General features: G+C 70.0%; 56 protein-coding genes, 1 tRNA gene and 1 pseudogene (2 of these 58 running past the window's edge). 30 read left to right on the top strand and 28 right to left on the bottom strand.

The features are described 5' to 3' along the window. Window positions 1-763, top strand: partial view of a PfkB family carbohydrate kinase gene (locus ACIQFY_RS12875; RefSeq protein ID WP_311205751.1) — the 3' portion only. It extends 161 nt beyond the left edge of the window; 763 of the gene's 924 nt are visible here — the last part of the coding sequence; the start codon falls outside the window, past its left edge; it ends in the stop codon at window positions 761-763. Window positions 764-1101: 338 nt separating this feature from the next. Here ACIQFY_RS12875 and ACIQFY_RS12870 read toward each other — a convergent pair whose 3' ends face one another. After that, window positions 1102-2007, bottom strand: a complete 906-nt coding sequence (locus ACIQFY_RS12870) for a carbohydrate kinase (RefSeq protein ID WP_400340375.1) — start codon at window positions 2005-2007, stop codon at window positions 1102-1104. A 129-nt stretch (window positions 2008-2136) separates the two neighbouring features. Between ACIQFY_RS12870 and ACIQFY_RS12865 the strand changes: the two genes are divergently transcribed. Beyond that, window positions 2137-2556 carry a BLUF domain-containing protein gene (locus ACIQFY_RS12865; RefSeq protein ID WP_066651524.1) on the top strand — a complete coding sequence of 140 codons (420 nt, stop codon included), beginning with the start codon at window positions 2137-2139 and terminating at the stop codon, window positions 2554-2556. Window positions 2557-2638: 82 nt separating this feature from the next. Next, window positions 2639-3682 carry a hypothetical protein gene (locus tag ACIQFY_RS12860; RefSeq protein ID WP_400340373.1) on the top strand — a complete coding sequence of 348 codons (1044 nt, stop codon included), beginning with the start codon at window positions 2639-2641 and terminating at the stop codon, window positions 3680-3682. Between the two features lie 96 nt (window positions 3683-3778). On the opposite strand, the gene ACIQFY_RS12855 is transcribed toward ACIQFY_RS12860, so the two are convergent. Both ACIQFY_RS12855 and ACIQFY_RS12850 read right to left on the bottom strand, forming a co-directional pair. After that, window positions 3779-4894 carry an N-acetylglucosamine-6-phosphate deacetylase gene (locus tag ACIQFY_RS12855; RefSeq protein ID WP_400340371.1) on the bottom strand — a complete coding sequence of 372 codons (1116 nt, stop codon included), beginning with the start codon at window positions 4892-4894 and terminating at the stop codon, window positions 3779-3781. After that, a complete protein-coding gene (locus ACIQFY_RS12850) occupies window positions 4891-5943 on the bottom strand; it encodes an ROK family protein (protein ID WP_400340370.1) in 1053 nt (350 codons plus the stop codon). The genes ACIQFY_RS12855 and ACIQFY_RS12850 overlap by 4 nt, the downstream gene beginning before the upstream one ends. 131 nt (window positions 5944-6074) lie before the next feature. Between ACIQFY_RS12850 and ACIQFY_RS12845 the strand changes: the two genes are divergently transcribed. The 5 genes from ACIQFY_RS12845 (at window position 6075) to ACIQFY_RS12825 (ending at window position 11601) form a co-directional block, all read left to right on the top strand. Next, window positions 6075-6863 (top strand): DeoR/GlpR family DNA-binding transcription regulator, encoded by a 789-nt coding sequence (locus ACIQFY_RS12845; RefSeq protein ID WP_066651516.1) that lies wholly within the window; start codon window positions 6075-6077, stop codon window positions 6861-6863. 215 nt (window positions 6864-7078) lie between these two features. Then, window positions 7079-8317: a Gfo/Idh/MocA family protein gene (locus tag ACIQFY_RS12840; RefSeq protein ID WP_400340368.1), complete on the top strand. Its 1239-nt coding sequence runs from the start codon at window positions 7079-7081 to the stop codon at window positions 8315-8317. After that, entirely contained in the window at window positions 8314-9627 is a 1314-nt protein-coding gene (locus tag ACIQFY_RS12835) for an ABC transporter substrate-binding protein (protein WP_400340367.1), read from the top strand. Before ACIQFY_RS12840 ends, ACIQFY_RS12835 begins: the two co-directional genes overlap by 4 nt. 109 nt (window positions 9628-9736) lie before the next feature. Continuing rightward, window positions 9737-10696 carry a carbohydrate ABC transporter permease gene (locus tag ACIQFY_RS12830; RefSeq protein WP_400340365.1) on the top strand — a complete coding sequence of 320 codons (960 nt, stop codon included), beginning with the start codon at window positions 9737-9739 and terminating at the stop codon, window positions 10694-10696. Continuing rightward, window positions 10693-11601, top strand: a complete 909-nt coding sequence (locus ACIQFY_RS12825; RefSeq protein WP_326497262.1) for a carbohydrate ABC transporter permease — start codon at window positions 10693-10695, stop codon at window positions 11599-11601. Before ACIQFY_RS12830 ends, ACIQFY_RS12825 begins: the two co-directional genes overlap by 4 nt. A 328-nt stretch (window positions 11602-11929) precedes the next feature. Here ACIQFY_RS12825 and ACIQFY_RS12820 read toward each other — a convergent pair whose 3' ends face one another. The 5 genes from ACIQFY_RS12820 to ACIQFY_RS12800 form a co-directional block, all read right to left on the bottom strand. Then, the gene (locus ACIQFY_RS12820; RefSeq protein ID WP_081984540.1) at window positions 11930-12832 is read right to left on the bottom strand and encodes a carbohydrate ABC transporter permease; all 903 of its coding nucleotides are present in this window, start codon (window positions 12830-12832) and stop codon (window positions 11930-11932) included. Next, window positions 12829-13779 (bottom strand): carbohydrate ABC transporter permease, encoded by a 951-nt coding sequence (locus tag ACIQFY_RS12815; RefSeq protein WP_251154272.1) that lies wholly within the window; start codon window positions 13777-13779, stop codon window positions 12829-12831. Before ACIQFY_RS12815 ends, ACIQFY_RS12820 begins: the two co-directional genes overlap by 4 nt. A gap of 9 nt (window positions 13780-13788) precedes the next feature. Continuing rightward, a complete protein-coding gene (locus tag ACIQFY_RS12810) occupies window positions 13789-15144 on the bottom strand; it encodes an ABC transporter substrate-binding protein (RefSeq protein WP_251160021.1) in 1356 nt (451 codons plus the stop codon). Window positions 15145-15185: 41 nt separating this feature from the next. Next, the gene (gene melA, locus ACIQFY_RS12805) at window positions 15186-16502 is read right to left on the bottom strand and encodes an alpha-galactosidase (RefSeq protein WP_066651509.1); all 1317 of its coding nucleotides are present in this window, start codon (window positions 16500-16502) and stop codon (window positions 15186-15188) included. Between the two features lie 234 nt (window positions 16503-16736). Then, on the bottom strand, window positions 16737-17525 hold the full coding sequence (locus ACIQFY_RS12800; RefSeq protein ID WP_400340362.1) for a DeoR/GlpR family DNA-binding transcription regulator: 789 nt from the start codon (window positions 17523-17525) through the stop codon (window positions 16737-16739). 158 nt (window positions 17526-17683) lie between these two features. On the opposite strand from ACIQFY_RS12800, the gene ACIQFY_RS12795 reads away from it, so the two are divergent. Genes ACIQFY_RS12795 through ACIQFY_RS12780 form a run of 4 tightly spaced genes read left to right on the top strand, consistent with a single transcriptional unit; the run spans window position 17684 to window position 22663 of the window. After that, window positions 17684-19015 carry a D-tagatose-bisphosphate aldolase, class II, non-catalytic subunit gene (locus tag ACIQFY_RS12795; RefSeq protein WP_235426417.1) on the top strand — a complete coding sequence of 444 codons (1332 nt, stop codon included), beginning with the start codon at window positions 17684-17686 and terminating at the stop codon, window positions 19013-19015. Further along, window positions 19012-20145: an SIS domain-containing protein gene (locus tag ACIQFY_RS12790; RefSeq protein WP_209684547.1), complete on the top strand. Its 1134-nt coding sequence runs from the start codon at window positions 19012-19014 to the stop codon at window positions 20143-20145. Before ACIQFY_RS12795 ends, ACIQFY_RS12790 begins: the two co-directional genes overlap by 4 nt. Continuing rightward, window positions 20142-21125 (top strand): N-acetylglucosamine kinase, encoded by a 984-nt coding sequence (locus tag ACIQFY_RS12785; protein ID WP_066651504.1) that lies wholly within the window; start codon window positions 20142-20144, stop codon window positions 21123-21125. Before ACIQFY_RS12790 ends, ACIQFY_RS12785 begins: the two co-directional genes overlap by 4 nt. Before the next feature lie 32 nt (window positions 21126-21157). After that, window positions 21158-22663, top strand: a complete 1506-nt coding sequence (locus ACIQFY_RS12780) for a glycoside hydrolase family 36 protein (RefSeq protein ID WP_400340360.1) — start codon at window positions 21158-21160, stop codon at window positions 22661-22663. 21 nt (window positions 22664-22684) lie between these two features. On the opposite strand, the gene ACIQFY_RS12775 is transcribed toward ACIQFY_RS12780, so the two are convergent. Beyond that, window positions 22685-23614: an NADP-dependent oxidoreductase gene (locus ACIQFY_RS12775; RefSeq protein ID WP_400340392.1), complete on the bottom strand. Its 930-nt coding sequence runs from the start codon at window positions 23612-23614 to the stop codon at window positions 22685-22687. 105 nt (window positions 23615-23719) lie between these two features. Here ACIQFY_RS12775 and ACIQFY_RS12770 point away from each other — a divergent pair, with 105 nt between their 5' ends. Next, entirely contained in the window at window positions 23720-24232 is a 513-nt protein-coding gene (locus tag ACIQFY_RS12770) for a MarR family winged helix-turn-helix transcriptional regulator (RefSeq protein ID WP_400340358.1), read from the top strand. Between the two features lie 131 nt (window positions 24233-24363). Beyond that, entirely contained in the window at window positions 24364-25653 is a 1290-nt protein-coding gene (locus tag ACIQFY_RS12765) for a hypothetical protein (RefSeq protein WP_400340357.1), read from the top strand. A 300-nt stretch (window positions 25654-25953) separates the two neighbouring features. On the opposite strand, the gene ACIQFY_RS12760 is transcribed toward ACIQFY_RS12765, so the two are convergent. Genes ACIQFY_RS12760 through ACIQFY_RS12750 form a run of 3 tightly spaced genes read right to left on the bottom strand, consistent with a single transcriptional unit; the run spans window position 25954 to window position 27344 of the window. Next, window positions 25954-26331, bottom strand: a complete 378-nt coding sequence (locus ACIQFY_RS12760) for a hypothetical protein (RefSeq protein WP_326497270.1) — start codon at window positions 26329-26331, stop codon at window positions 25954-25956. Window positions 26332-26336: 5 nt separating this feature from the next. Further along, on the bottom strand, window positions 26337-26978 hold the full coding sequence (locus tag ACIQFY_RS12755; protein WP_400340355.1) for a hypothetical protein: 642 nt from the start codon (window positions 26976-26978) through the stop codon (window positions 26337-26339). A 9-nt stretch (window positions 26979-26987) separates the two neighbouring features. Continuing rightward, entirely contained in the window at window positions 26988-27344 is a 357-nt protein-coding gene (locus ACIQFY_RS12750) for a hypothetical protein (RefSeq protein ID WP_326497272.1), read from the bottom strand. A 944-nt stretch (window positions 27345-28288) separates the two neighbouring features. Here ACIQFY_RS12750 and ACIQFY_RS12745 point away from each other — a divergent pair. From ACIQFY_RS12745 to ACIQFY_RS12735, 3 genes are read left to right on the top strand one after another with little or no spacing between them, the layout of a single operon-like run. Continuing rightward, the gene (locus ACIQFY_RS12745; protein ID WP_400340353.1) at window positions 28289-29683 is read left to right on the top strand and encodes a type IV secretory system conjugative DNA transfer family protein; all 1395 of its coding nucleotides are present in this window, start codon (window positions 28289-28291) and stop codon (window positions 29681-29683) included. A gap of 33 nt (window positions 29684-29716) precedes the next feature. Then, window positions 29717-30004 (top strand): DUF4913 domain-containing protein, encoded by a 288-nt coding sequence (locus tag ACIQFY_RS12740; RefSeq protein WP_400340351.1) that lies wholly within the window; start codon window positions 29717-29719, stop codon window positions 30002-30004. Between the two features lie 3 nt (window positions 30005-30007). Further along, entirely contained in the window at window positions 30008-30196 is a 189-nt protein-coding gene (locus ACIQFY_RS12735) for a MotA/TolQ/ExbB proton channel family protein (RefSeq protein WP_400340390.1), read from the top strand. 729 nt (window positions 30197-30925) lie between these two features. Here ACIQFY_RS12735 and ACIQFY_RS12730 read toward each other — a convergent pair. Next, complete coding sequence (locus tag ACIQFY_RS12730; protein ID WP_326497274.1) at window positions 30926-31315, bottom strand: hypothetical protein; 390 nt, start codon at window positions 31313-31315, stop codon at window positions 30926-30928. 274 nt (window positions 31316-31589) lie between these two features. On the opposite strand from ACIQFY_RS12730, the gene ACIQFY_RS12725 reads away from it, so the two are divergent. The 3 genes from ACIQFY_RS12725 to ACIQFY_RS12715 all read left to right on the top strand — a co-directional run bounded on the left by ACIQFY_RS12725 (window position 31590) and on the right by ACIQFY_RS12715 (window position 34903). Next, window positions 31590-33071: an ArnT family glycosyltransferase gene (locus ACIQFY_RS12725; RefSeq protein WP_400340349.1), complete on the top strand. Its 1482-nt coding sequence runs from the start codon at window positions 31590-31592 to the stop codon at window positions 33069-33071. Next, a complete protein-coding gene (locus ACIQFY_RS12720) occupies window positions 33068-34603 on the top strand; it encodes a hypothetical protein (RefSeq protein ID WP_326497276.1) in 1536 nt (511 codons plus the stop codon). Before ACIQFY_RS12725 ends, ACIQFY_RS12720 begins: the two co-directional genes overlap by 4 nt. A gap of 90 nt (window positions 34604-34693) precedes the next feature. After that, window positions 34694-34903 (top strand): hypothetical protein, encoded by a 210-nt coding sequence (locus tag ACIQFY_RS12715; RefSeq protein ID WP_326497277.1) that lies wholly within the window; start codon window positions 34694-34696, stop codon window positions 34901-34903. 259 nt (window positions 34904-35162) lie between these two features. On the opposite strand, the gene ACIQFY_RS12710 is transcribed toward ACIQFY_RS12715, so the two are convergent. Further along, window positions 35163-35477, bottom strand: coding sequence for a hypothetical protein (locus ACIQFY_RS12710; RefSeq protein WP_400340347.1), 315 nt, complete (start codon window positions 35475-35477; stop codon window positions 35163-35165). 581 nt (window positions 35478-36058) lie between these two features. Beyond that, a complete protein-coding gene (locus ACIQFY_RS12705) occupies window positions 36059-36544 on the bottom strand; it encodes a hypothetical protein (protein WP_400340345.1) in 486 nt (161 codons plus the stop codon). Window positions 36545-37049: 505 nt separating this feature from the next. Here ACIQFY_RS12705 and ACIQFY_RS12700 point away from each other — a divergent pair. From ACIQFY_RS12700 to ACIQFY_RS12685, 4 genes and pseudogenes are all read left to right on the top strand, one after another. Beyond that, window positions 37050-38159 (top strand): fatty acid desaturase family protein, encoded by a 1110-nt coding sequence (locus tag ACIQFY_RS12700; protein WP_400340344.1) that lies wholly within the window; start codon window positions 37050-37052, stop codon window positions 38157-38159. Between the two features lie 41 nt (window positions 38160-38200). Further along, window positions 38201-38368: a hypothetical protein gene (locus ACIQFY_RS12695; protein WP_224442027.1), complete on the top strand. Its 168-nt coding sequence runs from the start codon at window positions 38201-38203 to the stop codon at window positions 38366-38368. Window positions 38369-38394: 26 nt separating this feature from the next. Beyond that, on the top strand, window positions 38395-39363 hold the full coding sequence (locus ACIQFY_RS12690; protein ID WP_326497134.1) for a diacylglycerol kinase family protein: 969 nt from the start codon (window positions 38395-38397) through the stop codon (window positions 39361-39363). A 389-nt stretch (window positions 39364-39752) separates the two neighbouring features. Then, window positions 39753-39968: pseudogene (locus tag ACIQFY_RS12685) on the top strand (histone-like nucleoid-structuring protein Lsr2); the annotation flags it as partial. Between the two features lie 84 nt (window positions 39969-40052). On the opposite strand, the gene ACIQFY_RS12680 reads toward ACIQFY_RS12685, so the two are convergent. The 3 genes from ACIQFY_RS12680 to ACIQFY_RS12670 all read right to left on the bottom strand — a co-directional run bounded on the left by ACIQFY_RS12680 (window position 40053) and on the right by ACIQFY_RS12670 (window position 41630). Continuing rightward, window positions 40053-40232, bottom strand: coding sequence for a hypothetical protein (locus ACIQFY_RS12680; RefSeq protein WP_400340342.1), 180 nt, complete (start codon window positions 40230-40232; stop codon window positions 40053-40055). A gap of 51 nt (window positions 40233-40283) precedes the next feature. After that, window positions 40284-41027, bottom strand: coding sequence for a M23 family metallopeptidase (locus ACIQFY_RS12675; RefSeq protein WP_400340341.1), 744 nt, complete (start codon window positions 41025-41027; stop codon window positions 40284-40286). A gap of 513 nt (window positions 41028-41540) precedes the next feature. Further along, a tRNA-Ser gene (locus tag ACIQFY_RS12670) sits at window positions 41541-41630 on the bottom strand. 140 nt (window positions 41631-41770) lie between these two features. On the opposite strand from ACIQFY_RS12670, the gene ACIQFY_RS12665 reads away from it, so the two are divergent. After that, window positions 41771-42826, top strand: a complete 1056-nt coding sequence (locus ACIQFY_RS12665; RefSeq protein WP_400340340.1) for an SGNH/GDSL hydrolase family protein — start codon at window positions 41771-41773, stop codon at window positions 42824-42826. Window positions 42827-42835: 9 nt separating this feature from the next. Then, window positions 42836-44197 (top strand): DNA repair protein RadA, encoded by a 1362-nt coding sequence (gene radA / locus ACIQFY_RS12660; RefSeq protein ID WP_251154308.1) that lies wholly within the window; start codon window positions 42836-42838, stop codon window positions 44195-44197. Window positions 44198-44348: 151 nt separating this feature from the next. Here the strand turns inward: radA and ACIQFY_RS12655 are convergent, their stop codons facing one another. Continuing rightward, window positions 44349-44732 (bottom strand): SseB family protein, encoded by a 384-nt coding sequence (locus ACIQFY_RS12655; RefSeq protein ID WP_251154309.1) that lies wholly within the window; start codon window positions 44730-44732, stop codon window positions 44349-44351. Window positions 44733-45075: 343 nt separating this feature from the next. Between ACIQFY_RS12655 and ACIQFY_RS12650 the strand changes: the two genes are divergently transcribed. Next, the gene (locus tag ACIQFY_RS12650) at window positions 45076-45282 is read left to right on the top strand and encodes a cold-shock protein (RefSeq protein ID WP_022904520.1); all 207 of its coding nucleotides are present in this window, start codon (window positions 45076-45078) and stop codon (window positions 45280-45282) included. Between the two features lie 349 nt (window positions 45283-45631). On the opposite strand, the gene ACIQFY_RS12645 is transcribed toward ACIQFY_RS12650, so the two are convergent. The 3 genes from ACIQFY_RS12645 to ACIQFY_RS12635 form a co-directional block, all read right to left on the bottom strand. Beyond that, entirely contained in the window at window positions 45632-45799 is a 168-nt protein-coding gene (locus ACIQFY_RS12645) for a hypothetical protein (protein WP_209684597.1), read from the bottom strand. 98 nt (window positions 45800-45897) lie between these two features. After that, on the bottom strand, window positions 45898-46590 hold the full coding sequence (locus ACIQFY_RS12640) for a hypothetical protein (protein WP_400340339.1): 693 nt from the start codon (window positions 46588-46590) through the stop codon (window positions 45898-45900). A gap of 121 nt (window positions 46591-46711) precedes the next feature. Next, window positions 46712-47254 carry an amino-acid N-acetyltransferase gene (locus ACIQFY_RS12635; protein ID WP_209684599.1) on the bottom strand — a complete coding sequence of 181 codons (543 nt, stop codon included), beginning with the start codon at window positions 47252-47254 and terminating at the stop codon, window positions 46712-46714. A gap of 110 nt (window positions 47255-47364) precedes the next feature. On the opposite strand from ACIQFY_RS12635, the gene ACIQFY_RS12630 reads away from it, so the two are divergent. Continuing rightward, window positions 47365-47817, top strand: a complete 453-nt coding sequence (locus ACIQFY_RS12630; RefSeq protein WP_326497129.1) for an SRPBCC family protein — start codon at window positions 47365-47367, stop codon at window positions 47815-47817. 97 nt (window positions 47818-47914) lie between these two features. Continuing rightward, window positions 47915-48733 carry a hypothetical protein gene (locus tag ACIQFY_RS12625; protein WP_326497128.1) on the top strand — a complete coding sequence of 273 codons (819 nt, stop codon included), beginning with the start codon at window positions 47915-47917 and terminating at the stop codon, window positions 48731-48733. A 253-nt stretch (window positions 48734-48986) separates the two neighbouring features. Here the strand turns inward: ACIQFY_RS12625 and ACIQFY_RS12620 are convergent, their stop codons facing one another. Further along, on the bottom strand, window positions 48987-51503 hold the full coding sequence (locus tag ACIQFY_RS12620; protein WP_066651428.1) for an ATP-dependent Clp protease ATP-binding subunit: 2517 nt from the start codon (window positions 51501-51503) through the stop codon (window positions 48987-48989). Window positions 51504-51670: 167 nt separating this feature from the next. Here ACIQFY_RS12620 and ACIQFY_RS12615 point away from each other — a divergent pair, with 167 nt between their 5' ends. Further along, window positions 51671-52603 (top strand): NAD(+)/NADH kinase, encoded by a 933-nt coding sequence (locus ACIQFY_RS12615; protein WP_400340336.1) that lies wholly within the window; start codon window positions 51671-51673, stop codon window positions 52601-52603. 217 nt (window positions 52604-52820) lie between these two features. Here the strand turns inward: ACIQFY_RS12615 and ACIQFY_RS12610 are convergent, their stop codons facing one another. The 5 genes from ACIQFY_RS12610 to lysS form a co-directional block, all read right to left on the bottom strand. Then, a complete protein-coding gene (locus ACIQFY_RS12610) occupies window positions 52821-53894 on the bottom strand; it encodes a sigma-70 family RNA polymerase sigma factor (RefSeq protein ID WP_066651417.1) in 1074 nt (357 codons plus the stop codon). 346 nt (window positions 53895-54240) lie between these two features. After that, window positions 54241-54372, bottom strand: a complete 132-nt coding sequence (locus tag ACIQFY_RS12605) for a hypothetical protein (RefSeq protein WP_268746767.1) — start codon at window positions 54370-54372, stop codon at window positions 54241-54243. Window positions 54373-54446: 74 nt separating this feature from the next. Further along, window positions 54447-54590: a hypothetical protein gene (locus ACIQFY_RS12600; protein WP_400340333.1), complete on the bottom strand. Its 144-nt coding sequence runs from the start codon at window positions 54588-54590 to the stop codon at window positions 54447-54449. A gap of 54 nt (window positions 54591-54644) precedes the next feature. Next, on the bottom strand, window positions 54645-54848 hold the full coding sequence (locus ACIQFY_RS12595; protein ID WP_066651415.1) for a hypothetical protein: 204 nt from the start codon (window positions 54846-54848) through the stop codon (window positions 54645-54647). Window positions 54849-54961: 113 nt separating this feature from the next. Further along, window positions 54962-55753: the 3' portion of a lysine--tRNA ligase gene (gene lysS, locus ACIQFY_RS12590; protein WP_400340332.1), read on the bottom strand. It continues 744 nt past the right edge of the window; only the last 792 of its 1536 coding nucleotides appear in the window; the start codon falls outside the window, past its right edge; the stop codon is at window positions 54962-54964.

The raw sequence follows: 55753 nt of genomic DNA, 5'->3' as shown, positions 1-55753 counted from the left end.
GGTGTTCGCCGGGCAGTACGGCACCGGGCCGTTCGGCGACGTCGTCCGTGCGGCGCTCGTCGACTCGGGCGTCGAGGTCCTGCAGCCCGGGCTCGACGACGTCGACAGTGGGTACTGCGTCGCACTCGTCGACGCCTCCACCGAGCGCACCTTCGTGACGAGCGTCGGCGCCGAGGGCCGGCTCGGCCGCGCGGACCTCGACCGCGTCGCGCTCCGGCCGGACGACACGGTCGTCGTCTCCGGCTACGGCCTCGCGCACGCCGTCAACGGTCCGGCCATCGCCGACTGGCTGACGACGGTGCCCGACTCCGTCCGTGTCGTGCTCGACCCGTCACCGCTGGTCGACACGCTGCCCCCGGCGGTGCTCGGCCCCGTCACGGCGCGCGCGGACGTGGTCAGCGCCAACGGCCGGGAGGCACGGCTCATGGCACCGACCGCCGCGGGACTCCCCGAGGCGGTCGCGGCGATCGCCGCATCCGCCCGCGGCACCGCGCTGGCCCGTGACGGCGCAGCGGGCTGCTGGGTCGCCGAGCCGGGGCGCGCCCCGGTCCTGGTGCCCGGGTTCCCCGTCGACGCGGTGGACTCGAACGGCGCGGGTGACGCCCACGGCGGCGTGCTCGTCGCTGCCCTGGCGCGCGGTCACTCGCTGGTCGACGCAGTCCGGCGTGCCAATGCCGCGGCGGCACTCGCGGTGACACGGCGGGGGCCGGCGACGGCTCCGACGGCCGCGGAGACCGACGCGTTCCTCGCCGCGCACGCCTGACGGCGGGGGGCCCGGCCGGTGCGCGGCCGTGCGCCCGCGCGGGCCGCAGCGGTCACGCGGTCAACGGTCGGCGGTCGGTGGTCGGGCGGTCAGCGGTCGCGCGGTCGGTGGTCGGTGGTCGATCGGTCAGCGGTCACGCGGTCGGTGGTCGATCGGTCAGCGGTCGCGCGGTCGGCCGCCGGTGCGATGTGCTCGCGCACAACCGGGAGCACCTCGCGCCAGGTCGATCCGCGGCGCCACGTGCTCCCCGTTGTGCGGGCGACGCGAGGCTCATCCGTGGCGAGCACCCGTCGCTGCCCCGCACGTTCGGTCCGGGCGTGCGGCCGGGCGACGAGCGGTCAGGCGCCCAGGACCCCGGCGGCGTCCGTGTCGAGCTCGGCCCGGACGGGCGGGTCCGCGCCCGGGCGGGACACCGTGACGGCGGCACAGGCCAGCGCGAGCGACGCCAGGCGTCCGAGCTCGTCGGTGTCGAGGCCGGTGGGCGCGGATCCCCGTGCGAGCACGCCGGCGAGCAGCCCCGCCATGAACGAGTCACCCGCGCCGATCGTGTCCGCGACCTCGACGCGCGGCGCCGGCACGGTGGTCCGCGCGCGGGCGGACGCCATCGCGCAGCCCGAGCCGCCGAGCGTCACCGCGGCGAGCGCCGCCCCGTGCGCCAGCAGCCCGTCGAGGACCTGGTCGACGCTGCGGTCCGGCCAGAGCCACGCGGCGTCCTCGTCGCTGAGCTTGATCACGTCGGCCTCGGCGAACAGCGGTTCGAGGGTGGCGAGCACGGTATCCCGGTCGGGCGTGATCGACGGACGGACGTTCGGGTCGAGGGAGACGAGGGCGTCCGTCGGGCGGGTGCGGAGCGCCTCGAGCACGGTCCGTGCTCCCGGCTCCAGCACAGCACCGATGGAGCCGACGTGCACGAGCGGCGTGCCGACCGGCACCTGCACCGGGTCGAGGCGCCAGTCGAGGTCGAACTCGTAGGACGCACCGCCGTCGTCGCCGATCGTCGCGACGGCGGTGGAGGTGCGTTCGATCGCGGTCGCGTCGACCTCGACGTCGCTCGCGCCGACGTGCGCCCGGATCGAACCGCCGTGGTCGTCGTCGCCGAGCGCGCACACGAGCCGTGCGGCCCGGCCGAGGCGAGCGAGGCCGACGGCGACGTTCATCGGGCTCCCGCCCGGGTGCTCGACGCGCCCATCGGGGCGGTCGACCACGTCGACCAGGGCTTCTCCGATGACGATGACGGGGTCCATGGCACCAGCCTCCCAGAGCCGACGGCCGTGCGACGTCGGCCTGTCCGCTCGTCCCCCGGTGGTCCGTGGACGCACGGGTGCCGCGGAGTTGACTGACGGACCCGGCACGACCGCCACCAAGGAGCCCCGATGCTGTCCCTCATCTACTCGAGTGTCGCCACCCGATCCCTCGACGACGACGACCTCGCCGGCCTGCTCGCGCAGAGTCGGCGGGCGAACGCGGAGAACGACATCACCGGCGTCCTGCTCTTCCGGAACGGCTACTTCCTGCAGCTGCTCGAGGGTCCGGACCAGGCGGTCCGCGCGAAGATGGCGACGATCAAGCACGACGACCGGCACACCAAGGTCACGGTGCTCACCGAGGAGCTCATCGAGGAGCGGCAGTTCCCGGAGTGGACGATGGGCTACCCGGCCGAGGACACCGACGTCGAGCAGGCCCCGGGCTACCGGACGACCTTCGACGACCTCGACGCCGCGGACGGCACGCAGATCAGCTCGCTGCCGGCGCTCCGCGAGCTCATCCGCTGGTTCCGACCCTCGCCCCGCTGACGACCCGTCCCCACCGTGACCGACGCGCGGCGTGCGAGGATCGGCTCGGTCGGACAGGGGGTCCGACGGACGGGGGCACAGCGTGGGCGACGCGACCAGCGAGCAGACCAGGACGCACCCCTGGGTGCACGTGCTCGGCGCGGCGGCGATCGGCGTCGGCGCCGCACACCTCGCGCGCGCGGCCGCCCTCCTCACGTTCTTCGTCGGCGTACCCGGCCTCGTGGCGCTGCTGGTCCACACGGTCGTGGCGTGCGGAGCACTCGGTGGTCTGGCGGTCCTCGCCACCCGGCGTCGCCGGACGGCGTGGCTCGGTGCTGCGGGCCTCGTCCTCGTCCCCGCGGTCCTCGTCGCGGCGCTGCTGCCCGCTGCCCTCGCCGGCCCCGAGCCGACGTTCCCGCTCCTCGCGTCCACGCCCACGCCGTACCTGGTGGGCGCGGTCGTCGCCGCGGTCCCGGCGATGCTCGTGCACCGCGGAGTCCTGCGGAAGCTCGGCGCCGTCCTGGGGACGGGCGCCGCGGTCGCGGTCGTCGCGGTGGTCGTCGCGGTCGGCGTCCGCGTCCACGGGAGCGACGTGCAACGGGACGAGCAGGCCATCGCGCTGGCGCAGGTCGCCATCGGCGCGGACTTCCGGCCCGTCACGATCTCCCCCGACGGGTACGGCTCCGTGTACGAGGCGAACATCGAGCAGCGGCTGCCGGGGTTCCTGCAGGTGTTCTCCTCGCCTGCCGAGGAGGCGCACGCGCCCGGCGACGCGTCGGGATCGGATCTGACGGTCGTCACGCTCGCCGCGACGACCCCGCCGTGCGGCCGACCGATCGAGGGGGTCGCCCCCGGCGGCGGTTCCGAGGCGGAGACGTCGTGCGACGAGGACGGCGGGGTCGTGCGGCGGACGAGCGAACACGGCCACGAGGTCGCCGCGGTCGTGGGCGACACGCTCGTGGCCGTCAGCGCCCTGCCGGAGGTCGACGACAGCCTGCTCGAGGCTGCCGTGCGCTCCGCGGAACCGATCGACGACGAGGCGTACCGGCACGTGCTGCTCGGGGACGGCGACGAGTACACCGACGAGCTCGACGGCAACCGGTGTCCGGTCGTCGGCGCGGCGTGCGGCCCGCCGGCGCGTCGCTGATCCGGACGGGAGGCACGTGGCGGGCCGGCACCGCGCCTCCCGTCCGACGGCGCCGGCTCCGTGACACGGGCCGCCCGGGCGGGCGGCCGCGCTCGGTCAGGCGGCCGGTCCGAGCGGCAGCGGGTGGATCCGCCCGTCGGGTCCGACCACCACGAGGTCGGCGGCGGATCCGACGCTGAGCGGCGGACGCAGACCGAGCACCGACGCCGCCCGTGCGGAGGACGCGTGCACCGCCGCCGGCAGCCGGTCCGGACGACCGTCGACGAAGCGAGCGACGGCGTCCGCCACCGTGATCGTGCTCCCCGCCAGTGACGAGCCGTCCGCGAGCCGGGCGACTCCGTCGGAGACGACGACCTCCGAGCCGGCGATCCGGTAGCTGCCGTCGGGGCAGCCGGTCGCGGCCATGGCGTCCGAGACGAGCACGAGGCGGTCACCCGCGGCTCCGCGCACGACGTCGACGGTGACCGGGTCGAGGTGGTGGCCGTCCACGATGCACTCCACGGTGAGACGCTCGTCCGACAGCGCGACGCCGACCGGGCCGGGCGCACGGTGGTGCAGCGGCGGCATCCCGTTGAACAGGTGCGTGACGAGGGTCGCACCGGCGTCCACCGCCGCCCGGACCTGGTCACCGTCGGCGTCGGTGTGCCCGATCGCGACGACGGTGCCCGCCGCGACCAGCCGCCGCACCGCGTCGAGCGCACCCGGGAGCTCGGGCGCGAGGGTGACGATGCGGAGCGCCGCACCGCCGGCGTCCACGAACAGGTCGACCTCGTCGGGGGTCGGCGGGTGCAGCAGCTGCGCGGCGTGCGCACCCCGGCGGGCGGGTGCGAGCCAGGGCCCCTCGAGGTGCAGTCCGGCGAGCGTGCCGTCGTCGACGAGCGGTCGCAGGCGGTGCAGGGCAGCGACCGTGTCCGGCACCGTGCCCGTCGCGATCGACGCCACCAGGCGGGTGGTCCCCCGCGCGGCGTGGTGGTCGGCGGCCGCCCGCGCCTCGGCGACCGAGCACGAGGCGAAGTCGTGCCCGAGGGCACCGTGCGCGTGCAGGTCGACGAAGGCCGGCAGGACGGTGCCCGGCGCCTCGACCACACGGTCGTGCACCGGTGCCGCACCGGTGCGGACCGCGGCGACCCGGCCGTCCTCGACGGCGAGCCACGCCTCCGACAGGTCGACCGCGGCGGTGACGATCCGTGGGGCGCGGACGAGGACGGTCACGCGGTCACCGCCACGTCCGGCACCGACGCGGCACGCGCGGAGCCGGCCTGCGCCGAGCCGGCTCGGGCCTGGCGGGCGAGCAGCACCGCACCGATGGCGCCGGCCGCATCGCCGTGGCGCGCCCCCACGAGTTCGGGCAGTCGGACCCCGGCGAGGCGGTCCGCGACGGCGGCGCGCAGCGGGTCGAACAGCAGCGGCCCGGACTGCGCCAGCCCGCCGCCGACGATCAGGGTGTGGCACCCCGCGACGGCCGTCAGCCAGGCCAGGGTGTCGGCGAGCACGTCGACGCAGTCGTCCCACGCCCGTCGGGCGACCGGGTCCCCGTCGAGCACCCGGAGCATCGCGTCGTGGGCGCTCGGAGCACCACTGCGGCGTGCGACGGCGCCGGCCGAGGCGACCTCCTCGACCCGGAGGCCCGCGTGCGCGCCGTCCCGGATCCGGACCTGGCCGACCTCCCCGGCCCACCCGCCGCCCGGTACGACCCGGCCGTCGACGACCAGGGCACTCGCCAGGCCGGTCCCCACCGGGACGAAGGCGACGGTGCCACGGCCGAGCGCGGCGATCGTGTCGGTGGCGGTGTCGGTGACGGTGTCGGTGTCGGTGTCGGTGTCGGTGGCGAGCGGACCGCCCGGGGCCGCTCCCGGACCGGCGGCCCGGACCTCGGCGAGCGCTCCGGCACGGACGTCGTGGCCGAAGGCGAGCGGGACGGCGTCCACGCCTGCCGCGCGCAGGGCGTCGTCGACCCGTGCCCGGACCGGAACGTCCCGCCAGCCGAGGTTCACGGAGAGCACCGATCGGCCGGCGTCCTCGTCGACGACCCCGGGGACGACCAGACCGATCGCCCCGAGTTCCGTCCCCCGTCGCCGGGCGACCGTCCGGGCCCGCTGTCCCAGCGTCGCGACGAGCTCGGCCAGCGCGATGGCCTGCGGGTCCTCCCGGGGCGTCGGGACACGCTGCTCCTCGAGCACCCGCCCGTCGTCGGCGACCAGGCGCACCTTGATGCTCGTGCCCCCGACGTCGATGCCGAGCGCTGCACCGTTCGCGGTCATCGCGAGCCCTCCGGTCGTGCCGATCGGGACTGATCGGACGCCGACAGCCTGCCGACCGATCGTGATCGGTGCAAACAACGCGCATCATTTCCGCTCACATCGCGCAGCGAACACGCCCGTAGGATGACGCCATGACCCCGCAGCAGAGGCTCAACGCGCTCCTCGAGCTCGTGAGCGACCGCGGGAACGTCTCCATCGCCGAGATCGGCGAGGCGCTCGGCATCTCCGCTGCGACCGCCCGGCGCGACCTCACGACCCTGGCGGACCAGCGGCTGGTCACGCGCACCCACGGTGGGGCCGCAGCGCTGGGCGCGGGGTACGAGCTGCCGCTGCAGTACAAGATCGCCCGGCAGGCCGAGGCGAAGACCGCCATCGCCCGGGCGACCGCCGCGCTCGTCTCCCCGGGGGACACCGTCGGCCTGAACGGCGGGACGACGACGACCGAGGTCGCGCGGGAGCTCGGCAAGTCCGAGCGCTTCATCCGCGCCGACGGCGAGTGCGGCATCACCATCGTCACCAACGCCCTGAACATCGGCTACGAGCTGTCGATCCGCGCCAACGTCAAGATCGTCGTGACGGGCGGTGTGGCACGGCGGCAGTCGTACGAGCTCATCGGCCCGACGGTCCGCGACACCCTCGACGGGTTCGCGCTCGACGTCGTCGTGCTGGGGGTCGACGGGCTGTCCGGCCAGTACGGCGCCACGACCATGCACGAGGGCGAGGCCGAGGTGAGCCGGCACTTCGCGTCGGTCGGACGGCGGATCATCGTGGTCGCCGACTCGACGAAGATCGAGCGCTCCACCTTCGCGCGCATCTGCCCGCTCGACCGCATCGACGTGCTCGTCACGGACCAGGCGGTGCCGGCGTCGTTCGCCGCAGACCTGGCCTCCGCTGGCGTGGAACTCGTCGTCGCGAGCTGACGCCCCACGGCTGCGGTCACCTCGGATCCGTCCGTCGTCGTCGACGTCGTCGGCTGCGCAGCCGTGGTCGGCCGGTGCCGTCGTCTCCCGTCGTCGTGACGTTGCCGACATGTAACAACCTCGGATGCACGCTTCCGTGATCGAGCCGTCCGTGCTTATTGTGCACTCATGATCGATTTGGCATCATTGCCGTCACAATCACGCAAGGGAGCGAGATGACCACCACGAGCACACGCCTGCTCCGGGTCGGCGTCGTCGGCATCGGCCAGCGGTCGGCCATCGCCGACCACGTGGCCGCTGCGGGGCTGGACGCCGACGGCGTGGACGCCCGGATCACGGCCGCTGCCGACACCACGGAGGGCGGCCGGACACGTGCCGCCGCGCACTGGCCGGAGGCCGAGGTGGTCGCCGACCACCGGGCACTGATCGGCTCGGACGGCGTGCCGAACCTCGTGGACGCGGCGATCGTCACCACCCCGGACTGGACCCACGCCGAGATCGCGATCGACCTGCTCCGTGCCGGCATCGCCGTCTACCTCGAGAAGCCCCTGGCGATCACGGTCGAGGACGCCGACGCCGTCCTGAACACCGCCGCCGAGACCGGGACGCCCCTGTACGTCGGCCACAACTTCCGGCACGCCGCCGTCGTCCGACTCATGCGCGAGGTGATCGCCCGCGGTGAGATCGGCGAGGTCAAGGCGGTGTGGGTCCGCCACTTCGTCGGCAACGGCGGCGACTACTACTTCAAGGACTGGCACGCCGACCGCAGCCGCGTGAACTCCCTCCTGCTGCAGAAGGCGAGCCACGACCTCGACGTCGTGCACGCCCTCGCCGGTGCGTACACGAGCCGGGTCGTCGGGATGGGGTCGCTCTCCGTGTACGGCGACGTCACCGACCGGCGGGACCGCAGCGACGAGCTCATGACCGACTGGTTCTCGTTCGACAACTGGCCGCCCGCCGAGCAGACCGGCCTGAACCCCGTCGTCGACGTGGAGGACGTCTCGATGGTGATGATGACGCTCGACAACGGCGTGCAGGCGAGCTACGAGCAGTGCCACTTCACGCCCGACTACTGGCGCAACTACACGGTGATCGGCACCCACGGACGGCTCGAGAACGTCGGCGACACCGGCGGTGGTGTCGTCAAGGTGTGGACCCACCGCCGCAACTGGGACGTCGCCGGAGACGTCGAGTACCCCGTCGACGGCGTCGAGGACGGTCACGCCGACGCCGACCTCCTCACGATGACGGAGTTCCTCCGCTCGGTCGCCCTCGGCGAACCGACGACGCTGTCCCCGATCGCGGCGCGCATGGCCGTCGCCGCCGGCGCACTCGCCACCCGCTCGCTCCGCAACGGCTCCGTCCCGCTCGACGTGCCGCCCCTGCCCGATGCCACGATCCGTCACTTCTCGGCCGCCGGCCGCGACGACCTCTCCGGAAGGAACACCCGATGACCCTCCCCTCCCCCCGTCACGGCCGCGGTCGCCGCCGCGCCCTGCTCGGCCTCGCTGCCGCGGTCAGCGCCGTCGCCCTCCTCGCCGGGTGCAGCAGCGCCTCGTCCGCCGGCTCCGACTCCGGGACGGGCACGGTCGCGAAGGACACGAAGGCCGACCTGACGTACGCCGTGTGGGACCAGAACCAGGTCGACGCGATCAAGGCGAACATCAAGGGCTTCAACGAGGAGTACCCGGACATCACGGTCAACGTCGACGTCACGCCGTACGCCAACTACTTCACGAAGCTGCAGACACAGGGCTCCAGCAACACGCTGCCCGACCTGTTCTGGATGAACGGCCCGAACTTCCAGCTCTACGCGGGCAACGGCAAGCTCGCACCGATCACCGGCGCCGTGGAGTCGGGCGCGATCGACCCGTCGAAGTACTCGAAGGCGCTCGACGACCTGTACACCTACGACGGCAAGCAGTACGGCGTGCCGAAGGACTTCGACACGATCGGCGTCTGGGTGAACAAGGCCCTGTTCGAGCAGGCCGGCGTCGCGATGCCGTCGAAGGACTGGACGTGGCAGGACTTCCAGGACACCGCCGCCGAACTGTCGCAGAAGCTGCAGGGCGACGGCGCGTACGGCGCCGCCGGCGGCATGGACGGACAGACCACCTACTACGACACGATCTTCCAGGCCGGCGGGTCCGTCATCGACGACGGGAAGTCGGAGTACGACACGAAGGCCGCGCAGGAGGGCATCCGCTTCTGGACCGACCTGATCGACTCGGGCGCCTCGCCGACGATCAAGCAACTGACCGACACCACGGCGGACCAGTGGTTCACCTCCGGCAAGCTCGCGATGTACCAGGGCGGCAGCTGGTTCCGGTCGGCGCTGATCGGCACCGACATGGAGCAGGACGTCGTCGTCTACCCGCTGCCGAAGGGCAAGGAGCAGGCGACCGTCATCCACGGCGTCTCGAACGTCGTCGCCGAGGGGTCGAAGGACAAGGCCGCCGCCCAGGCACTGCAGGCGTACCTGGCGAGCAAGCCGGCACAGCAGCAGCAGGGCGACATGGGCGCGGTCATCCCGGCGTACGAGGGCACGCAGGACGCCTTCACGAAGACCATGCCCGACGCGGACCTGCAGGTCTTCCTCGACGCGGTCGACTACGCGAAGCCGCTGCCGGTGTCGAAGAACACCGCCGCGTGGAACACCCTCGAGACGAACCTGCTGCCGAGCGCCTTCGACGGCTCCGAGCCGGTCGACCAGGTGACGGAGAAGCTCGCCCAGGAGATGGACGCAGCACTCGCGAAGGAGTGACGACGAGCCGGTCGGTCGGGCCCGCGCCCGGCCGGCCGGCTCCGTCCCGTCCGCCCATCCGCACCGCACGGACCACCCGATCCGACCGCCCTGGCCGAGGAGCGACCTGATGACGATCAACACCCAGCAACCGGACGCCACACAGGTGTCCGCACCGCCCGACACCAGTCCCGACGGCCCCTCGCGACCGTCGCGGGCACCACGCACCGACGGCATCTGGCCGTGGCTGTTCGTGCTGCCGCTGCTCATCGGCGTCGGCACGTTCTTCATCTGGCCGATCCTGCAGACGTTCTGGTACTCGTTCACGAGCTGGGGCGTGTTCGGCGGCGCCACCTTCACGGGCCTGGCGAACTACGGGCGCCTGCTGACCGACCCGCAGCTGTACCAGTCGTTGGTCAACACGATCGTCTACACGGTGATCGTCCTGCTCGGCATCCCGATCGCGGTCTGGCTCGCGAGCCTGCTGAACACGCCGGGCCTGCGCTTCGCACAGTTCTACCGCGTGCTGTTCTTCCTGCCCTACGTCGCGATGCCCGCCGCGATCGCCCTGGTGTGGCGCATCATGTACAACGGCGACTTCGGCATCGTGAACTGGTTCCTCGGGCTGGTCGGCATCGACGGCCCGTACTGGATCTCCACCCCGGGCTTCGCGCTCGTCGCGGTGTCCCTCGTCGGCCTGTGGTCGTCGCTCGGCTTCTCGATGATCATCCTCGGTGCCGGGCTCAAGGACATCCCACCCGAGCTGTACGAGGCCGCAGAGCTGGACGGCGCGAGTCGCTGGCGCCAGTTCCACGCGCTCACCGTGCCGCTGCTGACCCCGAGCATCTTCTTCGTGCTCGTCGTCACCACGATCTCGAGCTTCCAGCTGTTCGACCTGCTCTACGCGATCCTCGGCTCCACCAACCCGGTCATCCCGAAGACGATGTCCCTCGTCTTCTACTTCTACAACGCCGGGTTCATCGACAACGACAAGGGCTTCGCGGCTGCCATCGCGATGGTGATCTTCGTGCTCATCGGCATCATCACCGTCCTGCAGTTCCGGGTCCAGCGGAAGTGGGTCCAGTCATGACCGGCATCATCGAAGCGCGCGGCAGCAAGGTCGCGGCGGCCACGAGGGCGGCGAGCCGCAGCCGGGCGCAGACGACGGCGCGTCCGGGGCGCCGCGGGGGCAGCCACTGGTGGATCCACGTGGTGCTCGGCATCGGTGGGTTCGTCATGGCGTTCCCGTTCCTGTGGCAGATCGTCATGGCGCTGTCGACGAACGCGCAGGTGACCTCGCCGACGCCGACCTTCTGGCCCGGTGAGCTGCAGTGGAGCAACTTCGCCCGGGTGTTCGAACGGCTCCCCTTCCTCGACCAGCTCGCGACCTCGATCTGGGTGACCCTGATCCGCACCCTGGCGCAGATCGTGCTGTGCACCCTGGCCGGGTACGCGTTCGCCCGCATGCGGTTCCGCGGCCGCGCGGTCATCCTCGGGATCGTGCTGTCGATCCTGCTGGTGCCGTCGCAGGTCTACCTGATCTCGCAGTACCAGATCGTCCAGGGCCTCGGGTGGCTGGACAGCCTGGCCGGCATCGTCGCACCGGGCCTGTTCAGCGCCTTCGGCACCTTCCTGATGCGGACCGCGTTCCTCAACATGCCCGCGGAGCTCGAGGAGGCGGCACGCATGGACGGAGCCAACCCGTTCCAGACCTTCTGGCGGATCATGCTGCCGCTCGCGCGCCCGTCGATCAGCGTGCTCGCGATCACGACCGTGCTCTGGTCGTGGAACGAGCTGCTCTGGCCGCTGGTGGTCTCCACCCGCGCCGAGGACATGCCGCTCGCCGCCGGGCTCGCGACCCTGTCCAGCGACCGGACCATCGACTACCCCCTGCTCATGGCGGCGAGCCTGATGGCGATGGCCCCGGTGCTGATCCTGTTCATCGTGCTGCAGCGGCGGGTGATCGACGGTCTCGCGTCCTCCGGCCTGAAGTGAGCGGTGGCCGACACGGCCACCGGACGGAGCGCCCCTCGGGATCCGAGGGGCGCTCCGTCGTGGTCGCTGCGGCCGCGTGGACGGCCGATGCGCCCGGACGGGAGGCACGGTACCGGCCCGCCCCGCGGCTCCGGTCCGTCCGTGCGCAGGACGGGAGGCGTGGTACCGAGCCGACCCGCGCCTCCCGGCCGGCAGTCCGCGCCCAGCCAGCGGCTCGGTTCCGGGCGGACCCGCGCCTCCCGGCCGGCAGCCGTGCCTGCGGACCGCCCGCACGGACGACGGGAGGCACGGTGCCCGTGAGCACCGTGCCTCCCGTCGTCCGTGCTGCTCAGCCCTTCAGACCGGCCGAGGCCATCGTCGCGACGAACTGCTTCTGCGCCACCAGGAAGAGCAGGATCAGCGGCAGCGTGGCGACCACGTTCCCCGCCATCAGCAGCGACCAGTCGGTCCGCCGCGCCCCCTGGAAGTTCGTCAGACCGAGCTGCAGCGTGAACGAGTCGGCGTCGTTGATCGCCACGAGCGGCCAGACCAGGTCGTTCCACGACCCGAGCAGCGTGAAGATCGCGAGCGTCGCCAACGCGGGACGGGCGAGCGGCAGCACGATCCGGAAGAACACCTGCAGGCGGGTGCACCCGTCGATCTGGCCGGCCTCCTCGAGCTCGGCGGGCAGGGACAGGAAGAACTGCCGCATCAGGAAGATGCCGAACGCCGAGGCGAGCCAGGGCACGATCGCGGCACCGAGGCTGTCCACGAGGTGCAACCGGGCGAACATGACGTACGTCGGGATCATGAGCAGCTGCGACGGGATCATGATCGTCGCGAGGATCGCCAGGAACCCGAACGTCCGCCCCGGGAACCGCAGGCGCGCGAACCCGTACCCGGCCAGCGAGCACAGGACGAGGTGCGAGACGATCGCCGACGCCGACACGATGACCGTGTTGAGGAGCCAGTGCAGGATGTCCGACTCGGCGAACAGGCGCGTGTAGCCCGACAGCGTGAACTGCGTCGGGAGGAACGACGGCGGGAACTTGTTGATCTCCGAGGCCGGTTCGAGCGACGTCATGAACATCTCGACGAACGGCAGCAGGAAGAGGAGCGCCACCGGTGCGAGCAGGAGGTGCCACGGGCTGAACGGCAGGCGACGTCGACGACGGGGTGTGGTGCGCTCCGCCGGTGTCGCGACGGCGTCCGGCCGGTTCGGGGTCTCGAGTACTCGGGTCTCGACGGTCATCGTGACGCGTTCCTTCCGGCTCGGCGCTGCACGAGCGTGACGATCACGGTCGCGGTGAGGGTGACGAAGAACATGCCGTAGGCGATGGCGGACCCGTAGCCGAACTGCAGGTTCTGGAAGGCCGTCTTCCACAGGTAGTAGACGATCGTCTGGGTCGCGTCGAGCGGTCCGCCTCGGGTGGTTGCGTAGACGAGGTCGAAGAGCTGCACGGCCTGCAGGGTCTGGTAGATCCCGACGAACGCGGTGACGGGCGCCAGCTGCGGCCACACCACGCGCCAGAAGGTCTGCCAGTTGTTCGCGCCGTCGATCCGGGCCGCTTCGAGCACGTCGCCGGGGACGTCCTGCAGGGCGGCGAGGTAGATGACGGTCGTGAAGGCCGCCTGCCCCCACAGGGACATGACGACGATCACGACCATCGCCTCGGCGCGGTCCTCGAGCCAGCCCTGGGGCGGGACGTGCAGCACGCGGAGCACGTTGTTGACGATGCCGAACTGCGGGCTGAACAGGTAGGTGGTCAGGATGCCCGTCGCCGCGGCCGAGGCCACGAACGGCACGAAGATCGCCGTGCGGTACAGCCCGATGAACCGGATGCGCCGGTTCAGCGCGACGGCCAGGGCGAGTCCGAGCAGCAGGGACGCGGGGACGAACAGGACCGTGTACAGCAGGGTGTGCACGGCGGCCGCGAGCGCGCTCGCGTCGGTGGCCAGGTCCTGGTAGTTCTCGATGCCGGCGAAGGACGGCGGGCTGAAGCCGTCCCAGCGCTGGAAGGAGAGGACGAGCGCCCAGACCCCTGGGAAGATCGTGAGGCCGAGGACGACCGCCAGGGCCGGGGCGACGAAGCCCCAGCCGGCGAGGCCCTCGCGGGCGGCGGCCGATCGACGTCGGCGCGGTGGCCGCGGCGGCGCGGTGTCGGTGGTCGGACGGGTGCGGAGTGCGGGAGTGGTCACGGGGGCCTCCTAGCCCTGACGGAGTGCCTTGTCGGCGGCGACGGTCGCCTGCCGGAGTGCCTCGGCCGGTTCGCCCTCGCCCTGCAGCACGCGGGACACCGCGTTGCCGAACGCCTCGGACAGGCCGTTGTAGCCGGGCAGGGTCGGGCGGACCTGCTTCGCGTTGGCGGAGTTCGCCTGGATCACGTCGAGTCCGGGCAGGGCGTCGACCTGCTTGCGGAACGCTTCGCTGTCGGCCTCGCTCGACCGCAGCGGCAGGTTGCCGACCGCGACGTTGAACCGCTCGTCCTGCTCGGGCGAGGTCAGCCACTTCGTGAAGTCCTTCGCCCAGTACGCGCGGTTCACGTCGTGGTTGTCGAAGAGGGTCCAGAGGTCCGGCCCGGACACCGTCTGGTGGTCACCGTCGGTGCCGGGGAGCCGCACCACGCCGTAGGAGGTCCCGGCCGTCTGCAGGGCGGAGAGCTCCCACGGACCGGAGGTGATCATGCCGACGCGGTCGCTCTCGAACAGCTGGGCGAACTTCGTGTCCGTCTGGTCGAGGTACACGCTGCGGTCGGTCACGGCCATGGACCGCATGAACTCCAGGGCGTCGACGCCGGCCTTCGAGTCGAACGCGGCGTGCTCGCCGTCCTCGGACAGGATCGAACCGCCGTTCTGCCAGAGGTGCGGCCACATCTGCCAGGTGGTCTCCTCGCTGCCCGAGACCGAGTAGCCGTAGCCGAAGGTCTGGCTGTCCCGGTCCGTCAACGCCTTCGCGGCGCGACGGAAGTCCGACCAGTCCCAGTCCGCCGTCGGGTACGGCTCACCGGCGGCGTCGAAGACGGTCTTGTTGTAGAAGAGCGAGATGTTGTCGACGACCGCGGGGAAGCCGATCACCTTCCGCCCGGTCGGCTGCGCGGTGCCGCGAGCCGCCGGGGAGAACTCGTCCCAGTGCGTGTCCGGGTCCTCCGCCTCGGCGCGCAGGTCGAGCGTCCGCCCGGATCGCTCGAGCTGGCTCGCCCACGACCCGAAGGTGTACGAGATGTCGGGTGAGTCGTTCCCGGCGAACGACGCCGCGAGCTTCTGGAGCAGTTCGTCGGTCGACGAGGCCCCGGAGGACATGTCGATCGTCACGTTCGGGTGCTCGTCCTCGTACTCGTCGACGAGCACCTGCAGGAGCTTCGCCGCCTCGTCGCTCTGGCCCGACCACATGGTCAGGTGGACCGGTGCCGTGGTGTCGAGCTCGGTGGCACCCTGCGGTGCGCAGCCGGTGAGGACCGTCGCGGCGACCGCGATCGCGACGGCGAGCGCGCCGCGTCCGGTGCGGCGGCGGGCGGTGCGTGTGCTGCTGCTGGTGCGTGTGCTGCTGCTGGTGGTGCGTGTCACTGCGGACTCCTTCGTCGTCAGTGGTGCGTCGGCCGGCGAGCTCAGATCCCGCGTGCGGGGATCGTCGCGCGCAGCGGTTCCGGCAGCAGGTCCCCGTGGGCGACGACGAGGTCGTTGCACAGCTCCCAGATCTGCTCGGGCGTGAGCGTCGAGGACGCGTTCGGGTCCATGAGCACCGCCTGCCGGATCGCGACCGGGTCACCCGTCCGCGCGGCGTGCACGGTGAGCTCGTTCACGGAGACGTACGGCCGGTTCAGCGCCGCTGCCTGCACGGGGAGCGCCCCCATCGGGATCGGTGCGATGCCGCCAGCGCCGACCGTGGTCGGGACCTCGACGACGCACCCGTCCGGCAGGTTGTCGATCAGGCCCCTGTTCGGCACGTTCGCGTGGATCTCGCGCTCGGTGCCGGTGACCAGCGAGTGGATGACCTGCGGGGCGTACTCCGAGGCGCCCTCCTCGAGCTGCACGGGTCGGCCGGCCGCCAGGTCGCGCTCGGCGGCCTCGAACTCGGCGACGTTGTCCTCGGAGATGCCGACGTACTCGAGCGGACGCAGGCGGAACCGGTCGACCTGCTCCGGCGAGCGGAGGAACCACGACAGGTACTCGGAGGAGTGCTCGCTCGTCTCGGTCGGGTAGGAGCCGATCCGCTTGAACACCTCGACCCGTACCCGCCGCTCGAGCTCCGGGTCCTGCCGGATGCGCTCGCGGAGCCGCGGGTACAGGTCCTCGCCCTCGTGCGTCCACTCGAGCAACCACGACTGGTGGTTGACGCCTGCTGCGCGGAACCGGGTCTGCTCGACGTCGAGGTCGAGGAGTCCGGCGAGGTCGTGCGCGGTCCAGTAGACGCTGTGGCAGAGCCCGAGCGCCGTGATGTCCGGCGCGACGGTGTCCGCCCACCAGATGTTCATCGCCATCGGGTTCGTGTAGTTGAGCAGGACCGCGTCCGGGGCGACCTCGCGCATGTCCGCGGTCAGCTCGGTGAGGAACGGGAAGGTGCGGAGGGCACGGAAGACGCCGCCGACCCCCGTGGTGTCACCGATGGTCTGGTGCAGGCCGTACCGCTCCGGGATCTCGAGGTCGGTCCGGGTCGCGGCGATCCCGCCGATCTGCACCATGTCGACGACGAAGTCCGCGTCGGCGAGGGCGCGGCGTCGGTCGGTCGTCGCCGTGAGGGTGACCGGCCGGCCGAGGCGCTCGCTCACCTGGCGGGCGGTGGCCTCGGCGACGGCGAGGCGACGCTCGTCGACGTCGAACAGCCGGAGGTCCAGCTCGGGGAGGTCGTCGTACCGGAGGAGGTCGGCGAGCAGCTGTCGCGTGAAGACGACGCTCCCGGCGCCGACGAACACGATGCGGGTCATGGGAAGCCCTTCGTTCGGGGTACCGCCGAGGGACGACGGTCGGGGCCACCCGGCGGGTGGCAGAGGGCACGGAGGGGTGGGAGGTCACGCGTCCCGACGCGGGCTCCTGCGGCGTCCGGGTGCGCGGCCTCGACGGGGTTCGCCGGCCGGGCCCCACGGTAGGGCGCGGTGGGCACGACCACCACGCAGCCTCGCGAAACGCGCAGGACGAGTGCGCGTTCGGGCGTGGAGCGCTCAGGCGATGAGGACCTCGACCCCGGCCGCGGCGATCTGCTCGAGCGCCTCCGCCGGGGCGTGCTCGTCGGTCACCAGGACCGACACGTCGCCGATGTCGGCCATCCGCGCCATCGTCTGCCGCCCGACCTTCGAGCCGTCGCACACCACGACCACGCGGTCGGCGTGCGTCACCATCACGCCGTTCGTCCGCGCCTCGGTGTCGTCGTGCGTGGTGACGCCGCCGGCCGCGCTGATGCCGTCCGTGCCGAGGAACGCCGTCGTGACCTTGAACGCCGCGAACGCGGCCTCGGCCAGGGGACCGACCGCCTCGAGCGAGGTGGCGCGGAGCGTGCCGCCGGTCAGGATCGTCTTCACCCGCGGGCTGCGCGAGACCTCGAGCGCGATGGTCACGGCGTTCGTGATCACCGTCAGACCGTTCCGGTCGCCGAGCGCCCGCACGACCTCCTTCGTGGTGGTCCCCCCGCTGACCGCGACGGCCTGTCGCCCCGGGGGCAGGAGCCGTGCGGCGAGCCGACCGACCGCGCGCTTGGCGGCGTCGGCCTCCGAGGCACGCATCACGACGGGCAGCTCCGGGAGCGCACCGACGGACTCGACCTGGCCGTAGCTGCGCACGACGAGACCGCGCGCCTCGAGCTCGCCGAGGTCGCGTCGGACCGTGGCCGCCGAGACGCCGCAGGCCCGGATCAGCTCGTCGGTGCTCGTCGAGCCCTGCTCCCGCACCCGCTCGAGGATGTCCCGCATCCGGTCCCGCCGCTTGCGGCCGACGTCCGGCGAGTCGTTGTCCATGGACCCATCATGCGCCAGAACGATCACTGCGAATGACCGGAGTGATCGTTGTGGCAGCGGAAGTGATCGGTCGTTGCCGACACTGGGTCCGGACGCGGCGCCGGACGGTGCCGCGTCGGCAGCGCCGCCGACCGCGGCGCACGCACCAGGAGAACCACGTGAACCCCATCACTGCGCTCGTCGCTCGCCACCGTGCCGGATCCGGTGAGGGCATGTACTCGGTCTGCTCGGCGAACCCGTACGTCCTGCGGGCCTCGATGCGCCAGGCACTCGAGGACGACGCCCCCCTGCTCATCGAGGCGACCTCGAACCAGGTCGACCAGTTCGGCGGGTACACCGGCATGACCCCCGCGGACTTCCGGGCCGCGGTGCTCGACCTCGCCGAGGCCGAGGGCTTCCCGGCCGACCGGCTCGTCCTCGGCGGCGACCACCTCGGCCCGAACACGTGGCAGGACCGCCCGGCCGCCGAGGCGATGCCGCTCGCCGTCGACCTCGTCCGCGCCTACGTCACCGCCGGCTACACGAAGATCCACCTCGACTGCAGCATGCCGCTGCAGGGCGAGGTCGCCCCGCTGACCGACGCGGTCGTCGCCGAGCGGGCCGCCGTGCTGCTCGCCGCCGCGGAGTCCGCCGCCACCGACGCCGGGATCGACCGCGACGGCATCGTCTACGTCATCGGCACCGAGGTCCCGACCCCCGGCGGGGCGAAGGAGACGCTGCACGACCTCGAGCCGACCCCGGCGACGGCCGCGGTCGGGACGCTCGACGTGCACCGTGCGGCGTTCGAGCGCGCCGGCCTCGCCGACGTGTGGCCACGCGTCGTCGCGCTCGTCGTGCAGCCCGCGGTGGAGTTCGACCACCTGCAGGTCATCGACTACGTGCCCGAGGCCACGACCGCGCTGCAGGAGGTCATCGAGGCGACGCCCGGACTCGTGTACGAGGCTCACTCGACCGACTACCAGACGCCCGAGGCGCTCCGTGCCCTGGTCGACGACCACTGGGCGGTGCTCAAGGTCGGCCCCGGCCTGACCTTCGGGCTCCGCGAGGCGCTGTTCGCCCTCGACGCCGTCGAGTCCGAACTCGTCCCGGACGGCAGCGCGGTCGACCTGCGCGGCGTCGTCGAGCGTCGGATGCTCGCGGAGCCGGACCGCTGGGAGCGCTACTACGAGGGCGACGCGCACGAGCAGCGCATCGCCCGCACCTACAGCTACAGCGACCGCATGCGCTACTACTGGCCGGACCCGGAGATCACCGCCGCGACCGAGGCGCTCGTCCGCAGCCTCGACGAGGTCGGCATCCCGCTCCCGCTGCTGAGCCAGTACCTGCCCGTGCAGTACGAGCGGGTCCGCGAGGGCCTGCTGCCGAACCGTGCCGAGGACATCGTGCTCGACCGCGTCCGCGACGTCCTGCGTCCGTACGCCGCCGCCGTCGCCCCGCGCGCGCAGGCCACCGGTACGGTCACCACCACCACCAGCAAGGAGTCCCTGTGACCACCACCGCCCCCGTCCGCGCCGACGAGACCGCGACCCACCGCGAGATCCTGCAGCAGCCCGACAGCTGGCAGCGCCTCGTCGCGTCGCTCGACGACCGCCGTGCCGCGCTCGACGCCTTCCTGCAGCCGCTGCTCGCCGACGAGGACCTGCGCATCGTGCTCACCGGGGCCGGCACCTCGGCCTTCGTCGGGGACATCGCGAGCGTCGACCTGCGCCGCCACCTCGGCCGTCGCGTCGAGTCGATCGCCACGACCGACATCGTCGCCGACCCGCACGGCTCGCTCGGCGACCCCGGCCGGGTGCTCCTGGTCTCGTTCGCCCGCTCGGGCAACAGTCCGGAGAGCGTCGCAGCGACCCGCGTCGTCGACGACGTCGCGCCCGGTGCGCACCACCTGGTCGTCACCTGCGACCCCACGGGCGCCCTCGCCCGCGAGCACCGCGGGCAGGACCGGTCCTTCGTCCTCGACATGCCGGCCGAGACGAACGACACCGGCTTCGCGATGACGTCCAGCTTCTCCACGATGCTCCTCGCCGTCCTCCTGGCCTTCCGGCCGGAGCTCGTGGCCGGCACCGGCGCGCTGGTCGCGGCGGCACGGACGATCGCCGGCCTGGAGGCACGGATCGCCTCGCTCGCGGAGGGCACCGAACGCGTCGTGTACCTGGGCAGCGGAGCGCTGCAGGGCCTGGCACGCGAGTCGGCGCTGAAGCTGCTCGAGCTCACCGCCGGCGGGGTCGTGTCGTTCTTCGACACCCCGCTCGGCTTCCGGCACGGCCCGAAGGCCGTCGCGGGTGCGCACACCCTGGTGGTCGTCTACGGCTCGTCGGACCCGTACACGGCGCGGTACGACGCGGACATCCTCCGGGAGCTCCGCGCGGACGGAGCCGTCCGGGTCGTCTCGGTCGGCGGGGACGCGGACGACGAGCGTTCCTTCCCGCTCGACGACCTGGCGGGCCTCGACGACGCGTTCCGCAGCGTCGCCCTGGTCGGCTTCGCCCAGCTCCTCGCGCTCGCCACGTCCGTCGCGCACGGGTGCACCCCGGACAACCCGTTCCCGGGCGGCACGGTCAACCGCGTCGTCCAGGGCGTGACCATCCACGACCACCGCGCGGGAGCTGCACGGGCATGACCGTCTTCCTCGGCATGGACGGCGGCGGCACCAAGACCGCGTTCCTGCTCACCGACGGCGAGGGCACCACGCTCGCCGAGTCGCGGCAGCCGGCCTCCTCCTGGTTCGACGCGGGGACCGGTCTCGTCGGCGACGTCGTCCGTGCGGGCGTCGACGCGGTGACGTCGGCGGCCGGCATCGCCCCGGCGGACATCACGTTCGCGCACTTCGGCATCCCCGGTCACGGGGAGTCGAGTCGTGACACTCCCGTGCTCGACGCCCTCCCCGCCGACGTGCTCGGACACGACCGGTACTCCTGCGGCAACGACATGGTCGGCGGCTGGGCCGGATCGCTGGCCGGCCGCGACGGCGTCAACGTGATCGCCGGCACCGGGTCGATGGCCTACGGCGAGCGCGGCGGCACCGCGCACCGCGTCGGCGGCTGGAGCGAGGTGTTCGGCGACGAGGGGTCCGCGTACTGGGTCGCCGTCCAGGGGCTCAACGCCTTCTCGCGGATGGCGGACGGCCGACTCCCCCGGGGTCCGCTGCACGCACTCGTGCGCGAGCGGGTCGGGGTGACCGAGGACCTCGACCTGATCGGCGTCGTCATGGACGAGTGGGGCGCGGACCGCGGCACCGTCGCCGACCTGGCGAAGGTGGTCGTCGCAGCCGCCGACGCCGGCGACGACGCTGCTGCCGACGTCCTGCGCCGCGCCGCCGCGGAGCTCACGACCCTGGTCGGCACGACGGTCCGCGCGCTCGGCTTCCCCGCCGACGAGCCGGTCCCCGTGTCGTACTCCGGCGGGCTCTTCCGGGCGCCGCGGTTCCGCGAGGCGTTCGCCATCGCACTGCTCGCCGAGGACACGACCCTCGAGCTCGTCGAACCCCGACACGATCCGACCGTCGGCAGCGTCCTGGTCGCGATGCGCCGGGCCGGGGCACCGATCCCCGAGCGGTTCACCGCGGAGACGGTCCCGGCCACCTCCAGCGCCGCCCGCTGACACCACGCACCGACACCACGAGGAGACCACCCGTGCAGTACACGTTCGAGTTCGACGGCCTCCGGGTGCCCGCGAACGTCTCCGGACCACCCCGCCGGACGGCGGACGGGTGGCTCGTCCCGGCTGGCCCCGTCGCGCTGCTCCACCCCTTCGGGCACCGCGCCGAGTTCTACCGGCACGGCTGGAACTCGTGGAGCCCGAGCGGGTGGACGCGGGTCGACGGCGACACCATCGGGATCAAGGACAGCCCCGAACGCCTGCTGACCGCCGACGACGCCGCGAACGAGACACCGCACGCGCACTCCGGCAGCGCGGTGGGTGCGGTGACCGGTCCGGACGGCGGCACCCTCCTCGTCGGGGCGCTCGGGCTCGGTACCCCGCGGGTCGGCGCCGACGGCAACGTCCTGTGGGCGTCGAGCGAGCAGGACGACGCGGAGTGGTTCGTCGCGTACGGCGCCGAGCAGGACGTCTTCGCCGCGTACGCCGACCGGGTCTCCGAGCGCCTCGGTCGCCGGACGGCCCGCGCCGGCACCGTGTGGAGCAGCTGGTACTCGTACTACGAGGACATCACCGAGGACCGGATCGCGCGGGCGGCCGCCGACCTCGAGGGCTACCCGGTCGACGTCTTCCAGATGGACGACGGGTGGGAACCCATCGTCGGCGACTGGACGGCGGGGCCCGACTTCCCGAGCGGGATGGCGGCGACCGCACGGACCATCGCGCGCCACGGCTTCCGTCCGGGCATCTGGCTCGCGCCGCTGATCGCCCTGCCCGGCTCGACGATCGCCACCGAGCGCCCCGACCTGCTCGTCGCGGGTGACGACGGCCGTCCGCTCGTCACCGGGCACAACTGGGGGTCGCACTACCACTCGCTCGACACGACGAACCCGGAGGTGACCGACCACCTCCGCGGGGTGTTCGACCGGATCACCGCGGACGGCTACAGCTACCTGAAGCTCGACTTCATGTACGCCGGGGCGATCGCCGGGCACCGACACGTCGACCTGCCCCGCGAACAGGCCTACCGGCAGGCGATCGAGCACATCCGAGCCACCGTCGGCGACGATGTCTACCTGCTCGGGTGCGGGGTCCCGATGATCCCCTCGGTCGGGGTGTTCGACGGAGCCCGTGTCGGACCGGACGTCGCGCCGTTCTGGGACAACGCCGAGCGGGTGGGTGACCCCTCCGGCGAGGGCGCCCGCAACGCGCTGGTGTCCTCGGTCAACCGGGTGTGGATGCGGCGGCTGTACGAGGTGGACCCCGACTCGGTCTACTTCCGCAGCGAGCGGAACCTGCTCGGCGCGGACGAGCGTCGAGCGCTGCAGGACACCGCGGCGGTCCTCGGGTTCCGGTCGACGTCCGACCCCGTCGACTGGCTCCGACCGGAGGAGCATTCCGAGGCCGCGGACTGGCTCGGCGGGAGCGCGGTGGTCGAGCAGGTCGGCCGGTACGTCTTCCGCCTCGACGACCGGGTGGTCGACCTCACCCCGTACGTCACGGGCGAGCACGCGGTCGACGCGGCGTCCTTCATCGGCTGACCGGCCGGCGGTCGTCGTCCCTCAGACGGTGACGACGACCTTGCCGGCGATCCGCCCGGCCGCGCCCGCGGCGTGCAGCGCCGGGAGGTCCTCGAGCCGGATGCGCCGGGTGACCTCGACCGTCAGCTGCCCGGCGTCGACGAGCGCGACGAGCTCGGCCAGGCGCCCGCGGTCCGGCAGGACGAACACCGTGGCGGCGCGGACGCCCCGGGACTCGTCGTCCGGCGTCGCCATGAACGCCGTGGTGCTCACCACGACCCCGCCGTCACGCACGGCGGCGACGAGCGCCCGGAACTGCTCCGGCTCGATCGGCGCGAGGTTCAGCAGCACGTCGACCGGCTCGTCGACCGCCGCCAGGACGTCGGTCGTGGTGTGGTCGATCACCTGCTGGGCCCCCGCGGCGCGGACCGCGTCGGCGCTCCGCGGGCTCGCGGTGGCGACCACGTGCACGCCGGCACGGACGGCGAGCTGGATCGCGTACTTCCCGACCACGCCACCGGCGCCGTTGATCAGCACGCGCTCGCCCGCCTCGAGGCGACCCTCGTCGAACAGTGCCTGCCATGCCGTCAGCGCCACCGACGGGAGTGCCGCGGCGTCCACCAGCGGGACGCTCGTCGGGGCGGCGACCAGTGCCTCCGCGGGTGTGACGACGTACTCGGCGGCACCGCCGTCGCGTTCCATCGGCAGGAACCCGACCACCGCATCGCCCACGGCGAGGCCGTCGACGCCCTCGCCCAGCGCGGCGACCGTGCCGGACACGTCGTAGCCGGGCACGTGCGGCAGCTGGACCGGGATCGGCAGGAACCCGCCGCGCATGCCGTTGTCGGCGGCGTTGTAGGCGGAGGCGGTGACCTGCAGCAGCACCTCGCCCGCACCCGGTGCCGGGCGCTCGACGTCCTCGATCCGCAGGACCTCTGGACCGCCGACCTCGTGGAACCGCACTGCCCGCATGGTGTCCTCGTTCATCGTCTTCCCTTTCATCGTTTGCTTCGAATTCGAAGCGATAGGTTGACCGTACACCTGCTTCGAGTTCGAAGCAACAGGTAGGATCGGGTCATGGTCTCTCCCCCGTCGGCGCTCACCCCGACCCAGCTCGGCGCGTACCTGTCGTTCACCGAGGTCGCGGCCCTGCTGCGCCCGGCCGTCGAGCAGCAGCTCCGCGACGCCGGCGAGCTCAGTTACGTGCAGTTCCAGCTGCTCGCCCGGCTGGGCGATGCGCCGGACGGGCGGCTGCGGATGACCGACCTGGCGGACGGGGTCGTCTACAGCCGCAGCGGACTGACCTACCAGGCACAGGTGCTCGAGCAGCGCGGGCTCGTCACGCGGGGACCGTCACCCGACGACGAACGGAGCACCGTGGTCTCCCTCACCGACGCCGGGCGCGACGCGCTCGCCACCGTGCTGCCCGGGCACATCGCGACGGTGCACGGACTGCTGTTCGCGCACATCAGCGACGACGACGCCGCGCAGCTGGGGGACGTCCTCGGGCGGATCAGCGGGCACCTGCGGCAGCACCCGCCGCGGTCGGCGGGGCGGGGGCGGCGGAAGACGGCGGGCGACTCGACGTGACGACGGCCGGACGGGAGGCGCGGGGCGGGCTGCCCCCGCGCCTCCCGTCCGGCAGTGGCGAGCCGACAGGCGTCCGGTCCGGCCCGAACAGGGGCCTGCGGTGGCCCGGGCCGCCTCAGTAGCCTCGCCGCGTGGAGCACCTGCCGACGAGGACGTCCGTGCACGTCGTGCGGGCGCAGATGCGGACAGGCGGGTCGCTCGAGGCGGCGCGCTGGGTCGGTCTCGGTCTCGTGGTCAGCGGCGTCCTGCTCACCGTGGTCGGATCGGGTCTCGTCGCCCTCCTCGGTGCGCTCCCGATCGTCGGCGGTGGCGGGCTGTACCTCGTGGCGACCGTCCGCTGGTGGGACCTCGCCGTCGACACGGCACTGGCGATCGGTGCGCAGGACGACCGCTCCGCTCGGACACCGGCGTGGCGCCCGACCGTCTCCGTCGCCGACGTGCGCAGCGCCAGACGGGGCGCGCTGTGGCTCGGTGCGAGCCTCTCGGTCCTGGCGCTCGTGGCCGGGGTCGGCAGCTGGGTGATCCCGACGCTCGAGCCGGACCGGCCTCAGGCGGTCCTCCAGGACGCGGCCGCCGAACCCCTGCCGATGCCCACACCGACCACGACGTCGACACCGACCGGTGGCGCACCTCGCGGCGCGCGCGGTCTCCCCGTCGCACCGTTCGCCGTCGAACGCGGGGCCGTGCGCATCGCGCAGTTCGACGAGGAGGACGCGTGGGCAGCGGTCTGCGAAGCGGCCATGGGCGACTCCGACTGCCTGGCGTGGGGCATCGTCGCCTCGATCGAGTGCGACCTGCACGTGACGATCGGCTTCGCGGACAGCGAGACCGGGCCGGTCACGCGTACCCAGGAGCGGTCGGTCCGCGTCCGGCCCGGGACCCCCGCGTTCCTGGCCTCGGTCGCATCGGAGCAGTGGAGCGGCATCGAGGCCGCCGGGTGTCGGCCGCGGCCGGAGATCGACGACCACGTCGCGACCTGGTTCCCCACGCAGGACCACGAGGCACAACCCGAGGGGTGCTGGAGCCTCGGCTGCATCGGGTTCGATCTCATCCCGGACCGGGACTGCCCGTCGGCGGACGTGCAGTTCTCCGTGTTCGACGACTACGGCCGGCTCGGCAACCCGCACGACCTCGTGGTCTCCGTCGACCTCCACGCCGACGAGCCCCTCACCGTGTGGGCCGGTGGGGTCGAGAGCTTCGAGGGGGATGCCGTGCTCACCCGGATCTCGTGCGTCGCAGCGCCAGACGACGACTCGACACCCTCCTCGATCGAGGGAGTGGCCGCGTCACGGACGACGCTCGGGGCGACCATGACGACGAGAACGAGCTCGAACCCAACGTCGATGCGTCCGAAACGCGCTCGCGCGGCCTCCGCATCGACACCGTCCTCACCGAAGAGGAAGTGCTCGCGTCTGAGGTAGCACCACCGGTGCGTCGCTCGTCACCTCCACCCTCGGTCACGCGAACGATGTGGTCGACCGCCGGTGCAACCGAGGCAGGGCCTGCTCGAGCTGCTCTTCGCTGCTGAGTTCGTCGCCGAGGGCCCCGACCCGCAGTTCACCTCCGCGCTGTTGCGCACGAAGGGTCTCGAGCACGACGTCGGTGCACGGAGCGCACCGGGCAGGCAGGCAGGACGACCGGACGAGGCGGTGCTGCAGCTGGACAGCCCAATGGGGTGCCACCCTGAGAGTGACACCCCGCTGGGCCTTCCTCCGAACTGCCTACTTCCCCGTCGAGCAGGACTTGTAGTACGTCCCCGCGCCGAGGCCGGTACCGGTGGGGTAGTTCCACTGGCAGTACACCTGAGCGCTCGCGACGTTCTTCCCGAAGTCCGTCGCTGCGTGCCCCATCCCGCTCGTGGACCCTGCCGGTCCGTACGAGACAGTGATCTTGGCCGTGAGGAAGTCCAGCTGGAGCTTCATGTTCGAGTAGCGGAACGTCTTCCGAGCCGAGTGGTGAACCTCGTTCCGGAACGAACCCCCGGAGTAGTACGACGAGTACGTCACCGCCTGTGCCGTCATCGGCTCCGTGAACACCATCAGCAGCGCAGCAGCCGCGGCGAGGACGCTGCCGAACGCGGTCTTCTTCAGCGTGCGCATCCCGATCAGTCCAGCTCGCTCGGGTCAGGCGTCTCGAACGGCAGCAGCTGCACGTCGCTGCCCTGCGAAGCCGTCGTGGCGAGGAGCCGCTGCTTTGACTGCGCAGCCGGGGCGTACGGGTCGACGAGGACGACGTTGTCGTTCCCGGCCGCCTTCTCCGCTGCTGAAGCAATCGACGCAGGCGCCTTTGCCGTCTTCACCTTGTCCGGCACCAGGTAGGCGCGAACCGCGGTCGCCTTTGTGACGACCTGGATGCCGACACCGTGCTCGGTCAGCAGTGTCTTCGACCCGCAGGTCACGCCGACGTACGGCTCGGGCTCGTCGGACGCGACAGCGGCCACCAGACAGACCTCGCCATGGTTGTTCAGCGCCGCCCAGTAGCGAGCCTCAGACGTGGAGGACACGAGCCGGCTCGTGGACGCGTCGAAGAGCTCGGTCTGGCCGAGCGGAGTTGCATCCGCCGGCGTGCTGACCTTTGACAACACGTTCAGCGACTTGGACCACTTCGCGGCGTCGGCTTTGACGGCCGCTTGCGGCGCGGGCGCCGCCTCGGTTGCCGCGGTTGCTCCGGTTGCGAACGCGATCGCGCCGGCGATGCCGAGCACGACTGCGGACACGGCCATGGAGTTCTTTGTTGACTTCTTCATGGTTCCCCCTCAGTACTTGACTTTGCAGGTCAGCGAAATGTTGTCCGCTGTGCCACCGCTCGGCATTCGGAACTGGCAGTACGTACCGGTCTTCTGCTTCGGAACGGTGTAGTTGACGGTTCCGTAGCCCTCGTAGGACGCGTGGCTTCGAACGGTCGCGCGCGCCACGAATATGCTGCCCGGTACTGAGACTGATCCGCCCACCGTCGAGTACGTTCCCGACTCGTGGATTGAATTCGTGAACGTCTTGGCGTTGAAGTACGTCTTCGTTGCTGCCTGGGCTTGAAGCGGCGTCGCGATGATCAGACCCAGAGCTACAGCTGTTGACACTCCGGCCAGAAGAGCGCCTCGCTTGCTTTGTTGCATCTGAACCCCCTTTCAGTTTCGATGAGTCTGACTCAACTGCTGGGGTACTTAGATAGAGGCGCTTCTACCTACAGAACATGTACCCCGGTCGGACGGCATCTTCCCCGGACAGGCACACGGGCCTAAGGTGGCTGGCACAGCGAACAATCAGTAGGAGACCCCGATGCTGCGAGCCCTCAAAGCCATAGGACGCACCACACTCCTCGCGCTGCAAACCCTCTTCGGCGTTCTCAGCTCCCTCGGGTCCGGGGGCGCAACCCCGCCAGGAACGTCGCCCGCAACGGACACCAAGAAGCGCGACGAATACCGTCCCTGAGTCACCGCGCCACCCATCAACACCTGACTCCTCAAGAGTCGTCAGATCGGCGAGCCCCACGCCGCCCCGAGCCCGTTCTTCACTCGCAGGTCGTCAGGTAGCGCCGGTCGACGCGCCTCGGTGACACGGAGGATGTCCTCCTGCACCTGTAGTTCTCGAATCCCCTCGCGCTGATCTGGAGCTTCAGCAGCGCATCGCAGTGGCGAAGCCTGTTGGCGGAGCCTGACGTGACAGCTTGCGCTTCGCTGCGCACACTCGAGGAAGGGGCGAGTGCGCCTCGGACTTCGGGTCGGACGCACTCTGGCTGGAAACGGGCGTCAGCCGCAGGGCAGCGGCTCGGCGCAGATGCCTGTGGTTGGGCGGGAGTGCGGCCGGGGCCAGCAACATGCATCGCTGGCGATCTCGAAGCGTTCGGATGCCCGCGGGTGCTCCCGGAAGGACGTGCGTCCACGCAACTGTCCGTCCGGTAGCCGATCGAGGCGCGACCCGGCGTCCTTCTCCGACGGGCCGGCCCGACCGCGCACAGGGCCCGACATGGCCAACATCGCGCACGCTGCATCGCCCATGCAACACACCCGGCGATCGCCGCACTACGACTTCTCGAACGCCGACTTCGTTCGGATGCTGCTTGCTGCAGCGGGCGCTCTCCGCATCGTGGGAGGACGTCACGATCGGTATCGCCGGTCCCCGCGTGGGGAAGACGATCTCGCTGGTCGTCCCGGCGATCCTCGCCGCCCCGGGCCCGCTGCTGACGACGTCGAACAAGTCCGACGCGGTCGAGACGACGCGGAAGCTCCGTGACGAGGTCGGCACGACGTGGGTGTTCGACCCGCAGGAAGTCGTCGACGAACAGCCGACGTGGTGGTGGAACCCGCTCTCGTACGTCACGGACGACACCACGGCCGCGAAGCTGGCCGGACACTTCGCCGCCGGCTCCCGGGAGCCCGGCGACAAGGGCGATGCGTTCTTCGACCCGGCCGGTAAGGACCTCCTCGCCGGCACGCTCCTCGCCGCGGCGCTGGACAACCGGCCGATCACCGACGTGTTCACGTGGCTGACTGATCCCGACAACCGCGAGATGGTGTCCGTGCTCCGCCGCGGCGAGTACGACCTGATCGCGGACGACGTCGAGAGCCAGTCCCGCACGTCCCCGAAGCAGCGCGACGGCGTCTACGGCACCGCCCGGAAGATGGCGGCGTGCTTGAAGAACAGCCGCATCGGCCGGTGGGTGACCCCGCTCGGCGGCAACATGGCTGGCGATCGTCGGCCGCAGTTCAGCCACGACGAGTTCGTGCGGGGCACGGACACGCTGTACTCGCTGTCCAAGGAGGGTGAGGGCACCGCGGCGCCGCTGGTGACCGCGCTGACCGTCGCCGTCGTCGAGGCCGGGGAACGGCTCGCCAAGACGCAGCCCGGCGGCCGGCTCAAGACGCCGCTGCTGTGCATCCTCGACGAGGCCGCGAATGTCTGCCGGTGGAAGGACCTCCCGGACCTGTACTCGCACTACGGGTCGCGGGGGATCCCGATCATGTCGATCTTCCAGTCCTGGTCGCAGGGCGTCGACGTGTTCAGCCTCGCCGGGATGCGCAAGCTCTTCTCCGCCGCCAACGAGGTCGTGTACCTGGGAGGTGTGAAGGAGACCGAGTGGCTGCGGGAACTGTCGGAGCTGATCGGTGACTACGACCACGAGACGGTGTCGTACTCGATGAACAAGGGCGTCCGGTCCACCAATGTGCAGAACAACCGTCGGCGAATCCTCGACACCTCGGAACTCGCCGAGCTGCCCCGTGGCCGCGCGATCCTCCTGGCATCGGGCCTGCGGTCGTCGATGATCCGCACGGCGCCCTGGTACGAGGGTGCGGACGCGGACAAGGTGAAGGCGTCGATCGCGGCGTACGACGTCGGCGAGCGGGTCGAACGGACCGCGTCGACGGCTGCTGCGACCGCCACCGTGCCTGCTGAGGGCAACCCGTGGCTGAACGCGTCGACGGTCAAGCCGCTCGAGGCGGAGGACGGACGGTGAGCATGGTCGCGGAGTGGGACGGGCACGTGGAGGATGTCGACGACGCGGACACGCTGCCGTCGGAACCGGAGACGTTCTACGGCTCCGCCGACGAGTTCGTGCGCGAGTTCCTGGTTGTCACCTACCGGCGGGAACCGCGACGACGGAGCGACCGGGATGAGCGTGTGGTGGCGCGACCACGCCGATCACCACATGGGCGTCTTGATGAGCCCGGCGGGTCCGTTTGGCAAGTCGTCGGGCACGACGGACCCGGGGGAGCCGTTGCCGTACATGGCACCGCCGCCAGGGCTGTTCGTTGACGTTCGCACCATCGCTAACTGATGACTGTGGGCAACCGACCGGAGCCAGCGTCGCCGACGCACAGGAGGGCATGACATGGCCGGCCTTATCGTCATGGCAACGATCTTCGGCATCTTGGGCACGGTGATGGGCATCGTGGGGACCTTCGTGGGGGTTCGCTCGTCGAGTGCCCGTCGCTACGCTGAACGTGGCGCTGACGCAGCTGCCTTATGAGGAGCCCTCGGCACGAGAGAGACGAGCCGTTTTTTCACGGAGCACAGCGACACAGCGCTGCGCATCGAACTGAGCCGAGTGGTTCGGGAGAGCGCAGCGGTCTACGCCAAGCAGTACCCAACGCCCGCAGGCAATGAGGCGGTCCGAACGCTCTCGGCGGCCTATGCCCTGCTCTTCGGTGCTTTCGGGACCATCTGGCTGGCCATCGCACTTACGGAACACGGTCAGCAGAGGACCGCGGACCTCGTTCTCGCTGCCGTATGCCTGATGCTGGCTGCCCTCATCGGTGCGCTCGCGCTGACGTTGGCTGATCGGCTTCGGCGACGAAACGAAGCACGAGAGCTCTCAGGAACCCCTGGGCGAGAGCGCTTCTTCGCGTCGGTACACGACACGTTGAACGACCTTCAGCGGCAGAAGGCTGCGCGCCGAGCGAAGCGCGAAGCCCGACCTTAGCCCGGTGGCGAACGAGTCGAACGAGCTACGCTCGTGTCGTGGTGAGACGGCGCTGGCTCCGACTTGCGGTTGGCGCCGTCGGAGCCGTCTCTGCGGTCATTGGCTTCGCCCTGGCGTTCGGTGGACCAACCCGCGGCATCTCAGGTCTTGTCGTCGCCGCTGGTCTGGTGCTGCTGCTCGGAGCTATCTTCACGGGGCTGCTCTGGGGTCGACGCGGCAGGGACCAGTGAGCTGAAGGCTCATCACCGAGCCTCGTAGTGGACCGCTTTAGGCCGCTCAGGTGTCCTTGCCGAAGCGGGGAAGTCGGCGCTTGAGAGCGCCACGAGCACTGCTCTGCGCTTCGCTCGGACCCGTCGCGACCTGCTCCTCATTCAGGAGGTAGGCGCGCATCTGCTCGAGGCGGGTTGTGAGCGTTGCCGTATCGATGAGATATAGCGGCCTCGCTGTGGCGGCAGATGCGGGCGTTCGAGTCATCACCCCGATGGCGACCAGCGCGTCAATGTGCTCCTGCGCTGCAGCCTTGGTGATGCTCAGCGTCTCTGCGATCTCGTCCGCTGCTCGAGGCGTTGCCATCCCACTGAGCGAGCGGATGATCATTGCGCGTGTCACGCCGCTCAGTCCACCGATGACGTCGAGGACGGAGGGTTCCGCGGTTGCTTCGCTCATAGAGCCATGATGGCTGCTGCTCGCCTTGGAAGGACGGCAACCTGCGCCGAAGCCTGGATTAGCAGCTGCTCTTGAGGGTCCGTGTAGTCTGATTTCGCCCGCCGCCGGAACGGGTGGGGCCGGCTGATCAGCGAGCTCTCCACCTTCTGATCGAGACTCCTCCTTGAAGCGACCACCGCAACCTTCCGCCGCCTCTCGGCCCGCGGTGATCGAGCCTGACCAGTCATCAGTTCGCCCGCCGGTCACTGGCCGCGAGTGGACCGTGGTTGGGTCCTTGACTGCAGCGTTTTTCGCGGTGTTGCTGTGTTGGGCGATCATCACGCCGCTGTTCCAGGCAGCGGATGAGGTCCAGCACGTCGACGCTGTCCTCCACCTCGCACTTGGCTACACGTGGCCGGACGCGGGCACCATGCATCTCCTGGCGTCGTCCGCTGCAGCGTTCGCCGATCCGCAGCAGGTGTCGGGGCAGACGTGGGGACAGTTACTGCAGCAGTATCCGGGGCAGCTGCACACCTTCACCGCGGTACCCAACGTCTCCGTCATCAACCAGATGTCGCAGCATCCGCCGACGTGGTACTTCATCGAGGCCGGCTTCCTGCATCTGATTGGGTTCGAGAACCTGCGGTGGGATCACGCAGTGCTGGCGATGCGGCTGCTCAGCATTCTCTGCACGGCGGCACTGCCGCTACTGGCTTGGGCAAGTGTGCGGCGTCTGACTCGTTCTCCTCGTGCTGCGGTTGTTGCCGCGACCGCGGTCCTGGGCATCCCGCAGGTCGCGGTGGTCGGGTCGACCGTGACCAATGACGCTCCCGTGCTGCTGCTGAGCGGGGTGGTGACGCTGCTCGCGGTTCGCGTCCTGACCGGGGACAGCCGCCTGGTCACGACGGTGCTGCTCGGCGTGGTTCTTTCGGCGATGATCTGGATGAAGGGCACGGCCCTTCCGGTGATCCCGTTCGTCGCAATCGCGATCTTTGTTGGCGTGTACCGCGCTCGAGGGCTTCGCACGGCGGTCCTGTGGACAGCTCTTGCGGCGGCGGTTTCAGCTGGAACGGGAGCCTGGTGGTGGGTGCGGAACCTGCTGGTGTACGGCGCAATCCAGCCCGAGGGGTTCGTGTCCCGGAAGCCGATCCCGTTCCCTGACGGGCAGGGACCGGACTTTCCGACCTACGTCGCGACGCTCTGGACGCGGCTGTCGGAGACGTTTTGGGGGAGTCCCGGCAGGACCGCGCAGTACCCGATGTCGCAGATCCTCGTTGAGGTCGGGACGGTCCTCGCGATCGGCGTCATCGTGCTGTTCACCTTCCGGCGCCGAGATGACCTGCCGACGATCGCGGTGATCGCGGTGCTTCCGGTCACCTTCCTCCTGATCGAAACGACGAAGGCATGGACGGGCTACCAGAAGATGGGTGTGGTCGGTGGCACCCAGGGCCGCTACTACTTCCCCGCGCTGATCGCCTTGATCACTCTCAGCGCCGTGGCGTGGCGTCGACTCCCACGCACGCAGTCTGGTCGTAGCGCACTCGCGACGGGGCTGTCGGTGGCCTTCGGTCTCATCGCGCTTTACGGGATCGCGTTCGACTACCGGACGTTCTGGGAGAACCGCGCCACTGCGATCACCTCGAACGGTCTTGCCGCATTCTTTCAGCAAGCGAATGCTCCCGGCGGTGTGGCGCTGTTCTGCGTCGCCGTCGCGATCGCCGGGCTCACCGTCGGGATCTTGTACAGCCGCCGACTGCCTGTAAGGGAGGCCGTATGAGCGCACCGGCCGATACGCGCCGACCCAGCGGGTCGAAGTGGTTCCGGCTTCGTGGCTCCGCCACGACGGTGCTTGTAGCGATGATGTTCGCGTGGGTCGGGCTGATGCTGGTGTGGGCGCTGGTGCTTCCAATGGGAGGCGCTCTTGCCGAGGCGAACACGCTCGACGCGGTGTTCCGCCTCGCACTCGGAGGCGGGTGGCCGACCGACGGTCAGCATCATGCGCTCAGCGCGACACGGTGGATTCTGTCGGAGGGGTACGCAACGCCAGCGTCGACGCACAGCAGCGTCGCGGAGCTGCTTCGCGCGCACCCGGGTCAGGCACCTGACGTCGTCACTGCGTCGCAGAACCCGGCAGCTGGGTACTGGGTGAACGCGTTGGCGCTCCGGGTGTCAGGGTGGGCATCCCTGCGCTGGGATGAAGCGGTCCTGCTGCTGCGCATCATCAATGTCGTGTTGCTGGCTCCGCTGCCGGCGCTGGTCTTCGCGACCGCTCGACGGTTCTCATTGTCGCCGCTCACCGCTGCGATCGCACCGGTGCTGCTCTTCGCGGTTCCGCAGCTCGCGCAGACCGGTGGCACGGCGAACATGCTGGCGCTGCCGACGCTGCTCAGCGCTGTGGCGGTGTGGCTCGGAGTCCGCATGTGGACCGGTGACCGCTCATGGTGGACCTCTGCCGGGTTAGCGGTAGTCGCGGCGCTGGCGGCGGTAGTCAGCACCAGCGGTCTCCTCGTCCCGGTGTTCGCGCTCCTCTGTGTCGGGATTGCCGCCGGTCGGGATGCCCGCCGGCGAGCTCTCGACGCCGGGCTTGTCCTCGTCTTCGGCGGTGTCGCCGTCGTGAGCGCGCTGCAGCAGTACCTCGGTACAGTGCATCGTGTTGTTGCTGGCACGGCTGATGTGTCGACAGCGCTGCCGCTGGAGTACACCTTCGGCAACGTGATCGACGCGCAATGGGGTGGCCTCAGCTCACTGTTCTGGGGCGGATTCGGACGGAACGCAGCAGCGCTGACGCCGCCACTGATCGCGTTCCTCACCGTCGGCAGCCTCGCCATCATCTGTTGGGCGCTCCTGCGGCGCGAGCGTGCCCTCACCCGGGCGTGGCCGCTGCTGTTGTGGGCGGCGCTCGTCATTGGGGCGGCCCTACTGACCGGGGTCGTCGCTGCACGCTCGGCCCACTCGGTCCTCGCAGGTGACGGGCGGCAGGTGAACCTTGCGGTGACGGCACTTGTGATTGTCGTGGTGCTCGCTGCTCGTGCGATCACCACTACGGCTGAGCGCCGGCAACGAGTCGCTGTGGTCGCGCTGGTGGGCGCACCGCTCATCGCGGCGTATGGATTGAGCGTTGCGTACCAGAGCGCCTATGAGGCATCGCACTTCGCAGTGTCGAAAGCAGGTCTGGCCACGCTAAGTGCGGTGACCCCGCTCGGTTACGCGGGGATTGCAGCCGCCGTCCTCCTGTGGGGGACCGCCACGGTGATCGGCGTCGCGCTCGGAGTGCGGGCAACGCGTCACCGTTTCGATCAGCAGAGCTAGTCTGTGGCAGCGATGCAACCGTCACCGGAAGTCACCAGCAGCGGATCCGAGCCTCAGGCAACCGTCTCCCCGTTCGCAGATGCACCCAACGTGGTCGAGGTCCGGAACGTCTCCAAGAAGTTCACGATCCGTAAGGACAACTCGCTCAAGGAGCGCGTCGTCACGCTCGGCCGCGCCGGCCGACGGCACAGCGAGGACTTCTGGGCGCTCCGTGACGTCAGTCTCGACATCCCGGCCGGCACCACCATCGGGCTGCTCGGACCGAACGGGTCGGGGATCAAAGGGAATATCAATGGTTAGCGTCGGATCATCGAGAACGGTGCGAACAAACTGCTGGAACTGCTCAAACGTCTGGCGATCAGACAGCCGATCCGTTGCCGGGCTCTGCAGCTGCTGCAGCCGGCTCTTAATGCTGCGCCCGTTGAGATCTGGCGCTGCAGTGTCCTCGTCTGAAATAGAACGATTCCCGCTGATTACGACCGCGTAGGGAATCTTGGGGCGCTTCCTCATCAACCAGTCGAGCACGCGGTAGGTGTCTTCACCATTCGAGCCCCCATAGCTACTCGTCAGGAGTCCCGACAGATCGGTCGCGATCCCGGGGGAACCGATTTTCACTGCGAGAGAGGATTGTGTTTACCGGGTAGTGAATCGATCGCACGTACCGGTGCTCGCCATCCCCGACGGAGCGATCCCACGTCGACTCACCGGCTTGCTCCGCTGCAAAGGTCGACGCGATGACGCGTAATACGTTGGACTTCCCTGCGTTGTTCTGCCCCGCGACAAGGTTGATCTTGCTCAGGGAGTAGAGCTCCGCCGACTTCCCACTTGGGAAGCTGCGAAAGCCGCGAAACGCAAAGCCGTCGATGAAGTTCACGCGTCCAGTCTCGGGGTTTCACCTACCGGACCGTGTCAGACACTCTCATCAGTAGACGGGGCGCATCTCCGGAGGTGGCTAGCGAATCTCCCCGCATGGCGCCGTCGCGCAGCCCGAGCCCTTTCCTTCAGAAGACTCCGGCGAATTAAGCCGATGATGTATCTTATGTCAGCTTTGGTTGGTATGAGTTGCTGAGGGTAGGACGTGCACGTACTGGTAGCCGTTGCGCGCCATCGGGCGGTGGAGTCGACGGTGCGTAGTTGCCCAGAGCTGCCCGTGGTATTGCAACGTCTCCGGGGCAGTTCCTCGGAGTGTGAGGGTGATGTCGGGATGACCGGGCTCTTGTAGGACCAACGTCCGAAGGGCCCCTGCGGGATCGAGCGTGACGTGCATCGTTGAATCCGGCATGCGGTTCTCCTTCACTTGCGGCGTTGGCCCAGCTGATGCCACAACGCGCTCACACGGGGCGTTCATCAAACAAACTTGCACTCAAACTGCGCAGTGCCATGTGCGGTGGCCGAACGAACTCGGGTACGCAGCTGCCCGGTCAGCCGGACTGTGCCGATGCCGGGACTAACTGATCAAAAGGCGGCGGGCTGGTCAGGAGAGCCAGCAGTTGAACCGTTGCTGCTGTCCGGAGTGAAGTGGACGCGCTCGGCGGCGCGAGTGATGTCTTGGGCGCGAGCTACCTGGGCATCTTGCGCGGTCTGCGCGTCAGCACGTGACTGGCGCATGGCAGTCAGGGCGTCGGTGCTGATCTCCTGGATCAGGTTCGCGATGGCAGTGGCGAGACCGCGTTCGAGCTGGCCGAGATTGGTGTTGCCGATGATCAAGCGCCGATCGTGGACGGCCAGGGTCACATCCCGGTAGCCGGCACGCTCCAGCGAGTGGTGACTCCCTGAGCCTTCCAGTGCCGCAATCTCCTGCGGGTTGGGTTGCCGATTGAAGACGGCGGGAACGTCGTAGAACCGTTCGGCTGCGTCGGTGCCGAGAGTCGTCGGGAGGCCGGACGCAACGACGCTCGTCAGTGCGAGGTGCTGGTCTGCAGTGGTGGATGAGCCGGTCATGGTGACTGCTTCCGTCGACGGTGGTGATCGCCAGGGTGCGTGCGCCGCTGCGAGCATCGTGGTCGGAACCGTCTGACGGCAGTCTCCTCCTCGCCGTTGGTGACGGCGTGCAGGTTCCGAACAGCCGTGACCAGGGACCCCTTCTTTGCTCATCATCCGGGTACGAGGAGGGTGGTGACATGAGGACACGACTGCAAGCACGCGGGCGTTGGGGCTGGCCCGTCGCCGCGCTCGAGGGGCACTCGATCGGTCGGGTCCGGCCGCAGCGAGACGGGTTCCGAGCGCTGGCGCATCAGCAGGACGGTGTCGTCCGGCTGCTCGGCCTGTTCGACAGCAGGAGCCGCGCGCTCCTCGCCGTGGAAATGGCAAACAGCGGCTGCACGGCATTCCCAGCCGAACATTCACGGGTGGAACGCATCCGGAGGCCGTAGCGTTGCACCAAGCGCGGATGCGTCAACTCTCCGGATCGGTCGAAGGATCGCTCACCACAGAAGGTCGGTCCTCGATGACGACCACCCCGCTCGCTCCCGGTTTCACCCGGACCCGACCCGGTCCGGGCAGCCGCAACGGCACGTCGACCTACTCCGCGCTCCTGGCGCAGGTGAAGGAGAACGGCCTGCTCCGTCGGCGCACCGGTTTCTACTGGTCCCTGTTCGGCAGCCTGGTCGCGGGTCTCGCGCTGGCCTGGGTGGCGTTCGCGTTCCTCGGTGACTCGTGGTTCCAGCTGATCGTCGCCGGAGCGCTCGGGGTCATCTTCACCCAGTTCGCGTTCCTGTCGCACGAGGCCGCGCACCGTCAGGTGTTCGCGTCGCAGAAGTGGAACGACCACGCGGGCCGGTGGCTCGGCACGTTCATGGTCGGCCTGAGCTACTCGTGGTGGATGAACAAGCACACCCGCCACCACGGCAACCCGAACACCGTCGGGAAGGACCCCGACATCGCGCCCGACGGCATCCGCTTCCTGCCCGAGGACGCCGCCGCGACGAAGGGCCCGCTGATGCGGATCTTCCTGCGCTTCCAGGGCTGGCTGTTCTTCCCGCTGCTCACGCTCGAGGGGCTGAACCTGCACCGCTACGCAGTGACGTCGATCGTGACGGGCTCCGGGACGAAGGCCGACGCACGGCACCGTTGGCTCGAGGGCAGCATGCTCGTCGCCCGGTTCGGCATCTACCTGACGGTCGTGTTCTGGTTCCTGCCGTTCGGCATGGCGTGCGCGTTCCTCGGTGTGCAGCTCGCCGTGTTCGGCGTGATGATGGGCGCCTCGTTCGCCCCGAACCACAAGGGCATGCCGACCATCGCCCACGATGCCAAGGTCGACTTCTTCTCCCGACAGGTCCGGACCTCGCGGAACATCCGCGGTGGCTGGTGGGTGTCGTTCCTGATGGGGGGCCTGAACTACCAGGTCGAGCACCACCTGTTCCCGTCGATGCCGCGGCCGGCGCTGAAGCAGGCCCGCCTGCTGGTCCGCGACCACTGCGAGACGCTCGACGTGCCGTACACCGAGACGACGCTGCTGCGGTCGTACGGCATCGTCGTCCGCTACCTGAACCGGGTCGGTCTCGCCGCACGCGACCCCTTCGCCTGCCCGATGGTCGCCGAGCTCCGCATCCACTGACCCCACTCTCGCTCTTCCCACCTCCGACAGGAAGCATCACCATGAAGACCGTCATCGTCCTCCTCACCCTCTGGGTCATCCTCGCGATCGTCGGCTTCGCACTGAAGGGCCTGCTCTGGCTCGCGATCATCGGCATCGTCCTGTTCGTCGGGACCCTGATCTTCGGCGCAGTCCGCCGTGCCGGACGCAAGGCCAGGCGCGTCAACTGAACCCGGCAACACCCTCACTCGCATCCGTGCGCACTGCCGCGGTCGTCCTCAACCCGACCAAGACCGACCAACATCGACTGCAGGGGGTACTCGACGCGGCTGCCGTCCGGCATGGGTGGGGATCGACGCGCTGGTACCCGACAGCGGCTGGCGACGGCGGCCGCGCCGCCGCACGAGCAGCCGCCGGCAGCGCCCCCGACGTCATCCTCGCCGTCGGCGGCGACGGAACACTGCGAATCGTCGCGGAAGAACTCCGGGGCACCGGAATCCCCGTCGCAGTTCTCCCGACCGGCACCGGGAACCTCTTCGCCCGCAACCTTGGCCTGCCCCGCAACGACGTCGACGCGGTCATCGACACTGTCTTCACCGGCACCGACCGGCAGATCGATCTGGGACTTGCGGAGCTGACCCACGCCGACCATTCGACAAGCGAACACGTGTTCCTCGTCATGGCGGGCATCGGACTCGACGCGAGCATGGCCGCCGACACTAACGCCTGGGTCAAGAAGCGCTTCGGCTGGGTGGCGTACTCCGACCCCATCGCCCGGTCCGTGATCGGCAACCGTCAGATCCCCATCCGCTACAGGCTGGACAACGGCCCAGCACGCTCGATGCGGGCGCACACGATCATCGTCGGCAACTGCGGCACCCTCACCGCCGGCGTCCTGCTTCTGCCGCGCGCGGAACCCGATGACGGCATCCTTGACGCTGTCGCGTTCCGGCCCAACGGCTGGTTTGGGTGGACCAAAATCGGCTACACCCTCACCCTCAACCGGTTCTTCGCCCGCACCGGCTTCGGGCGTGTGCTCGCCAAGGTCCTTCCACGATCACGTGCACTCCCCACCACCCGGGCACGGAACCTCCGCCTCGACCTGGACACACCGGAGCGCGTTCAGCTCGACGGCGACCCATTCGGAACGGTCCGATCGGTGACTCTCACTACCCACCACTGCGGCCTTACCCTCCGCACATCACCGCGACTCGGCGCTCGGTAGCCGCGCAGGTAGTCCCGAGACCCAGAGCAGACAGCCCGCGCTCCACTCCGCGCGAAACGTTTGCCGGAACGTCGAGTCCGTACTTGGCTGCCTGCCACTCACAAGTGTTCGCCCTGTCATGGTGCCATCCGGGATATACCGGCTCACCCACCCTCGCTGACAGCGGCGCGTCCTGTTGGAAAGCGGCGCCAACGCCCGGGAAAGCTGGACGCCAGGCGCCGCTCGAGTGCCGTCGTGCGATCAGAGAGCACGACGGAGCTCTTCTCCGGCAACCAGCCGAAGCTTCTTCAGTATGGGCACCCAACGAGCGTGGGTCTGTCCTCATTTGAGCCGTCTTGCACGAACTCTCCCGTGCGGGCAGAGTTGGAGATGCGTGATCGGACGACAACGCCGACGCGCTGCGCGAAGCGTTCTCCGACTACGTCGCCGCTGCTCGCAAGGTCAGCGGTCGCCAGAACCGCACCAGCGGTGGCAGCACCGCGAAGCGCGGCAACTCCGACGAGCTCGCGAAGATCCGCGAGTGGGCCAACGCGAACGGTCACGAGGTCTCCAGCCGTGGCCGGATCAACCAGGCCGGGCGCGACGCGTACGACGCCGCGCACTGACACCACGACGACGGCCGGCACCCCCGCGGGATGCCGGCCGTCGTTGGTCGTACCGACCGACGTCGATACGGAGCAGCTGATCTCTCAGGCCGAAGTACCCTGCAGGGCGATTGCCTTCCAAACGTCAAACTGACGGTCGTTGCCAATCAACGGGTTGCCCCAAAGCTTCACCGCCTGCTCGACTTCTTCACCCGCCTTCAGCACCTTGTAATAACCGGCACCGACAACGGCAATTCCGCGACCAGGGGCTTGAATGAGCTTCATAAGATTATTTCTCCTAAAATGAGTGACGCTTCGCCAAGATTGGGACGACCGTTAGACTTTTGTTCCCTGTAGTGAAATGGCCTTCCAGAGATCGAACTGTCGATCATTTCCGGGCATTGCGTCTCCCCACAACGCCTCTGCGCACTGCTGGAACTCTTTAGTCGGAAGATCCCTGAAATAGCCGGCACCCACTACTGCCATGCCACGGCCGGGAGACTTAATTACCTTAAGGTAGGGATCCCTCGGCGTGGACGGTGCTGATGAATCGTTCGCAAAGGGCGCCCCGACCACCAGAGGAGCGGGATCGATGAAAGTGCCGTTACGCGTTATCCCCAGGTGCAGGTGGTTCCCAGTAGATGTGCCCGTCGTACCAACGCGCCCAATGAACTGGCCGGCAGAGACCTTCGCGCCGTTCGCGATGTCAATGTGATTTTGATGCCCGTAGTAGCTGACATATCCGTCAGCATGCTGGATCTTCGTTAAATTGCCGTAGCCGCCGCTGACTCCAGCGAAAATCACGGTACCGGCGGCAATTGCGTGGATACGCGTGTCCTTCCCGGCGGTGAAGTCGAGCCCCTGGTGGTTGGTACTGCCAATACCTCCGGGCGATGGCCGGGGGCCGAAGGGCGATCCGATCGGGTATTCCCTAGTGAACGGGTACCGCCAGGCGACGGCAGCGAAGGCCGGCACCGAACCGAAAGATGCAGCCCCCATGGCTGCGGCTCCCGCTGCGGCACCCGCGTACGTAAGCAGCTGGCGCCTGGTCGGGCCGCCGGTGTGTTCGTGTTTGACCACGTTGTCCCCTCTCGCAGGGGACGCCCCTGCGCCCCCGCCTTACCAGGGTACCGAGATGCGGCGCAGGCACAAGAGCTGGCCTGACGGTCGCCCCAAGATCATCTGCCGTCCTCGGTACCGCCAAACCGAGGTGTATCACCAGAACCGGCCGCCGCGCCTCTAATGCGCTAAGGCATGACGCGCAGCTACCTAACCCTCGATCCTGCACCGCTGCCCCTACCAGAAGAGCCAGTGCTCCTTCTACGAGGTATCGATCCGACCGCCACGACGCAACGCTCACCCTCTCGCCCGTCCGGCCTGCAACCCCGAAGTCTGACACGGTCATCGTGCGGCGGCCGAGGTCTCAACGCGCACCGTGAAGCGCACGCTGTCCTGGACCATGGGCGGACTCCGGCTTGAGTTTGAGGAGGCTCGACCGTGCAGCGCGGGAGGTCCCGATCGAGATCTGCACCAGAGACGCACCACGGGCACTCTCAGGAACAAGAAAACCCCCGCGGGGGCGGGGGTTTTCTGTGGCGGTACCGGTGGGATTTGAACCCACGGTGGAGTTGCCCCCACACATGTTTTCGAGACATGATCCTTCGGCCGCTCGGACACGGTACCGGGAAAGAGTTTACACGACTCCGGCGGTGCTCACGACCACCACGGGCCGCTCCCCTGCACAGCCGGCGCTGTCCCGCCGTTCATCCACGGGCCGGCCTCAGCAGAGCCCGAGGTGAGCGAGCCCGCGTACGGTCTCCGGCATGAAGACCCGCACCCTCGTCGCCCTGCTCACCTCCGTCGTCGGCGGGCTCGCCGTCGTGGGTGGTGGCGCGTTCGGTGCTCGCGCGGGGATCCGGGGGCAGCGAGCCGCGTCCCAGCGCGTGGTCGACATGCTCCCCGTACATGCGGACTGGTGGCGGGAGCGCCTGCAGCACGAGGGGCAGCTGACGTACCTCGCGATCGGCGACTCCGCCGCGCAGGGCGTCGGCGCCACCGCTCCGGGGCGCGGGTACGTCGGCCTCCTGGCCCGCCGCATCCGGCACCGGTCGCGCATGTCGGTGCGGGTGGTGAACCTCAGCGTCTCGGGCGCGACGACGTGGGGTGCGAAGCAGGACCAGCTCCCGAAACTGCGGCAGTACACCCCGGACATCTGCACGGTGTCGATCGGGGCGAACGACATCGCGGACTTCCACCCGGACAAGTTCGAGCGGAACATCCGCGCGATCTACAGCGCCGTGCCCTCGCACGCGGTCGTCGCCGAGCTCCCGTGCATGTTCGTGCCCGACCGGGAGCGCAAGGTCGCCGTGGCGAACGAGATCGTGCACCGTGTCGCCGCCGAACTCGGGTTGACCGTGGCGCCGCTCCACGTCATCACGAAGCGCGTCGGGCTCCGTCGGACGTTCTTCAACAGCTACGGCGACCTGTTCCACCCGAACGACCGCGGGTACGAGATCTGGGCGAGCGCCTTCGAGCCCGCGGTCGATGCCCGCGTGGACACCGTCGCCGCGATCCGGCACTACCTGTCCGCACGCGAGGCCGAGGACCTCGGGCGCGAGGCCGGCGCCGTCGCCAGCGCCCGGGCCGAGCAGGACGTCGAGCACGCGGCGGAGCTCGACCACGGCGGCCGACCCGGCCGCGTGGAGCGGCTGCGGCAGCGGATGACGGGCGGCATCCCCTTGCCGGAGCAGGCAGGCGGCCACGACCGGACGCCCGCGCACGACGAGGACGACGAGCGCGGCGCCGACGACGAGCACGGCGAGGACACCGATCACGGCCGGCATGCTCCGCGGCACCGCGGTGTCGGCGGGGCGCTCTAGCCTCGAGCCATGGCGCGCACCCAGTCCCTCTACCGCTGCACCGAGTGCGGGTGGACCAGCATCAAGTGGGTCGGCCGCTGCGGTGAGTGCCAGGCGTGGGGCACGGTCGAGGACACGACGGCGGCCGCGGCGAGCTCGCGCGGTACCGCTGCCGTCTCCGTCGCCGGAGCGCGCGTGGCCCGACCGATCACCGAGGCCCGCGGGACCGGGGTCCAGCGGTGGACGTCCGGCATCGGTGAGTTCGACCGCGTCCTGGGCGGCGGCATCGTGCCCGGGGCCGCCGTGCTGCTCTCCGGCGAGCCGGGCGTGGGCAAGTCGACGCTCCTGCTCGAAGTCGCCTCCCGTGCGGCAGCGACCGGCAAGCGGGTCCTCTACGTCAGCGCCGAGGAGTCGGTGGACCAGGTCCGACTCCGCGCCGAGCGCACGAACGCCATGCACGACCAGCTCTACCTGGCGAGCGAGGTCGACCTCGGCGTCATCCTCGGGCAGATCGACCAGGTGCAGCCGGACCTGGTGATCGCCGACTCCGTGCAGACGATCTCGTCGAGCACCGTGGACGGCATCGCCGGCGGCACCTCCCAGGTGCGCGAGGTCGCTTCCACGCTCATCCGGGTGGCGAAGGAGCGGTCACTGCCGGTCCTCATCGTCGGCCACGTCACGAAGGACGGCACGATCGCGGGTCCGCGACTGCTCGAACACCTGGTCGACGTCGTCTGCCACTTCGAGGGCGACCGGCAGACCGCGCTCCGGTTCGTGCGAGCGCTCAAGAACCGCTTCGGCCCGACGGACGAGGTCGGTTGCTTCGACATGGCCGGAGACGGGATCCACGAGGTCCCGGACCCGAGCGGACTCTTCATGTCGCGGAACGGCACCCCGGTGTCGGGCACGTGCGTGACCGTGGCACTCGAAGGACGCCGTGCGCTCCCGGTCGAGGTGCAGGCGCTCGTCGTGCCGAGCTCGGCACCGCAGCCGCGCCGGGTCGTGAACGGCGTCGACGCGTCACGCGTGGCGATGCTGCTCGCTGTGCTCGAACGACGCGCCGGCCTGAAGCTGTCCGATGCGGACGTCTACGTCTCGACGGTCGGCGGGATGAAGCTCACCGAACCGGGCGCCGACCTGGCGATCGCGCTGGCCCTGGCGAGCGCGGCGCGGGACCGTCCGTACCCGCACACGCTCGCGGCGGTGGGCGAGATCAGCCTGGCGGGCGAGATCCGTCCGGCGACGGGCGCGAAGCAGCGCGCGAACGAGGCCTCGCGGCTCGGGTTCACCACCGTGCTCGGCGCGGACGCCGAGCACCTGCGCGAGGCGCTGCGGGTCGCGTTCTCTCTGACGCAGTCGGTCCGTGAACGCGAGCTCGACCGCGCGTTCTGACCGGAACCGGAACGGACAGCCCGGACCGGACCAGACGAGATCTGACCGAACCGAACCGGACCAGGCCGGACCGGACCGATCGCCCGTGGCGAGCCGCAGGACGGTCGCGCGTCGCGCCTCCAGAGCGAACCGACGCCGCCCAGGCCCGCGACTACGCGCGGAGCGCCGCCAGCAGGTCTGACGGTGCCGCCTGCATCGTGTGGGGCCCGGCGATGTCGAAGAACACGCCCTCGAGCGAGTCGAGGTGCGCCGCCAGGAACTCGTCGAGCCGCGGCCCGTCGTAGACCATGACCTGGCGGACCTTCTCGTCCGGGACCATCGCGGTGTACGCGTCGGCGGACGAGAAGAGCAGCAGGATGCGCTTGTCCGAGCCCTCGCGGCCGAAGACGCGGACCTGCATGTCCTTCTTGCCGGTGACGAGCCGGGGGACGATCACGATGTCGTTCCGCAGGGCGAACGCGACCGCGGCGACGTCCTGCTTCGCGAGGGCCTCCTCGAGCTGCTCGCTCCGGAAGCGCTGTTCCTTGTCTGCCATCACCCCTAGTCCACCAGATCTGCACGCCGACGGCGAACAGGAACGGCTGCGAGGCGGAGATCCTGCACAGAAGTGGGCGCTGCCTCTTCCATTGCGGCCACAGCACGGTAGGTTGGTCTCAACCGCTTCGGCGGGAGTCCATCGTTCTTCCGGTGCTCTGCACCTTCGAGCGCCATCGGTCACTGATCTTCCCAGGTCGCCTGGCCCCGAACCCGTCCCACCGGCCCATGCCCGCGGGACGCACTGATCTGACGACAACCGTCGGTGGATCGGCGGCAGCAAGAGCCGTCTCGCAAGACAGGCAACGAACGTGGCCTGGCAAGAAAGTTAAGGAAACGCCATCATGGCAACTGGCACCGTCAAGTGGTTCAACAACGAAAAGGGCTTCGGCTTCATCGCTCCGGACGACGGCAGCGCCGACGTCTTCGCGCACTTCTCCGCGATCGCTGGCAACGGCTACAAGTCGCTCGAGGAGAACCAGAAGGTCGAATTCGAGATCACCGAGGGCCGCAAGGGCCCGCAGGCCGAGAACATCTCGGTCATCGGCTGACCTCAGCTGCTCGGAACGGGCTCGTCGTCTTCGGACGGCGGGCCCGTTCGCATGTCCAGGCGGCGTCGCTTCCGGGCAGCGCCGCCTCGGGTCAGCGCCGCCTCCGGACAGCCTCGCCTCCAAGAGGCGCTGCTTCCGCGCAGCGCCGCTTCCGGACAAATCGCTAGACGCCCTAGCGAAGTGACGTAGCGTGGTGGCATGACTTCCACGCACCACGGACCGGAAGACAGCGCGCAGCCGTTCGACATGCAGACGTTCCTCGACGACTTCATGACCGGACTCGAACCGGGTTCGGCCGAGGAGCAGCTCTAGGAGGAGGTCCGGGAGCAGCCCCTCGGCAGCAGCGCCGCTACTCGCTCCGGACGCCGTCCGACCAGATCGTGTCGTCCGCGGGCTCGAACAGACCGCGCTTCGCGCGCTTCCGGAGCCCCTTGAGCGTCGCGATCTTCACCGGCTCGACGCCGTGATCGCGCTCGTAGGCCGAGGCTGACTCCCGCACGATTCCCTGATCCGACACTCTGTCAGCATGACGCAGAGTCGACAGCTCCCAGTACTGAGTGCGTCACTCGGATGACGTGCCGGGCGCGCCGCAGGGTGGATCGTCGCAGGGCCGCGTCAGTTCAGCACGAACTGCGCCGACTCCTTCGACTCCAGGTCCCCCACCGACACCTGCAGGTGGTAGCTCGCCCCGCCACCGGGCACCGACGGCCGAGCCCCGTCGCACGTGGTCGTCGACGAGCGCGTGCGGTCCCAGGCGATCACCGGTGTGGTGAGCTCCTGCCCCGCCTTGATGGTGACGTCCTGGTTCGTCCCGCCCGTCTGGCAGTCCTTCGACGACCAGTACTGCTCCTGCCCGGAGCTGATCGTCAGGACCTGCTGCGCCGAGCCGAGGTCCAGGTGGCACGAGTCGGAGCCGGTGTTCGTGATCGACATCGCGATCTGCGGGTCCTCGGTCGGCCCGTAGGTGCCCTTGTCGACGACCGGCGTGAGCTCGATCTGGTCCTCGGAGCACGTCGTGGCGTCACCGGAGGCCGAAGCGGGTGCCGTGGCGGACGCCGACGGGGCGGGTGATGCCCCGGCGCCGGCCGGAGCGGTCGGCCCCCCGGACGCCGACGGGGCGAGCGAGGCCCCACCACCAGCCGACGGCGAGGCCCCCGGGGCCGACGCGGACGAGGCCCCGCTCCCCCGCCCGACCACGATCAGCACGACCACCACGACGACGAGCAGCAACACGCCGGCGACGAGCGCGCGACGACGCCAGTAGACACCGGACGACTCGGGTCCGACAGGGTGACGGAACGACGACATGCGCACAGGGTAGGGCGAACGGGTCTCTCCGCAGCGACGCGACGCCGATGCGCAGCCGAACGCGTCAGCAATCCACAGGCAGCGGATCGCCGGTCAGAGGCCCCTGGCCGAAGGATCCCGGTCAGAGGATCTTCAACATGCGGGTGTTGCCGAGCGTGTTCGGCTTCACCCGGGCGAGGTCGAGGAACTCCGCGACCCCCTCGTCCGACGAGCGCACGAGCTCGGCGTACACGTCCGGCGACACGACCTGCTCGCCGATCTCCAGGTACCCGTGCTTCGCGAAGAACTCGACCTCGAAGGTCAGGCAGAAGATGCGGGCGACGCCGAGCTCCCGGGCGTCGTGCTCGAGCGCCTCGAGCATCCGGTGGCCGACCCGCTTGTGGATCCAGTCGGCGTCGAGCGCGAGCGTGCGGACCTCGGCGATGTCGTCCCAGAACACCGCGAGGGCACCGCAGCCGATCGGCGTGCCGTCCGGCCCCTCGGCGATCCGGAACTGCTGGATCGAGCCGTAGAGCGCGACGTTCTCCTTGCCGAGCAGGATGCGCCGGTCGACGTACGGAGCGATGAGCCGCTGGATGTGCGGCACGTCCGAGGCCAGGGCCGGGCGCACCCGGATGCCGTGCTCGTCCCGTTCGTCGAACGCGTGCTTCCCGTTGCCACTCATCCCGTCGAGCATACGGCGCAGCAGGGGGACACTGCCCTGGGGACCCTCCAGCCGGACCGGCATAGCGTCGGTCACGAACCCGAAGAGCACGACGAAACGAAGGAGCGACCATGCCCCAGATCATCGAGACCGTCGACGTCAACGTCCCCGTCCGCCAGGCCTACGACCAGTGGACCCGGTTCGAGGAGTTCCCCCACTTCCTCGACGAGGTCGAGAAGATCGTCCAGGTCGACGACAAGACCACCGACTGGACCGTCAAGGTCGCCGGTCAGGAGCGCCAGTTCCGCGCCGTCATCACCGAGCAGCACCCGGACGAGCGCGTCGCGTGGACCGTCAAGGACGGCGACACCGACCACGCGGGCGTCGTCACGTTCCACAAGCTGTCCGACAACGAGACCCGCGTCACCGCGCAGATCGACTGGGAGCCGTCGGGCTTCCTCGAGAAGCTCGGCTCCGCGGTCGGCGTCGGTGGTCACGCGGTCAAGAAGGACCTGCAGAACTACAAGGAGCGCGTCGAGAACGCCCCGACCGAGCCGGGCTGGCGCGGCGACGTCCAGGCCTAGGACCCGCAGCACGACGGACGGGAGGCGCGGTGCCAGCTGGCACCGCGCCTCCCGTTCCGCTGTGGACGGGACCGCACGCACACGTCACCCTGGCAGGGTGGACACCATGCAGCTCGTCCGCACCGCCGTCACCGGCACCGTGATCGCCACCGCCGGCAGCGTCGCCCTCGGGGCCGCCGCCGCTCGCCGGCTCCTCCGCCCCGCACCGTTCGTGCCCCCGGAGTCCGAGCTGGTGTACGCCGACGAGCGGTCCGTCCCGGGCACCGAACCGGACGGCGTCGTCGGGCGCACCCACGTCGTCCACGTGCACGGCCAGTCGCTCGGCCCGCAGCAGGTCCTGCGTGGCCTGCGCGTCTGGCGGGAGCTCGGCGCCTCCAACCAGGTGGTCGACACGTCCGACCTGCCGCTGCGCTCCCTCGATCCCGCCGCGGTCGACCGCGTCGCCGCAGCCGCGCACGCCGCGCGTGCCCGCGGAGCCGATCGGGTGGTGCTGCAGGGTTGGTCCGCCGGCGCCCTCGCTGCCTCCGCCGCGGCGGCACGCACGCCGGTCGACGGCATCGTCGGGGTCGCACCGCTCCTCGACGTCCGGTCGGCCCTGCGCGGCGCCGTGACGACCGCGCGCTTCCCGGCGGCCGTCGGTGTGGTCGCGGGACGGATCGCGACCACACCGGGTCTCAGCCGCCTCGCCGGGGTGCCCTACCCCCTCACGGTCACCCGCTGGCAGGACGACCGCACGCCCACCCTCCTGCTGCACTCGACGGCCGATGCCCTGGTGGCAGCGGCCGACGTCGAGACGCACCGCGCCCGCGGCGCCCGGGTCGAGACCTTCGCGCACGCCCGGCACACGCTCGAGTGGAACGAGGACCCGGAGCGCTGGGAGCGCGCCGTCAGGGAGTTCGCCGCGACGCTCGGCTGACGGACACTCACCGGAACGAGAAGTGGCCCCGGTCGGGGGGAGACCGGGGCCACTGACGTCCGACCTGTTGGGGGAACCAGCCGGACGTCGGTCGCGAGGTGTTGGGGGGAACCCTCGCACGAACAACGGTACCCCCCGCCCGGGGGTCGCGTCCGCAGCGCACGCCGGAACCCGCACACGGATCCGCGACCACGAACGGACGGAAGGCGCGGTGCCAGCCGGCACCGCGCCTCCCGTCCGAGTGGAACCGGTCCTAGGACTCGATCTCGCCCTGCGGGGTCTCCGCGGACTCGACCGCGGGAGCCCCGGCGAGGACCTCTTCGCGACCCGGCTGGCGCCCGGTCTCGAAGTCGAACTTCCCGTCCACGAAGTCGACCTTCACGTGGTCGCCCGCGTTGAGCTCACCCTGCAGGATGTGCTCGGACAGCTGGTCCTCGACCTCGTGCTGCATCGCGCGACGCAGCGGACGAGCACCGAGTGCCGGGTCGAAGCCGACCTTGATGAGCTGCTCCTTGGCGGCGAGCGTCAGCTCCACCGTCATGTCGCGGTCCAGCAGGCGGTCCGCCAGGCGCTTCACGAACAGGTCCACGATCTGCAGCAGCTCGGACTGCGAGAGCTGCGGGAACACGATCGTGTCGTCGACACGGTTCAGGAACTCGGGCTTGAAGTGCTTCTTGAGCTCCTCGTTCACCTTCGAGCGCATGCGGTCGTAGCCCACGGCCGAGTCACCCTCGACCTGGAAGCCCACCGGGCCACCCGCGATGCCCTGCGAACCGAGGTTCGTGGTCATGATGATGACGGTGTTCTTGAAGTCGACCACGCGGCCCTGACCATCGGTCAGACGACCCTCTTCGAGGACCTGCAGCAGCGAGTTGAAGATGTCCGGGTGGGCCTTCTCGATCTCGTCGAACAGGACCACGGAGAACGGCTTGCGGCGCACCTTCTCGGTGAGCTGGCCGCCCTCCTCGAAGCCGACGAACCCGGGAGGGGCACCGAACAGTCGCGAGACCGTGTGCTTCTCACCGAACTCCGACATGTCGAGGGAGATCAGCGCGCCCTCGTCGTCGAACAGGAACTCGGCGAGCGCCTTGGCGAGCTCGGTCTTCCCGACGCCCGTGGGGCCGGCGAAGATGAACGAGCCCGAGGGGCGGTTCGGGTCCTTCAGACCGGCACGGGTACGACGGATCGTCTTCGAGAGGGCCGAGATGGCCTCCTCCTGACCGATGACGCGCTCGTGCAGGGCCTTCTCCATGAAGACGAGACGCGAGGTCTCCTCCTCCGTGAGCTTGAACACCGGGATGCCCGTGGCCTGCGCCAGGACCTCGGCGATGATGCCCTCGTCGACGGTGCCGGACGCGGCGACGTCACCCGCACGCCACTGCTTCTCGAGGCGGAGACGCTCGCCGAGGAGCTTCTTCTCCTCGTCGCGCAGGCTCGCGGCCTTCTCGAAGTCCTGCTCCTCGATCGCGGCTTCCTTCTGCCCGCGGACCGTCGAGATCTTCTCGTCGAACTCGCGGAGCTCCGGCGGCGCCGACAGGATCGACAGGCGGAGGCGTGCGCCGGCCTCGTCGATCAGGTCGATGGCCTTGTCCGGCAGGAAGCGGTCCTGCACGTAGCGGTCCGCCAGGTTCGCCGCGGCGACGATCGCGCCGTCGGTGATGGACACCTTGTGGAACGCCTCGTACTTGTCGCGGAGGCCCTTGAGGATGTTGATCGCGTGCGGCAGCGACGGCTCGTTGACCTGCACCGGCTGGAAGCGACGCTCGAGTGCGGCGTCCTTCTCGAAGTGCTTGCGGTACTCGTCGAGCGTGGTCGCACCGACCGTCTGCAGCTCACCGCGGGCGAGGAGCGGCTTGAGGATCGACGCGGCGTCGATCGCGCCCTCGGCAGCACCGGCACCGACGAGCGTGTGGATCTCGTCGATGAAGACGATGATGTCGCCGCGGGTGCGGATCTCCTTCGTGACCTTCTTGAGGCGCTCCTCGAAGTCACCGCGGTAGCGGGACCCGGCGATGAGCGACCCGAGGTCGAGCGAGTAGAGCTGCTTGTCCTTCAGCGTCTCCGGGACGTCACCCTTGACGATCGCCTGGGCGAGGCCCTCGACGACCGCGGTCTTGCCGACGCCCGGCTCACCGATCAGGACGGGGTTGTTCTTGGAGCGGCGGGAGAGGATCTGCATGACCCGCTCCATCTCCTTCTCGCGCCCGATGACCGGGTCGAGCTTGCCGTCGCGCGCCGCCTGGGTGAGGTTCCGACCGAACTGGTCGAGGACCTGCGAACCCTGCTGGGCGTTCTGCTGCTGCTCGCCGCCGACGGCGACCGCTTCCTTGCCCTGGTACCCGGACAGGAGCTGGATGACCTGCTGACGGACGCGGTTGAGGTCCGCACCGAGCTTGACGAGGACCTGGGCGGCGACGCCCTCGCCCTCGCGGATGAGGCCGAGCAGGATGTGCTCGGTCCCGATGTAGTTGTGGCCGAGCTGCAGCGCCTCGCGCAGGGACAGCTCGAGCACCTTCTTGGCGCGCGGCGTGAACGGGATGTGCCCGGTCGGCTGCTGCTGGCCCTGCCCGATGATGTCCTGGACCTGCTCGCGGACGGCATCGAGCGAGATGCCCAGCGACTCCAGCGCCTTGGCGGCGACGCCCTCGCCCTCGTGGATGAGGCCGAGGAGGATGTGCTCGGTGCCGATGTAGTTGTGGTTGAGCATCTTCGCTTCTTCTTGAGCGAGGACGACAACACGACGGGCTCGGTCGGTGAATCTCTCGAACATGTGCTCTCCCTTGCCGGGCTCGTGGGAGCTCGGTGACGTACATCGAGACTAACCAGCGGACCCCCGCAGGGCTGCCCCTGTTCGCCGTGGGCGTGACCTCTCTTCGCCCGGTGGCCCGCGACCTCCGCACCTGCCGTCGACCAGGCCCGGACGGTTACGATCTGGGCATGGAGCAGCCCGTCGTCGGACTCGTCGTCCACCCCACCAAGAACGTGCAGGAGTCGATCGCGACCCTGCAGGGGTGGAACGCCTCCGGACTGGGCCGGCTCGTCGCCCGGCGGGCGGACGCCCAGCGCATCGGCGGCGACGTCGAGGTGATCGGCGACGACGACTTCACCGACCAGGTCGACCTCGTCGTCGCACTCGGTGGGGACGGCACGATGCTCGGTGCGATGCGGCTCGTGGCGAAGCGTCCGGTGCCCGTGCTCGGTGTGAACTACGGCAACGTCGGCTTCCTGGTCGAGATCGAGCCGCCCGAGCTCGAGGCCGCGCTCGACCGGTTGTCCGCCGGCGAGTACCAGCTCGAACCGCACCATGCACTCGAGGCCCGACTGTCGTGGGGTGGCGCGCGGACGGACTACCTGGCGTTCAACGACCTGACGATCGTGCGACGGCCGGGAGCCGGGCAGGTGTCCGCCGACCTCAGCGTGAACGGGCTCGGCTACGGGTACTACCGTGCGGACGCCGTCGTCGCCGCGACCCCCGCAGGGTCCACCGCGTACAACTACGCGGCCGGCGGTCCCGTGCTCTCCCCGGCGCTCTCCGGCTCCGTGGTGACGCCGGTCGCCCCGATGGCGGGCATCGACCGCGCCGTGGTCCTGGCGGCACGGGAGCGCTACCGCTTCGACATCGCCGAGGGGACCCGGAGCGCGGCCCTCGAGGTCGACGGCCTCGTCGTGGGCGAGGTCGCCACCGGCGCGCAGATCGACATCCGACTGCGGAAGGACGCCGGCAGCGTGGTGCGCCTGGATGCCGAGCGGCACGGACGCACCGGCCGGGTGAAGCTCAGCCTGCTCGACCTGCCGGTCCGCCCGGACCAGCTCATCGAGCTCATCCCGCAGGACCTGCGCCAGAAGCTCGGCCGCGAGATCGAGGACTAGCGGCCCAGGCCGCGGCAGGGCGGGACCGCAGCGACCCGGACAGCGGGACCCCGAGCAGCGGGACCGCAGCGCCCCGGACCGCGGGACCCCGGACAGCGAAGTGGCCCGCCCAGGCAGTGCCTGGACGGGCCGTCCCATCACCCCACCGGAACGCCTTCCCACAGGACGACCCGGTTCCCCGTGCCGACGCTCACGCGCCGGCCGAAGCCTGCTGACCTCAGTCGGTCAGGTACAGCTGCATGTCCTGGCTCACGGCCTTCGCGAACAGGCGCAGCTTGGCACGCGACTCGACGCGGCTGACCGCCTGGCGCGTGGTGTGCACGATCTTCGAGATCTCATCGAGCGTCATCGGCTTGTCGTCGTCCAGGCCGTAGCGCATGCGGATGACGTTGGCCTCGTCGGTCGGCAGCTCGGAGACGATCGACCGGATGTCGCGGTGCAGGAGCGTCGTCTCGGTCAGCTCGTTCGGGCTCGCGGCGTCCTCGTCCTCGATGAAGTCGCCGAGCTCGCTGTCGTCGGAGTCACCGACGACGGTGTGGATCGACACCGGCTCGTGCGAACGGCCCTTGAGGTCGAGGAGCTCCTCGGTGCTCATGCTGAGTTCGGCGGCGACCTCGTCGGGCATCGGCGCGCGGCCGAGGTCGACGGTCAGGTCACGCTCGGTGCGCGAGATCTTGTTGATGAGCTCGACGGTGTGCACCGGGATGCGGATGGTGCGCGCCTTGTCGGCGAGACCACGCGAGATCGCCTGGCGGATCCACCAGGTGGCGTAGGTCGAGAACTTGTAGCCCTGCGTGAAGTCGAACTTCTCGACCGCGCGGACCAGACCGAGGTTGCCCTCCTGGATGACGTCCATGAACGGCAGACCGCGCTGCGAGTACCGCTTCGCGATGCTCACGACGAGTCGGAGGTTCGAGGTGATCATGCGCTCCTTGGCGCGCTCACCGTCGCGGACGAGCCAGCGCAGCTCGCGCTGCAGCGTCTTGTCGATGCCGGCCTCGGTGGCGAGCTTCTCCTCGGCGAACAGGCCGACCTCGATGCGGCGGGCGATGTCCGCCTCTTCCTCGGCGGTCAGGAGCGAGAGGCGCCCGATGTGGCGCAGGTAGTCGCCGACCTGGTCGACCGAGGCGCCGCGGACACCCGCGAGCTGCTCGTCGGCCTCGACCTCGACGGCGTCGAGCGTGGTGGTCTCCACCGCGGTGACGGCGGTCTTCGCGGCTGCTGCCTTCTTGCTGCGGCGCGCGGTGGTGCCAGTGGTCGTCGTCTTCGGTGCTGCGGTCGCGATCGTCATGGTGACTCTCCCTGCGGTTCGACGGTGATGGCCTCGGTGGGGGGTGTTGACGAGTAAAGCGCTCCCGAGGTGTACCCCACAAACCGATCGGATCGATTCCCAGGGAACGTCGTGCTTCACCCGCAGAACTGTCCCCCGCGGGGTACAGGCATGCTGTCAGCATGGCCCCGTCAGATGCCCGCACACAAGGGGATGTTGCCGTGTTTCCGGTGTTGCAGGGATGTTTCATCGACGATCGCAAGCGTGTACCCCGGGCCGCTGCGCCGAGCGGACACGGAAAAGGGGTACGGCGTTCCGGATCGTCGTGATCCGGGTGCCGTACCCCGAAGAGCGCAGGGGCTCGGTGTCACCAGGAGGGTTCGAGCCACCCGTCCCGTCGCTCGGCGACCTCGAGGTCGGCGTCGAGGTCGAACTCGTCGTACTCGCTCTCGATGTCGCCGACGAGGCTGCGGCCGGTGAAGACGTGGGTGATGGACATGCGGACGATGCTCACCCGCGCGGACGACTGCCCGGCGACGACCGGGTGAACGGTCGGTGACCGACGCGGGGCGCTCAGACGTCGATGTCGTCGTCGTCATCGTCCTGCCAGACCGCGTCACGTGCGGCGTCGGGCAGGGCGGAGTGCCCGAAGGCGTCCTCGGGGTCGAGGTCAGCCGGGTCCGAGGGGGTCGACGACGGGGTGGGGCGTGCGGTCACCACGTCACTGCAGCACCCGTCGGTGAACGGGTGGTGACGGACTGCCGGGGAGGGCTACTCCGCCGAGCTCGGCGCAGGGGCCGGGCGGCCGTGCTCGCGCTCGAAGCGCGCTCGCTCCTCGGCCTCGACCTTGGCGTACGCGGACCGCTCGGTGCGGTCGGCACGCATGATCGCGCGCATCACGAACCAGAAGATCAGGCCGACGACGACGGTCGGCGTCACGGCGAAGATGATCCCGGTCACGACTCCATCTGGCACCGGAGCATCGTACCTCGCCCCGGTGACCGCCACCTGCCCGCGACGGGGCCCGCACGGACGGGAGGCGCGGTGCCAGCCGGCACCGCGCCTCCCGTCCGTCTCCGGTCGCGTCCCTACTTCACCAGCGGGAACAGGATCGTCTCGCGGATGCCGAGGCCGGTGATCGCCATGAGCAGGCGGTCGATCCCCATGCCCATGCCACCCGACGGCGGCATGGCGTGCTCGAGTGCGCGCAGGAAGTCCTCGTCGACGCGCATCGCCTCGGGGTCACCACCGGCGGCGAGCTTCGCCTGCTCGACGAAGCGCTCGCGCTGCACGACGGGGTCGACGAGCTCGGAGTACGCCGTCGCGAGCTCGAAGCCGCGGACGTAGAGGTCCCACTTCTCGACCACGCCGGGGCGGGTGCGGTGCTCGCGGGTGAGCGGCGAGGTGTCGACCGGGAAGTTCATCACGAAGGTCGGCGCGTGCAGGTCGTCCCCGTGGAAGTGCTCCCACAGCTCCTCGACGTACTTGCCGTGCGTGGCGTGCGCGACCTCGACGCCCTCGGCCTCGGCGAGCGCCACCAGCTCGGACAGCGGGGTCTCCGGGGTGATCTCCCGCCCGGCGGCCTCGGACAGCGAGCCGTACATGTCCATGCGGGCCCACTCGCCGCCGAGGTCGTACTCGGAACCGTCGGCGAGCGTCACGACGAGGGAGCCCCCGGTGACGGCCTTCGCCGCGTTCTGCACGAGCTCCTGGGTCAGGTCGGCCATCTGCTCGTAGTTGCCGTACGCCTGGTACGCCTCGACCATCGCGAACTCGGGCGAGTGCGACGAGTCGGCACCCTCGTTCCGGAAGTTCCGGTTGATCTCGAAGACCCGGTCGATCCCGCCGACGACGGCGCGCTTCAGGAAGAGCTCCGGCGC

It is taken from the genome of Curtobacterium sp. NPDC092190 (assembly GCF_044755625.1).
GTDB lineage: Bacteria > Actinomycetota > Actinomycetes > Actinomycetales > Microbacteriaceae > Curtobacterium.
Note: the sequence above shows the minus strand (reverse complement) of the source record. Positions and strands in the feature narration are given on the sequence as shown.

Coding starts and splice junctions, on each gene's coding strand:
- ACIQFY_RS12870 (WP_400340375.1), bottom strand. CDS start 2,007: ATGGACCCCGTCATCGTCATCGGAGAAGCCCTGGTCGACGTGGTCGAC.
- ACIQFY_RS12865 (WP_066651524.1), top strand. CDS start 2,137: ATGCTGTCCCTCATCTACTCGAGTGTCGCCACCCGATCCCTCGACGAC.
- ACIQFY_RS12850 (WP_400340370.1), bottom strand. CDS start 5,943: ATGACCGCGAACGGTGCAGCGCTCGGCATCGACGTCGGGGGCACGAGC.
- ACIQFY_RS12845 (WP_066651516.1), top strand. CDS start 6,075: ATGACCCCGCAGCAGAGGCTCAACGCGCTCCTCGAGCTCGTGAGCGAC.
- ACIQFY_RS12840 (WP_400340368.1), top strand. CDS start 7,079: ATGACCACCACGAGCACACGCCTGCTCCGGGTCGGCGTCGTCGGCATC.
- ACIQFY_RS12835 (WP_400340367.1), top strand. CDS start 8,314: ATGACCCTCCCCTCCCCCCGTCACGGCCGCGGTCGCCGCCGCGCCCTG.
- ACIQFY_RS12830 (WP_400340365.1), top strand. CDS start 9,737: ATGACGATCAACACCCAGCAACCGGACGCCACACAGGTGTCCGCACCG.
- ACIQFY_RS12825 (WP_326497262.1), top strand. CDS start 10,693: ATGACCGGCATCATCGAAGCGCGCGGCAGCAAGGTCGCGGCGGCCACG.
- ACIQFY_RS12820 (WP_081984540.1), bottom strand. CDS start 12,832: ATGACCGTCGAGACCCGAGTACTCGAGACCCCGAACCGGCCGGACGCC.
- melA (WP_066651509.1), bottom strand. CDS start 16,502: ATGACCCGCATCGTGTTCGTCGGCGCCGGGAGCGTCGTCTTCACGCGA.
- ACIQFY_RS12800 (WP_400340362.1), bottom strand. CDS start 17,525: ATGGACAACGACTCGCCGGACGTCGGCCGCAAGCGGCGGGACCGGATG.
- ACIQFY_RS12785 (WP_066651504.1), top strand. CDS start 20,142: ATGACCGTCTTCCTCGGCATGGACGGCGGCGGCACCAAGACCGCGTTC.
- ACIQFY_RS12775 (WP_400340392.1), bottom strand. CDS start 23,614: ATGCGGGCAGTGCGGTTCCACGAGGTCGGCGGTCCAGAGGTCCTGCGG.
- ACIQFY_RS12770 (WP_400340358.1), top strand. CDS start 23,720: ATGGTCTCTCCCCCGTCGGCGCTCACCCCGACCCAGCTCGGCGCGTAC.
- ACIQFY_RS12760 (WP_326497270.1), bottom strand. CDS start 26,331: ATGCGCACGCTGAAGAAGACCGCGTTCGGCAGCGTCCTCGCCGCGGCT.
- ACIQFY_RS12755 (WP_400340355.1), bottom strand. CDS start 26,978: ATGAAGAAGTCAACAAAGAACTCCATGGCCGTGTCCGCAGTCGTGCTC.
- ACIQFY_RS12750 (WP_326497272.1), bottom strand. CDS start 27,344: ATGCAACAAAGCAAGCGAGGCGCTCTTCTGGCCGGAGTGTCAACAGCT.
- ACIQFY_RS12740 (WP_400340351.1), top strand. CDS start 29,717: ATGTCGACGACGCGGACACGCTGCCGTCGGAACCGGAGACGTTCTACG.
- ACIQFY_RS12730 (WP_326497274.1), bottom strand. CDS start 31,315: ATGAGCGAAGCAACCGCGGAACCCTCCGTCCTCGACGTCATCGGTGGA.
- ACIQFY_RS12720 (WP_326497276.1), top strand. CDS start 33,068: ATGAGCGCACCGGCCGATACGCGCCGACCCAGCGGGTCGAAGTGGTTC.
- ACIQFY_RS12705 (WP_400340345.1), bottom strand. CDS start 36,544: ATGACCGGCTCATCCACCACTGCAGACCAGCACCTCGCACTGACGAGC.
- ACIQFY_RS12700 (WP_400340344.1), top strand. CDS start 37,050: ATGACGACCACCCCGCTCGCTCCCGGTTTCACCCGGACCCGACCCGGT.
- ACIQFY_RS12695 (WP_224442027.1), top strand. CDS start 38,201: ATGAAGACCGTCATCGTCCTCCTCACCCTCTGGGTCATCCTCGCGATC.
- ACIQFY_RS12680 (WP_400340342.1), bottom strand. CDS start 40,232: ATGAAGCTCATTCAAGCCCCTGGTCGCGGAATTGCCGTTGTCGGTGCC.
- ACIQFY_RS12665 (WP_400340340.1), top strand. CDS start 41,771: ATGAAGACCCGCACCCTCGTCGCCCTGCTCACCTCCGTCGTCGGCGGG.
- radA (WP_251154308.1), top strand. CDS start 42,836: ATGGCGCGCACCCAGTCCCTCTACCGCTGCACCGAGTGCGGGTGGACC.
- ACIQFY_RS12655 (WP_251154309.1), bottom strand. CDS start 44,732: ATGGCAGACAAGGAACAGCGCTTCCGGAGCGAGCAGCTCGAGGAGGCC.
- ACIQFY_RS12650 (WP_022904520.1), top strand. CDS start 45,076: ATGGCAACTGGCACCGTCAAGTGGTTCAACAACGAAAAGGGCTTCGGC.
- ACIQFY_RS12640 (WP_400340339.1), bottom strand. CDS start 46,590: ATGTCGTCGTTCCGTCACCCTGTCGGACCCGAGTCGTCCGGTGTCTAC.
- ACIQFY_RS12635 (WP_209684599.1), bottom strand. CDS start 47,254: ATGAGTGGCAACGGGAAGCACGCGTTCGACGAACGGGACGAGCACGGC.
- ACIQFY_RS12630 (WP_326497129.1), top strand. CDS start 47,365: ATGCCCCAGATCATCGAGACCGTCGACGTCAACGTCCCCGTCCGCCAG.
- ACIQFY_RS12620 (WP_066651428.1), bottom strand. CDS start 51,503: ATGTTCGAGAGATTCACCGACCGAGCCCGTCGTGTTGTCGTCCTCGCT.
- ACIQFY_RS12615 (WP_400340336.1), top strand. CDS start 51,671: ATGGAGCAGCCCGTCGTCGGACTCGTCGTCCACCCCACCAAGAACGTG.
- ACIQFY_RS12610 (WP_066651417.1), bottom strand. CDS start 53,894: ATGACGATCGCGACCGCAGCACCGAAGACGACGACCACTGGCACCACC.
- ACIQFY_RS12605 (WP_268746767.1), bottom strand. CDS start 54,372: ATGTCCATCACCCACGTCTTCACCGGCCGCAGCCTCGTCGGCGACATC.